This window comes from Moorena sp. SIO3I6, assembly GCF_010672095.1.
In genome coordinates, this window is sequence record NZ_JAAHHU010000045.1 from 1 (window position 1) to 45169 (window position 45169).

Annotated in this window: 40 protein-coding genes, 2 tRNA genes and 3 pseudogenes; 15 read left to right on the forward strand and 30 right to left on the reverse strand. The window is 44.2% G+C overall.

The genetic code is table 11. The annotated features are described in order from the left end of the window. The 3 genes and pseudogenes from F6K49_RS15220 to trmL form a co-directional block, all read left to right on the forward strand. Positions 1–201: pseudogene (locus tag F6K49_RS15220) on the forward strand (histone deacetylase); the annotation flags it as partial. Between the two features lie 136 nt (positions 202–337). Next, a complete protein-coding gene (gene gshA / locus F6K49_RS15225) occupies positions 338–1489 on the forward strand; it encodes a glutamate--cysteine ligase (RefSeq protein WP_293097978.1) in 1152 nt (383 codons plus the stop codon). 981 nt (positions 1490–2470) lie between these two features. Beyond that, entirely contained in the window at positions 2471–2932 is a 462-nt protein-coding gene (trmL, locus tag F6K49_RS15230; RefSeq protein ID WP_070392084.1) for a tRNA (uridine(34)/cytosine(34)/5-carboxymethylaminomethyluridine(34)-2'-O)-methyltransferase TrmL, read from the forward strand. Between the two features lie 685 nt (positions 2933–3617). On the opposite strand, the gene F6K49_RS15235 is transcribed toward trmL, so the two are convergent. Then, the gene (locus tag F6K49_RS15235; protein WP_293097981.1) at positions 3618–3941 is read right to left on the reverse strand and encodes a hypothetical protein; all 324 of its coding nucleotides are present in this window, start codon (positions 3939–3941) and stop codon (positions 3618–3620) included. 395 nt (positions 3942–4336) lie between these two features. On the opposite strand from F6K49_RS15235, the gene F6K49_RS15240 reads away from it, so the two are divergent. Together F6K49_RS15240 and F6K49_RS15245 are read left to right on the forward strand one after the other, a co-directional pair. After that, complete coding sequence (locus F6K49_RS15240; protein ID WP_293097986.1) at positions 4337–6712, forward strand: peptidoglycan DD-metalloendopeptidase family protein; 2376 nt, start codon at positions 4337–4339, stop codon at positions 6710–6712. A 339-nt stretch (positions 6713–7051) separates the two neighbouring features. Further along, a tRNA-Met gene (locus F6K49_RS15245) sits at positions 7052–7124 on the forward strand. Between the two features lie 40 nt (positions 7125–7164). Here the strand turns inward: F6K49_RS15245 and pyrE are convergent. Beyond that, positions 7165–7776, reverse strand: a complete 612-nt coding sequence (gene pyrE / locus F6K49_RS15250) for an orotate phosphoribosyltransferase (protein ID WP_293018270.1) — start codon at positions 7774–7776, stop codon at positions 7165–7167. A gap of 156 nt (positions 7777–7932) precedes the next feature. Between pyrE and F6K49_RS15255 the strand changes: the two genes are divergently transcribed. After that, entirely contained in the window at positions 7933–8385 is a 453-nt protein-coding gene (locus F6K49_RS15255; protein ID WP_293097990.1) for a hypothetical protein, read from the forward strand. Between the two features lie 56 nt (positions 8386–8441). On the opposite strand, the gene F6K49_RS15260 is transcribed toward F6K49_RS15255, so the two are convergent. Further along, positions 8442–8514 (reverse strand) — tRNA-Ile (locus tag F6K49_RS15260). Between the two features lie 169 nt (positions 8515–8683). Between F6K49_RS15260 and F6K49_RS15265 the strand changes: the two genes are divergently transcribed. From F6K49_RS15265 to F6K49_RS15280, 4 genes are all read left to right on the forward strand, one after another. After that, positions 8684–9406, forward strand: coding sequence for a hypothetical protein (locus F6K49_RS15265; protein ID WP_293035676.1), 723 nt, complete (start codon positions 8684–8686; stop codon positions 9404–9406). Positions 9407–9760: 354 nt separating this feature from the next. Beyond that, a complete protein-coding gene (locus tag F6K49_RS15270; protein WP_293097993.1) occupies positions 9761–11212 on the forward strand; it encodes a hemolysin family protein in 1452 nt (483 codons plus the stop codon). Positions 11213–11261: 49 nt separating this feature from the next. After that, positions 11262–11948 carry a lecithin retinol acyltransferase family protein gene (locus F6K49_RS15275; RefSeq protein WP_293046715.1) on the forward strand — a complete coding sequence of 229 codons (687 nt, stop codon included), beginning with the start codon at positions 11262–11264 and terminating at the stop codon, positions 11946–11948. Between the two features lie 200 nt (positions 11949–12148). After that, complete coding sequence (locus tag F6K49_RS15280; RefSeq protein ID WP_293097996.1) at positions 12149–12583, forward strand: hypothetical protein; 435 nt, start codon at positions 12149–12151, stop codon at positions 12581–12583. An 87-nt stretch (positions 12584–12670) separates the two neighbouring features. Here the strand turns inward: F6K49_RS15280 and trpD are convergent, their stop codons facing one another. Continuing rightward, positions 12671–13711, reverse strand: a complete 1041-nt coding sequence (trpD, locus tag F6K49_RS15285; RefSeq protein WP_293097999.1) for an anthranilate phosphoribosyltransferase — start codon at positions 13709–13711, stop codon at positions 12671–12673. Positions 13712–13778: 67 nt separating this feature from the next. After that, positions 13779–14258: a 2-C-methyl-D-erythritol 2,4-cyclodiphosphate synthase gene (gene ispF, locus F6K49_RS15290; RefSeq protein ID WP_293065141.1), complete on the reverse strand. Its 480-nt coding sequence runs from the start codon at positions 14256–14258 to the stop codon at positions 13779–13781. A 302-nt stretch (positions 14259–14560) separates the two neighbouring features. Here ispF and F6K49_RS15295 point away from each other — a divergent pair, with 302 nt between their 5' ends. Beyond that, positions 14561–16393 carry a CapA family protein gene (locus F6K49_RS15295; protein ID WP_293065139.1) on the forward strand — a complete coding sequence of 611 codons (1833 nt, stop codon included), beginning with the start codon at positions 14561–14563 and terminating at the stop codon, positions 16391–16393. A 67-nt stretch (positions 16394–16460) separates the two neighbouring features. Here F6K49_RS15295 and pgsW read toward each other — a convergent pair whose 3' ends face one another. From pgsW to F6K49_RS15315, 4 genes and pseudogenes are all read right to left on the reverse strand, one after another. Further along, complete coding sequence (pgsW, locus tag F6K49_RS15300; protein WP_293065136.1) at positions 16461–17606, reverse strand: poly-gamma-glutamate system protein; 1146 nt, start codon at positions 17604–17606, stop codon at positions 16461–16463. Positions 17607–17628: 22 nt separating this feature from the next. Next, positions 17629–18084 (reverse strand): poly-gamma-glutamate biosynthesis protein PgsC, encoded by a 456-nt coding sequence (gene pgsC / locus F6K49_RS15305; protein ID WP_293065133.1) that lies wholly within the window; start codon positions 18082–18084, stop codon positions 17629–17631. Then, positions 18071–19267, reverse strand: coding sequence for a poly-gamma-glutamate synthase PgsB (gene pgsB, locus F6K49_RS15310; protein ID WP_293098005.1), 1197 nt, complete (start codon positions 19265–19267; stop codon positions 18071–18073). Before pgsB ends, pgsC begins: the two co-directional genes overlap by 14 nt. A gap of 336 nt (positions 19268–19603) precedes the next feature. Then, positions 19604–20507, reverse strand: a pseudogene (locus F6K49_RS15315) (IS982 family transposase). Positions 20508–21216: 709 nt separating this feature from the next. Between F6K49_RS15315 and F6K49_RS15320 the strand changes: the two are divergent. Then, positions 21217–21726, forward strand: coding sequence for a hypothetical protein (locus F6K49_RS15320; RefSeq protein ID WP_293018285.1), 510 nt, complete (start codon positions 21217–21219; stop codon positions 21724–21726). 237 nt (positions 21727–21963) lie between these two features. Here the strand turns inward: F6K49_RS15320 and F6K49_RS15325 are convergent, their stop codons facing one another. The 20 genes from F6K49_RS15325 to F6K49_RS15420 all read right to left on the reverse strand — a co-directional run bounded on the left by F6K49_RS15325 (position 21964) and on the right by F6K49_RS15420 (position 43784). Further along, positions 21964–23478, reverse strand: a complete 1515-nt coding sequence (locus F6K49_RS15325; RefSeq protein ID WP_293018287.1) for a glycosyltransferase family 39 protein — start codon at positions 23476–23478, stop codon at positions 21964–21966. 12 nt (positions 23479–23490) lie between these two features. Continuing rightward, positions 23491–25077: a glycosyltransferase family 39 protein gene (locus F6K49_RS15330; RefSeq protein WP_293018289.1), complete on the reverse strand. Its 1587-nt coding sequence runs from the start codon at positions 25075–25077 to the stop codon at positions 23491–23493. 235 nt (positions 25078–25312) lie between these two features. Then, positions 25313–25882, reverse strand: coding sequence for a metal-dependent hydrolase (locus F6K49_RS15335; RefSeq protein ID WP_293018291.1), 570 nt, complete (start codon positions 25880–25882; stop codon positions 25313–25315). 278 nt (positions 25883–26160) lie between these two features. Then, positions 26161–27126, reverse strand: a complete 966-nt coding sequence (locus tag F6K49_RS15340; protein ID WP_293079870.1) for a lysylphosphatidylglycerol synthase transmembrane domain-containing protein — start codon at positions 27124–27126, stop codon at positions 26161–26163. An 11-nt stretch (positions 27127–27137) separates the two neighbouring features. Next, on the reverse strand, positions 27138–28604 hold the full coding sequence (locus F6K49_RS15345; protein WP_293098009.1) for a hypothetical protein: 1467 nt from the start codon (positions 28602–28604) through the stop codon (positions 27138–27140). Next, entirely contained in the window at positions 28576–29370 is a 795-nt protein-coding gene (locus F6K49_RS15350; protein ID WP_293065120.1) for an acyltransferase, read from the reverse strand. Before F6K49_RS15350 ends, F6K49_RS15345 begins: the two co-directional genes overlap by 29 nt. Beyond that, positions 29363–30391, reverse strand: coding sequence for a lysylphosphatidylglycerol synthase transmembrane domain-containing protein (locus F6K49_RS15355; protein ID WP_293098012.1), 1029 nt, complete (start codon positions 30389–30391; stop codon positions 29363–29365). Before F6K49_RS15355 ends, F6K49_RS15350 begins: the two co-directional genes overlap by 8 nt. Before the next feature lie 177 nt (positions 30392–30568). Further along, positions 30569–31999 (reverse strand): Coenzyme F420 hydrogenase/dehydrogenase, beta subunit C-terminal domain, encoded by a 1431-nt coding sequence (locus tag F6K49_RS15360; RefSeq protein WP_293018303.1) that lies wholly within the window; start codon positions 31997–31999, stop codon positions 30569–30571. 43 nt (positions 32000–32042) lie between these two features. Continuing rightward, the gene (locus F6K49_RS15365; RefSeq protein WP_293018305.1) at positions 32043–33248 is read right to left on the reverse strand and encodes a polysaccharide pyruvyl transferase family protein; all 1206 of its coding nucleotides are present in this window, start codon (positions 33246–33248) and stop codon (positions 32043–32045) included. Positions 33249–33413: 165 nt separating this feature from the next. Next, complete coding sequence (locus tag F6K49_RS15370; RefSeq protein ID WP_293098015.1) at positions 33414–34436, reverse strand: NAD(P)-dependent oxidoreductase; 1023 nt, start codon at positions 34434–34436, stop codon at positions 33414–33416. 81 nt (positions 34437–34517) lie between these two features. Beyond that, positions 34518–35246: a class I SAM-dependent methyltransferase gene (locus tag F6K49_RS15375; RefSeq protein ID WP_293098018.1), complete on the reverse strand. Its 729-nt coding sequence runs from the start codon at positions 35244–35246 to the stop codon at positions 34518–34520. Between the two features lie 30 nt (positions 35247–35276). Then, positions 35277–36122: a hypothetical protein gene (locus F6K49_RS15380; protein ID WP_293098023.1), complete on the reverse strand. Its 846-nt coding sequence runs from the start codon at positions 36120–36122 to the stop codon at positions 35277–35279. Between the two features lie 80 nt (positions 36123–36202). Further along, a complete protein-coding gene (locus F6K49_RS15385) occupies positions 36203–37960 on the reverse strand; it encodes a glycerol-3-phosphate dehydrogenase/oxidase (protein ID WP_293098029.1) in 1758 nt (585 codons plus the stop codon). A gap of 21 nt (positions 37961–37981) precedes the next feature. Next, positions 37982–38593 (reverse strand): glycosyltransferase family 4 protein, encoded by a 612-nt coding sequence (locus F6K49_RS15390; RefSeq protein WP_293018314.1) that lies wholly within the window; start codon positions 38591–38593, stop codon positions 37982–37984. Between the two features lie 265 nt (positions 38594–38858). Then, positions 38859–39428: a glycosyltransferase family 4 protein gene (locus F6K49_RS15395; RefSeq protein WP_293018316.1), complete on the reverse strand. Its 570-nt coding sequence runs from the start codon at positions 39426–39428 to the stop codon at positions 38859–38861. A 769-nt stretch (positions 39429–40197) separates the two neighbouring features. Continuing rightward, entirely contained in the window at positions 40198–40350 is a 153-nt protein-coding gene (locus F6K49_RS15400; RefSeq protein WP_293098036.1) for a hypothetical protein, read from the reverse strand. Between the two features lie 103 nt (positions 40351–40453). Further along, a complete protein-coding gene (locus F6K49_RS15405; protein WP_293018320.1) occupies positions 40454–41476 on the reverse strand; it encodes a glycosyltransferase family 2 protein in 1023 nt (340 codons plus the stop codon). 267 nt (positions 41477–41743) lie between these two features. Continuing rightward, positions 41744–41956 (reverse strand): hypothetical protein, encoded by a 213-nt coding sequence (locus tag F6K49_RS15410; protein WP_293079888.1) that lies wholly within the window; start codon positions 41954–41956, stop codon positions 41744–41746. 24 nt (positions 41957–41980) lie between these two features. Continuing rightward, positions 41981–43066: a hypothetical protein gene (locus F6K49_RS15415; RefSeq protein ID WP_293098046.1), complete on the reverse strand. Its 1086-nt coding sequence runs from the start codon at positions 43064–43066 to the stop codon at positions 41981–41983. 475 nt (positions 43067–43541) lie between these two features. After that, positions 43542–43784, reverse strand: a complete 243-nt coding sequence (locus F6K49_RS15420; protein WP_075898082.1) for a hypothetical protein — start codon at positions 43782–43784, stop codon at positions 43542–43544. Here F6K49_RS15420 and F6K49_RS15425 point away from each other — a divergent pair. The 3 genes and pseudogenes from F6K49_RS15425 to F6K49_RS15435 form a co-directional block, all read left to right on the forward strand. Then, positions 43784–43972: a hypothetical protein gene (locus F6K49_RS15425; protein WP_293098053.1), complete on the forward strand. Its 189-nt coding sequence runs from the start codon at positions 43784–43786 to the stop codon at positions 43970–43972. The genes F6K49_RS15420 and F6K49_RS15425 overlap by 1 nt on opposite strands. A 63-nt stretch (positions 43973–44035) precedes the next feature. After that, positions 44036–44707 carry a Uma2 family endonuclease gene (locus tag F6K49_RS15430; protein ID WP_293098059.1) on the forward strand — a complete coding sequence of 224 codons (672 nt, stop codon included), beginning with the start codon at positions 44036–44038 and terminating at the stop codon, positions 44705–44707. Then, positions 44653–44838 (forward strand): annotated as a pseudogene (locus tag F6K49_RS15435) (Uma2 family endonuclease); the annotation flags it as partial. The gene F6K49_RS15430 and the pseudogene F6K49_RS15435, both read left to right, overlap by 55 nt. Positions 44839–44844: 6 nt before the next feature. Here F6K49_RS15435 and F6K49_RS15440 read toward each other — a convergent pair. Then, a partial coding sequence (locus F6K49_RS15440) for a hypothetical protein (RefSeq protein ID WP_293098065.1) occupies positions 44845–45169 on the reverse strand: 325 nt, incomplete at its 5' end.

Consider the following 45169-nt stretch of genomic DNA (forward strand, 5'->3'; position numbering starts at 1 on the left):
TACCACTTGGGCAAATTAGCCTTGACCGACACAGGAATCTACCGTCGGGATATGCAAGTGTTGAGTACCTGTGTAGCAGCGGGCATCCCAGTCGCTAGTGTTATTGGTGGTGGCTACGGAAATGATTTCGATGCCCTGATCTATCGCCACTCTTTACTATACCGTGCTGCTCTTGAGGTCTATCGCCAATTTAAGCTTTAATGGCAAACTAAAGAAGGAGGAATTCTTTGGTCGTAATTTATAAGATTGATAGCTAGGTATAAGTAGATAAACTCCCTAGAGCTACGGCCAACGCTACTCCCCACTCCCAATTTACCATTCCCCATTAGAAAAAACTGTGCTGCTATCCAAAGGCTTTGAAGTAGAAATGTATACCGGCACTCCCGAAGGGGATATTGTCGGTTTTTCCGATCAGATTGTGGCATCCCTCGACGGATTTGTCCGAGAGCCAGATCAGCGCCATGTCGAATATACCACTGCTCCTTTATGTTGCTATGACCGTCTCTTATGTGCCTTAGTGCGTCCTCGACAACAGCTGCGACAGTATTTAAAAAGCTTGGGTAACTATACACTAATTCCCGGCAGTACCCTGTCCTTAGGTGGAAGCGGACGCTTTTACATTTCTGACCCCAATAATCCTTACTATTCCTACATTGAGACCACCTACGGCACTAAAGTTGTCACTGCCAGCATCCATATCAATGTGGGCATCTCTGACCCAGAAATCCTGATGAGAGCTTGTCGTCTAGTGCGAATGGAAGCTCCACTGTATCTAGCCCTGAGTGCATCTTCCCCCTTTCTGGACGGTAAAACCACTGGCTATCACTCCACCCGTTGGGGAATGTTTCCCAAAACTCCCTGTGATGTTCCTTTATTTGAAAGCCATCGTCACTTTATCCAGTGGACTGAACAGCAACTCGCTGCTGGTACCATGTTTAATGTCCGTCATCTGTGGACCTCTGTGCGCCCCAATGGCAACCGACGCCCCTATGATCTCAACCGCCTAGAGCTGAGAATCTGTGATTTAATGGTCGATCCCATTGCCCTGTTATCGGTTATGGCACTATTGGAAGCACGCCTGATCCAACTGATTGATGATCCCAGCCTTGACCCCCTGGAGATAAGTACAATACCTGCCAACAACCGTTCCGCTGACTTGATTGCCCTCACAGATGCCAATGAAGTGGCTGCGGCTAAATCCAGTTTGGATGCCCAACTGAGGCATTGGCAGGATGGCAGACTAATTCTGGCAAGAGATTGGATTGAGGAACTTTATCAAGAGGTTTGGCCGGTAGCCAAAAAACAGGGTTTTAGTTGCTTCCTCTCACCGGTTCAGAAAATTCTACGGGAAGGAAACACCGCTTCGCAATGGTTACAACTTCATGGAGTGGGTTTTAATCCTCGCCAAGTGATGATTCAAGCCATTCAATCCATGGCTGAGCAAGAATCGCTACTAGAAGATCAATTGTGCCAGTCCCTGATAGCCTAACTTCCTGGCGTTGCGTCAGTCTTCGAATGAATAGGAGTAGAGTGGGCATCCTGCCCGCACCTAAAAACTCTTAAAATCATTCCATTATTAAGCAACGCCTTTGTTATTAAATTCAACTTAAACAATTAAACTTGTAACTACGAGGGTAGGGCAAATCCTCATTCGCCCTACCCTCTGATTACGAGGCCATTTTTTATGAATTTTTATAAAGTTTTTATAGTTTTTGTAAAGAAAACCGCCTTAATTGAATAATTTTTTTGCCAGGTGAAATGGTTTGAAATATAAGAATATTTAATATATGGTTCAACAAAAACTAATATAAGAAAAACATATGTGATCTATATCACTAGGTAGAGGTAATCTGAAATACATACAAAACTAGAGACCTTAGCTATGCCTATAGTACTATGACCTAAGATCTATATCGAATGCTCCTCGAACCTCAATCCCTTGAACTCATTCAAATAAATCTTTCCTGACACCCCTTCGCCCACACCCCACACCCCACACCCCACACTCAGTCAAGCGTTCAAGCTACTTGTGACCACTTAAAAAACCAATAGGCGATCGCCTATTGGTTTTCTAATCAGGGGTTTTAGACCCAGATTTGGTATGAATATAGATCACGGTCAAACGTGTTAAGGGTTTCTTGACACTCCCATCGCTAAATCAATATTATAGCCAGGGATTCGCAAGAGTACAAAACTCTTACTGGCTGAGCCAAACAGCCTCTAAACCCTCCGTTCGCCTAGCGGCGACCTAGGAGCATCAAACATCGGGCTTACTTGTTAGTTTTTGGTTCATGTCTTTAGCAGAGGCTTTTCAGCTTGCACATAAACCGCTGCTCTTTTGAGCGCATTAATCGGTGTTCCGATTTATCCATTCTAGCGGATATCATCGGAAAGAACAACAAATCTGGTCTCCAATTCCCCTCCCGTTATAGTCTTTGACTATAACGGGAGGGGAATTGGAGTTGAAATGATGGTAAAAGTTGTCTTAATCAACCCGCAAATTCCACCGAATACCGGCAATATTGCCCGAACTTGCGCCGCCACCACTACTCAATTGCACTTAGTGGGTCCGTTGGGTTTTGAAATTAGCGATCGCTACTTGAAACGAGCAGGACTAGATTATTGGCCCTATGTAGATTTTAAATATCATGATTCCCTTGATGCATTTATCAGCTATCACCAGAAGCAAGAGGGGCGATGGATTGGCTTTACCAAGAGAGGAACATACAACTATATTAAGTTTCAGTTTCAGCCCAAGGACTGGTTATTGTTTGGCTGCGAAACTCAAGGTTTGCCTCCCCATGTCTTAGATGCTTGTCAGGCTAAGGTCTTTATCCCCATGGCCCAGCCGGGAGTTCGCAGCTTAAATCTCTCCGTCAGTGCTGCCCTTGGCTTATTTGAGGCCAGGCGTCAGTTGGGTTACTTGGAATAGGTTTTTTGTGTGTTAATAATTAGGACTTACGAACTCTAGTTGGTTTCCCCAGTCCAATTTGTATATTTTGTAGAAATTTTATATATAGATTTCTTTTGTATAGATTTACTTGTATAGATTTTTCTTATAGATTTACTTGTATTGATTTAGTTGTATCGATTTACGTTTAAGCTTTAACCGTTTAATCTTTAATTAGACCTTAACATTTAAATATATCACTTCTTAAATCGGGTGTCAATAGAAATATCGACGGCGACTTTAGTCGCTGTTTCCCTAGTCCTAATCTTGCCGGACTAATATAGAAAAATTAAATGGAGAGCAACAGTCCGCCCCACTCAAAACATACTTATCCCCCTTCAGGGGTTTAAACACCATCAGTAGAGTTCAAATGCGTAATTTCACCTCTACTGATGGTGTCAATAGGAAATGTCTGTAGAAATGTGTAATTTTCGTGAAAAACCATCCTTCTCAGTGAATTCCCTAGCTGATCAATCCATTACTATATCTTTATATTGGGTTAAACTCTGTGAAAACGTTTTGTCGGACAAGTCTGTTTTAATCAGGGAAAGACCTCAAAAGCAGGTATCTTTGGGTAAAATCAAGGACTTTCAGCCTACAGCTGACCGGACGCACCTTGGTTTAATGAGTTAGTGTGTGTAAAATTACTCACCAAAAATTAAGCTATCTAGAATACTGAAATTACCAAACACATATAAGAAATTTCTATCATAAAGAGTAGGATTACCGAGAAATTACCGATAGATTTTGCTGATATCAAATGGCGAGTGCTCAATATACGCGCGCCAGCTATCAATAGAGAAAAGGAGGATTTGAAAGATTTTGTGAGCGCACCATCAACTAGCAACCCACCAGGATTAATCTGCCGGTTGATACAGGATTCTACGGTTGTTGTCTTACCCAAAATTCGCGTAGAGTTCATCTGTAACCAGTTAGTTACTTCGAGATTCCCATCGCTGTTTTTATGGCGCTCAAAGAGAATAATCAGCAAATATGCTGGATTTTCTTGGGTTACTGAGGGTGGTTTCCCGGAGAAAGCTTGATTAGCCAGTTACTTTATATGCATATATTATGCAGCATATGCAGCCATCCTGAACCGCAGCCGTGGTAAATCCCGACAATATCTCTGCTATGGGATGTTGTCCACCTAGTGGTCTAAGGATAAGTACCTATCAATGGCTTCAAGGTGTATCTAGCTATTGCCATGAAAGAACAAATTTTTTAGTAGTCATGTGAGCTTGTCTAAATCAAAGAAGCACGGTAATCTTGGCTAAGTCTCCCAAATAGATGTGATTTGGATCACACTTTAGCAGTGAGTCACATCATTGACTGGTAAAAAATCAATCAGGAACTGTTAAGCGCTCGTCAAACACCAGGAGGACTTTTTTGAAAGGAACACTTACTGATAAGGTCAATCATGTTCCGACCTGTGCAGCAGAGTCATCGGATTCGGCATCGAAACTACCTGCAAGTAATCATCCGGTCGGTGCAGCAATTCCCCTTGAGGTGAACCGTAAGGCTCGTACCTCAGCAGCCATGATTGGATTGGCGATTTCCATGGGGGCATCTGGCTTACTATTACCTCAACAGGGTGATGAAGCAATGGCATTCGAGCCAGTTGCTCCTGAGCCAAGTGGGACGAATCTACCAGCAGCCGAATTTAAAGTTACCGCTGTTTCAAGCCCCTCATTGCCAAACGCGGCTAAGCAGGGACAAGGGAGTGTGGAATCAAAGCCAGCCTCACCCCCAGAATTTGCGATTCGGCAAAGCCGACCCTACGCGAACGCGAATTTTAACAAGCTCAAAACCGATGACACTCTCCCAGTAGCGAGGAAGTCTACCATTGGTGAAGTTAAGGGTACTGATGCCAAAGCCTCATCTAACTCTGAGGGTGTACAGCCAAAACAGTTGCTAGCATCTGCACCAGTCTCAAAATTGGGTAACCTGTCAACGGATGCATCCCACGCTGTTTCCAACAAGACCAATAATCTTTTAAAAGCTAGACAAGACCTAGCCCTCAAGCGCCTCCAAAAACATCGAAACCGTCTGAGCAAAAGTCTGGTTCAGTTGAGGTCCGAGGAGTTTAACAAGTCTTATGAACTGGCATCAGGGACCCTTGGTTCTAGCCCACACACTTTACCCCCTGCAGTGCTAAAACCTGAGGGTTCAGTAACACAAACATCGCAGCCCATTGTTACGGTACCTACAGCTCCGGCGCTGCTCCCACAGCCAAGGCCGAAAGTTGCTGTATCACCAGCCTTAACCCAATCAACTAGATCTGAGCCACTACCAGTGGTCATTCCAGTACCGACTCCAGAAACAACTGTCATATCGGCAGTCAAACCATCAGTTTTCAAGGTCAGTACTCCAAGAATTGCATCGGCTACAACCAAGGTAACTACAGAGCAACTAAATGTACCACAGCCAGTGGTGGTGGGAACTAGGCTGTCATCTACTGGCAACTCTTTTCACCAGGTCAAAGGTGGTGAAACCCTCGATTCTATTGCCCGTAGTTATGGTTTATCCCGCTCAGAGCTAGTCTTAGCCAATCAGCTAGATAATCCTCACCTAATTGAAATTAATCAACAGCTGAAAATTCCTCAATTTAGGAGATTCGATCACCAAAAGTCCTCTTTTACCTTGCTATCTAGCAATAGCCGGAAATCTAAATCTTGGAAGCCAGGAATAGCGCGACCATTGGATTTAGGAACTATCTCTGTTAAGACTTCTACTAGTAGAGATCAAATCACACCCGTATCTATACAGGAAAAACCTAAGGTAAAACCGTTAACTGAGACGATTCTGACTCAATCGACTTCAGACAGTGGTCTGTTAGCTCAGGCTAATTCCTCTATTGAAAATCAGCCCTTAGAGTCTATTAACTCTCAGCGCAACTCCTATGTTGAAAAATTAAGGGCTGATATTCTCAAGATGCGAGAAGAAATCCGGGAGAATAAAACCAGCCCAGAGGAAAACAAACCAATCAACCTAGGAGTTCCTACTAACGAGCCAGTTAACGAGCCAGTTGCTGAACCCTCAGATAAGGAGTCTAAATCTGTTGAGATCACTCCCCAGTTCAATCCTGAGAATAATCAAGCAAGCGGTACAAAAGAGTGGCAATTATTACCGCAGCCACCGACAGCTCCACAGGCTCCTATTGCTATTCCAAGACCTCAGCCACCCCGGAAAACTCGACGCAGTTCTATTGCCATTCCTGTACCTCCACCTGAGGTATCACAACCCCGAAGGATAGCTGTAGCTCCTGCCCCACCGGAACGATTTAACCCAATAATCCGTATACCGGTAGGAAAACCTGTTTCACCAGGAGTGCCACCTCTGTCTCAACCAGATATGTACTTGCCAGATAGCCCTAACCGCTTTAACGGATATATCTGGCCAAGTAATGGTGTGCTTACCTCAGGTTATGGTCGGCGTTGGGGACGGATGCACAAGGGCATTGATATTGCAGCTCCCATTGGGACACCGATTATGGCAGCAGCCCCTGGTGTTGTGGTCAGTGCTGGTTGGAATTCAGGTGGTTACGGTAAATTGGTGGAAATCAAGCATCCTGATGGAAGTCTGACCCTTTATGCCCACAACAGCAGAATTTTTGTGCGTCGTGGACAACAGGTTGGCCAAGGTCAACGAATTGCCGCTATGGGTAGCACAGGTTATAGCACTGGTCCTCACTTACACTTTGAGCTTCATCCCAGAGGTCGGGGAGCTGCCAATCCAATGGCCTATTTGCCTAGAAGACGGTAATAAAGTGATTTCAAGGGAAGTATCCCCATCAGGCCAAATTACCAGGTCGAAGGAGGAGACAGAGGTGAAGGGTAAGGTGAGTAAACGGAACTTTCCTACTCTTCCTCACCTTCTGGTGACAATATTTAGTATGACCCTTAGCAGCTTGAGCTAAAGGCAAAGTCTAAGCCTGAAGCCGAAATTACCTTTCCTATTTTTCTTCTACCTTTTCCCTATACCCTTTTACCTGTGCCGTTCCATGGGTGCCCATGCAGTATGCCAACTAAACTTCTGTTCAAGAAAATTATTTAGATAAATTATTGGCATTGATATGTTATAGTACATAAGGGTTGAAAAAAAGGCTCAGTAGCTCAGTGGTTAGAGCAAGGGACTCATAAGCCCGAGGTCGCAGGTTCAAATCCCGCCTGAGCCATATAAATTAGCTAGTTAACTGGGCTAGCCAACTGGGCTAGTCAACTGGATTGATCAAGAGAACCCTGGTAGTGTTCTCGGATTTCGTTAATCGAAAACAGAGCTTGAAACATTAGCCCAGCCGACTGATAAAGCTCGGCTCCACCTTGCAGCCGGTCAACCAGGGCTATTACCAGCTCTACCTGGTAACCGGCTTCCTTAAGGCGGTCCACGGCTTTCATGGCTGATTGCCCAGTAGTCACAACATCTTCCAATACCACTACTTTGGCTCCTGTGGGCAAAGTAGGACCTTCAATGTATGCCTTGGTTCCATGACCTTTTGGCTGTTTGCGGATAATTAGACCTGGGATAGGGCAGTTTTCTAAGGCAGAAACAATGCTAACCGCACTCACGATCGGATCTGCACCTAGAGTTAAGCCAGCAACTGCTTGAGTATCAGCAGGTAGCATTGAGAATAGCAAACGTCCTATTGCCAATGCTCCTTGAGGATGAAGGGTGACCTGTTTACCATTGATGTAATAAGAGCTACGCTGCCCTGACGAAAGCACAAAATCACCCTCTTGGTAAGCGAGTTGGCAAAACAAATCCAGCAGAAAAGGTCGCAGGGTAGGTAAATCCTTTGGCATGGACAGGGCTTGAGATTGGATGTTCATGAAACTTACTGAAAAAAACCTAGAGTCAAGGGAAAATGGGAGCCTACAAGCTACCATCAAACCGGTTGATTTGGATTTGGTGGGTATTCTTTCACCCGCTGGGGTAGTTTCCCCCTAATATCGGATACTATTGAGGAAAACTACGGGTGATTGCAAATGCGTTGGGAAAAGCTGTTTAGCGTTGTAGTTATAGCAGCCACTGCTAGTCTAGGAGCAGGTGGTGCCATAGCAGAAACTAATTCAGAGGACTTGGAGCCAATTCCTCTAATAACCTTACCTGAGGCTTTTGAAAACGCTTTTTTTGATAACTCTGGGGACTTTTTCGAAAACAGGAGCATCAAGAGTCAAATCGATACAATTTTCGGTTCCGGATGGCCACCTGCGTTTCCAGAACTAGCACTTGAGCGGGATGCTGAGCGTGTCAGTAATCTTTATCGGGATCTACTAGAGCAGCAGGTTTCGAGCGGTCCTGTCATTCGTACTCTGGATTTACCAAACCCCTACAATACTTCCCTACGGTTGCTAGAGCAATCGAGTGATATACCAATCCAAGTGGAAAACCAAGAATTTTTCTTGGCACCGCAGCCCATACCACAGCTGCGTAGATGATGAGTATGGGCGAGATCAGTATGGGGTGATAGTAGTAGCTGACCGCAAGTGTCCAATCCAGGGTGCAGGAGTTGAACCTGCCTAGGGCAAATTATGAGTTTGCTGCCTCAACCGCTCGGCCAACCCTGGGTGATTCCTTTATATTATTATGGTAGCCTGAATCAAGTTATTGCAACACCACTAACTATAAATTCCCGATTTATCCAATAATTCTGAGAACATAAGATAATCTAGCTGTATAGCAGCACTATAATACAGCACGGAACCAGCGGTAATTCGGAATAACGTTAATCACCCTATGAAATTCAACACAACTGTAGCGCTAACCATAGTTCTACTGACAATGATGTTAGGTGCAGGTGTCGTGAGTGCCTTTTGGGGATTCTCTCTCGGTCACGAAGCCCTCAAAGGAGTTACTCAACCGGATACTAACCCTAAGAAAAAGTTGACAGGAAAGAAGGGGTCTTCTTCTGGGAAAGAAGGGGTCTTGATTGTGAGCGAGAAGGATATCCTGGTTAACGTTCACGCCCACATACACAATAAGGGTAAAAATCCTTCGGCTAAGAAAAACAGCCAGAAAACTAAGCAAATTAGTTGGTCTAAGCCCGCTCAGAAGGAGTCGTCGTCTGGTGTATTGACTCAAGAGGCATCCTTCACTCGGAAAAACCCTAAGCTAAATTTACCGGTTAAAAGTCAGGATAAGGGAGTCACCCTAGCGGTAAATTCTGCCAGTGTCCAGGAGGGTTCTTTAATGTTGGATGTCAGCTTGAAGAATCAGAGTTCTAATCCAGTCAGGTTTCTGTACAGCTTTTTGAATGTTACCGATGATCGCGGTCGTGCCCTAAGTGCAATTACGGAAGGCTTACCAGGAGAATTACCGGCTAATGGCAAGGAATTTTCTGGAACAGTGAGCATACCGACAGCTTTACTAGAGAACTCCGAGAAGCTTTCCCTGACACTGACCGATTATCCGGATCAAAAACTACAGTTGAAAATGTCTCAGATTCCTGTAGTTAGATAAGGAAGCAAGTCGAGGGAATGGTTGTTAAGGAGAAAACGTTGAAGCTATGCTAAAAGCCTATGTTGATAGCAAGCAACTAAGGCAGTTTCAGAGTCAGTCTCACGGCCAGTCTCACAGCCAGTTTCACAGCCAGTTTCAGAAATTTCCTTGACTGGCATTCGTGAACTAGCTCAAGCAAATGCTAGTAATACAACTGAAAACCCCATAATACAACTGATAAGTTTTTGATGGTAACCGATAACTCCATACCAAGCTGCCCTAGCTCTAAGAAGATACATCAGAAGGCAACCGTAACCAGCAAAAAATGAAAATTATTTGCTTTTACCTTTCACCTTTTCTATGGTTGCCAACCTGATGGTTCTTCTAACAGTGGATGCTTCTATTAGCCTCTCTGAGGGAGAGGTTTTTCTGGGATTGTTATCAGTGCTACTACTGATAGCCATCAATGCTTTTTTTGTCACGGCTGAGTTTTCGATGGTGGCGGTGCGGCGATCGCGGATTAGCCAATTAGTAGATGCGGGTGACGTGCAAGCAAAGACGGTTCAGGCTTTGCAACAGAGCATTGACCGATTACTATCTACAACTCAGTTAGGGATTACCCTCTCGAGCCTTGCTCTGGGATGGATTGGGGAGACTACCATGGCAACTTTGGTAGCAGCTGGGATAGCAAAGCTACCACTACCGCCAGCTCTAACTCCAGTTATTACCCATTCCCTAGCAATCCTGGTGGCATTTTTCATGATTGCTTATCTACAAATTGTTTTGGGGGAACTTTGCCCCAAATCCCTGGCTTTACTTTACTCAGAACAACTAGCACGGTTTCTGGGGCCACCCAGTCTGGTAATTGCCAGGTTTTTCAATCCTTTTATCCAGATTTTGAATCAATCTACCCGCTGGCTCCTGAGGTTGGTGGGTGTTCAATATTCTGGTCAAGGTTGGTATAGCCGTGTAACGCCGGAAGAGTTGCAACTCATAATTACCACTGAACGGGAGTCTATTGGACTGGAAGCAGAAGAGAGAAAACTACTGAAAAATGTGTTTGAGTTTGGGGAGGTAACAGCCGCAGAGGTAATGGTTCCCCGCACCAGTCTTATTGCTATTTCCCATGCAGCAACCTTCGAAATCTTGTTAGAGGAAGTTGCCAAGACTAGTCACTCTCGCTATCCTGTGATTGGGGCATCCCTAGATGATATTCGTGGCATTATCGACTTCAAAAAATTGGCTAAACCTTTATCTAAAGGGAAGCTAGGACTTCAGACACCGATTAAATTGTTGGTTTGCCCAGCTAAGTTTGTCCCAGAAACTACCCCATTGAGTGAATTACTGCCGATGATGCAGCGATCGCATTTGGCAATGGTGATGGTGGTGGATGAGTTTGGAGGTACAGCTGGATTAGTCACCCTCAAGGATTTAATTGCTGAAATTATTGGTGATGGACCTGAATCTGACATAACCCAGGACTTGACGGTACAAATTCTGGACGAGTATACCTTCCTGGTGCAAGCTCAGATGAATATCGAAGAAGTCAACGAACTTTTGGATTTAAACCTACCTGTAATTGATGACTATCACACTTTGGGCGGTTTTCTGCTCGACAAGTTTCAGAAAATTCCTGTACCCGGTGAAACCTTAAATTATGAAAATCTAGAATTGACCGTTGTGTCTGCTTCTGGAGCGCGCCTAAACCAAATTCGGATACGCCGCCAGCAGCCACAAGGTAATAATTCAGTAGATGTTTCTGATTCTGATCAAATGCCGATAATTCCCAGTAAGGAGGATGTCTCCTTTGATAATGGAGGGCTATAGTTTTGATCAACTTGAGTTGATTAGTGCCGGATAAAACCAAGATAAAATAATGGCGCGAGGAGATCAAATTTACGTATTCCAAAAGTTTCTTAACTTTGAAGGGGTTTACCAACATCATGGTATTGACTGTGGAGACGGTAGTGTGATCCACTACCGCAAAAAAACTGAGACAATTGAACGTAATTCTATGGCTACCTTTGCTCTAGGTGAAACAAAAATTTATGTCAAACAGTACTCAGTTTGTTTAATTCCAGATGTTGTGATTCGTCGGGCAGAAAGTCGATTAGGGGAAAGGCAATATAACCTAATTTTTAATAACTGTGAACACTTTGCTAATTGGTGCAAGACTGGGAAAAATGAAAGCCAGCAAGTCAAGGATTTTATCCCGGTAATTAGTAATACGAATATCGAGGGTTTGTACGAAGCTATAAAACAAGCACTTCAGGGAGCAAAGCAAGACGATACAACTCAGTTACTTAATCAAGCATTATCTGATCTCAGGGTGGTTTGGGATGAGATTCAACCTAAGTATAAACAGGAACTTAAAGAAATCAATGCCTGGCAGCAAGTGGCAATTCAAGCTATTAAAAACAATAGAGAAGACTTAGCCCGTGCGGCTTTGATGCGGAAGCGCAACTATGAGAAAAGTGCGACGGAAAAGAAAGCTAAACTAGACCAGTTAGCGAAGATGACAGAAACCTTGATTCGCAACCGTATGAACTGGCAACAAACCTAGCGGGTTGGTTAAGTAATCAGAAAGCTACTTTGAGCGGTCAGCTATCAGCAATCATAACTTATGGGGTCGATTTAATTTTATGACCCCTACTCCCTACTCCCTACTCCCTACTCCCTAAAATCTAGGACGAGGTACTTCAAGCAATTCAGAACTGCTATATATTCTTACTATAGTTTAGTTGTAAAGATCCAAAAAACTGAATGGAACGTGGTTTACTATGGTTACCTCTGCTAGCAGCATTTTGCTGGCTGGCCTGGTCAGGTTGGAACGAATACCAAAAGATTGAAGCTTATCGCCGCTGGGCTGAACAGTTTGAACGGGCAAAGTATGATATCTATGCGGTGCTTGGTCAGAACGGCAGTGACCTGACTTGGGGCAAACCCACTAGAAATGAACCAGTAAATCTAGAAACCTTTTCCCTCAAAGAGGTTAAATCAATCAACTTGCTAGTTGATAATCAAGTGGTTGACTTAGAGCAACCACCGGATAAAGGTCGTGCGATCGCATTAGAATTTCAGTTCCTCAAACCCATAGATCCAGTCAAAATTCCCTTTACAGAAATTCCTTTGGCAGTGGAGTGGGGAAAATATCTCCAGTCATTAACTATAGCGCTGGGTGAAGGCAATAGAGAATAGGCAACTTCGGCTGCTCGACATTGGGTAGCAACCTCCGCCATTGATCCCAGGTTACCCTTACAGGTCAGACCTGGGGCTGCTGGTGAGTTAAGCTAAAAACTGCACCAATTGCTCTAACTTCAACCAAGGGGCACCGCTCGCCATAACATCCTTTGCCATAGCAATCCCTGCTGTATGGTCTTCGAGAGGTATAACACCGGCGACTTGAAGGGCTAATGAAGCATTTAATGCCACCACATCCTGCTGGGCTGGTGTTCCTTTACCTTGCAAAACATTCCGTAAAATTGCTCCATTTTCCGCTACATCACCCCCTCGTAGGGACTCAGTAGGAGCAGGAGTTAGACCGAGATGTTCCGGATTCAGACTCAAAAGTCGCACCTCACCCCCCGATAGCAGTGCCAAGTCAGTTTCATCTGCCAATCCCGCCTCATCTAATTTTTCCCTGCCATGGAGAACTATTGCGTTGGGAGTACCCATTAAACACAACGATTGCGCTACAGTTTCTACAAAGTTGGGAGCATAGACACCAATTACCTGACCGGTGGGACGCAAGGGATTTACCAATGGTCCTAACAAGTTAAACACTGTCCGTACTTTGAGGGTTTGCCGTAATGGTGCCACTGCTTTCATGGCTGGATGCCAACCCCGAGCAAACAGAAAGGTTACCCCTACCTCATCCAGGGCTGCCTGAATCTTGTCCGGTGCTGCTGATAAATTTACTCCTAGGGCTTCGAGCACATCAGCGGAACCGACCTTACTAGAGGCAGAACGATTACCATGCTTAGCCACCAGCACTCCAGCCGCCGCCACTACGAAGGCTACTGCGGTAGAGATATTAAACGTAGACGCGCCATCCCCACCGGTACCACAAGTATCAATAACGGGTTGGTTGTGTTCAATGGTTGTCTTTTGCAAAGACTGGGATTGTAGCACCTGAGCCATCCCTGCCAATTCGGTAGCGGATACTCCTTTAGCCTGGATAGCTGCCAAAAGTGCGCCAGATAAGACGGTGGGAATTTCTTCATTCAACCATCCCTGCATCAGTTGTGATGCCTGGTCACTGGATAACGATTGCCCATCCAACAACTGTTGCAACAAACTGGGCCAGTTAGAAGAGGTTTGAACCATTATTTATAGAAGCTGAGTATTTGATCTAGAAATGCGATCGCATTAACTATTCAATCACTATTTCCGATCAATCTCCCACTAACAACGCTACAGCATAAGCGGCAATTCCCTCTTCACGTCCCACCGGGCCCAACTTTTCATTAGTGGTTGCCTTAATGCCAATTTGGTCAGGCTTCAGGTCTAGGACTACACTTAAGCGATCGCGCATCGTCTTAATATGAGGCTTAAGCTTAGGACGCTCCGCCACCACCACGGAATCAATATTGCCAATCTGCCAGCCATGGGATTGGATCAACTGATTCACCTGACTCAACAATACCAAACTATCCGCACCCGCCCATTTTTCGTCAGTTGGGGGGAAATAATGACCAATATCGCCCAAACTCAAGGCTCCCAGCATGGCGTCCATTATGGCGTGAGTCAGGACATCGGCATCACTGTGACCGACTAATCCCAATTCATGAGGAATTTCCACACCTCCGATAATCAGACGGCGACCTTTGCCCAATTTATGGATATCGTAACCGTTGCCAATCCGAATAGTCATTTTTCCCACTAAATCCCCCGTTAACAGAGCAAGCGATCGAATTTTACCTGTTTTTTAAAGTCTAACAATCAGGCTTTTTACTTATTATTTAAAGTATCAAAAAAATTACCTTTCTGGTTAACCCTTCCACTATTCAGCAACAGCATTTTATGAGTAGTTGTGCTCATTGCCAAACTGGGATGCACCATGATTTATTTTTTTTTAAACGCAATTCGTTGAAAAATTATCAAACAACGGCGCAAGAGGATATGGATAATAGCAAGAGGATATGGATAATAGCTAGGGCTATATTCATGCTCTTTATGGTCTTATTTTATTCGGGTCAAGCACTTTCTCTTAGCCAAGTAGAGGAAAAAAACTATATCATTGCTAACTTTGTTGGGGATGTGATGATGACAAGGCGATGGGAAAACACCCCTGATAGTTTTATCCCTAAGTACGGGGTCAATGCAATTTTTGAGCCGACTCGGGAGATTTTTGCCCAGGGAGATATTAATTTCGCCAATCTGGAAACTCCGTTGAGCGATCGCGGTACTCCTCACCCCAGCAAATTTGTAAAATTCCACACCAAGCCCGAATATGTATCGGGACTAACCTACGCAGGTATTAACGTAGTTTCCCTTGCCAACAATCACACTTTAGATTTCTCAGAGGAAGGGTTACAACAGACCATTGATGTGCTAAATGCCAACAATATCAAGCACTTCGGTTCAGGGATGAACCTTGAAGCCGCAGCTAAACCACTGTTAATGGAAATACACGGAATTAAAATTGCCTTTCTTGGTTTCTCTGGAATTACCGGCAAGCAACCTCCCTGGCTGTATGCTGATGTGGATCGCGCTGGTTCGATGCGACTAACCAGCCATTATTTAGAAGAGGGAATCAAGACTGTTCGTGACCAAGCTGATGTGGTGATTGTGTCGATTCACGGTGGGAAAGAATACAGCAGCGAACCCGGAAGCTGGCGAGAATTAGAGCATTTGGCCATTGACTTGGGCGCAGATTTGATTGTTTCTCATCATCCCCACGTCTTACAAGGGGTGGAAATGTACAAAGGAAAACTGATTGCCCATAGTTTGGCTAACTTTGTCTTTGACCAACCTTGGTTTGAAACCTTACCGAGTATGATTCTTACCTGCAAGATCGATAAGGATGGTGTCTTTGAAGCGTTTTTCCATCCTATTTATCGCGCTGATTATGTGCCGAAGTCCGTTAGGGGTAATCTGGCTAACTCGATTATTAAAGAAATTGCCGATTACTCGTCTAAATTTTCGACATTGGTTTTACCTGAAGAGAATATCGGACGGATCATTTTGGATCGAGATAGCATATCCCAGGATAACAAGGTTATTCAAACAACAATTCCCCTTCAGCCAACCCAGGACAAGTACAGTCTCTCCACTCCCATTGTTCTGGACGAGTCTTGGTTGCTTTCTTCGGTTTCCGCAGATGCCAAAGCAGAAGCAAGATTTGGTCGGGATCTTCTCTGGTTGAGTGGATTTGAAGAATCTGAAATCAATTTATGGGATTTGAACGGATCGGGTGAATTGTACGATGATTCTGTGGCTAAATTTGGCCAACGTTCTTTGCAAATTACTGGGATGTCTAGCAACAGTTCCGACGGGCAAGCAAATCTGACATCGAAAATTCCCGTTGAGTCTGGCAAAAACTACACCCTTTTAGGTTACGTGCAAACTGAGCAAAATGCCAAAGCTAAGGTTGAAATCCAGTATTATACTCACCAAGGACGCAGATCCAAATATTACAGCGATTATAGCGATCGCCCTTTGCCACCCATTTCCAGTGAAACTGCGATGGCCTTATCTGAGTCTGTTCCTTGGCAATTGTTCAGTTTCGATTTTCAGCCTCCCGAAAACACGGAGGCTGTTGACATTGTTTGCCAAAATGCTTCGACTGAGGGAGCAAATAACCGGGCTTGGTTTGATGGCTTAATGCTGATTGAATGGCAAGAAGATTTTGCCCCGCTGCCTCAAGAATTACCGACACCCAATAATCTCAAAGTATTGCAAGTTCGCAGCCACAATCAAGAGAGTCTGAATATCTGGCTGGGGAAAACTACCTATTCCCAAAGGTTAAATATCAATTATACTGAGAATACTGGCTCGATGTCCTAGGATATTTTCTAGGATATTTTTATATTTCACGATATTTTATCCTCCTAACGACATTTTTATGGAGGTTTTATGCAACTGGCAAGTCTTTTTCTGCCAAGTTTGTCTCTGCCGAATTCAAGATAATAGTTCCTTGCCTTTCTTTGACCAATAGCAACAATAAAGCAGTAATCACCGTGAAAACCGCAATTACCAAAAACTTATTATAGTGGCTAAATATTTTTACTTCACTGACAAGAGGTATTTCTTCAATATCGCAAGGCATATTAAGTCTTTTGCAAAGTTCTGTCATATGTCTCATCTGAATTACAGGCATACCACTTTCCGCAAATCTTTTCATCAGACTGTCAGAAGTACCTGGTTTTATCCGCATATTTTTATTGAGTCCAGCCTGGAAAATTCTTTCTTTGGTATCGTCACCTACAGATATCTTGCCACCTCCTACATTTACATAAAGTTTGATTGTATCACTATCACTATATTGACTGTAAATACTCATTCTATGGTCGATATTTTGTCTTCGATCTATTTCGTAAATATAGTACATCTTATTGCGCTTGATAATTTCTTCCATCATTTGTACTGCTTGTGCTTCCAGTCCTAATCCTAAATCTTCCAATCCACCCCGAGAAGCAGCTACAGACCGATTGGAAATAATTTGTTTTTCGTTGAGAATTCTTTCCATATCAAGCCATGCTAGATTGGGAAGATTAGATCCCCATGAGGAACTGCCAACACTGGAGATCGCAATAACTTTTATATCCATTGCTTCTGCTGCCGCCATAACAGCAAGATTCAAAGCTGGATAGGAACCGCTGAAGCTTGCAGCTATAGTATCTCCATTTTTTACTCCCGCTTTTATGTATAAATCGACCATTAATGCCGCCCAATTTGGATTAATTGTTGCTACTTTAGCGGTAGGAGCAACTACCATTGTTGTTATCGGGGATGATAGCACTCCTATCATCCCCGACTCAATAAACTTATTAAGTTTGTCCGCATCATATTGATCGTAGTATTGTTCGCCAACTTCTTTCTGACGATACTCTTTTATAGTCTCCATACCAGCTTGCATTATTTGGGCAGCTTTTATCTCTGTCTCTCCAGCTTTCACCGAAATATTTTCCACAGCCATTAAACCTATCAACGCTACTATAGCGACGGTCAGGATAATTTTCCAAGTCTGTTTTTCCGATTGCCAGTACAGTCTTTTCATGTTCAAAAACCTCCTAGTGCTATTAGCTCACCAAAATTAGGATTAACTTAACCAGTACGCTGCCTATTATCACACTTGATAAAGCTTCAACCCAACCATAAGATTCCATATTGTTCGCAATCAATCCTGGAATAACATAACCAATAACATTAAGTGAGTCTTGTCCCATCTCCATACCACCTCCTAAATTTCCTGGCGATAATATATCCCAGATTAATTTGAATCCAAATCCTAAAAGTATGGCGATCGCTGTTTTTCGTCTACCGTATATAATCAGCTTATAACTGAGAACACGAACAATTAAATATACCAGGAAACTCACAGCAAAAGTTACTACCATACTCAATGGTCTATCCAGGTAAAGAGCAATATATCCCGGAACAATTATTCCCCCCGGATAAAATCCTGTAATGTTGGCAAACAAGACGCTGATTACTATCCCGATCGCGATCGCTTCGGTCAAACTATTTTCCCACATTTACTTCTCCTGTTAATTTCGCTTTCTTCTCCACCAGTTCGATTAGATTTACTCCCCCATCCTTGATATTTCCAACACCCATCACCATTGAGGAAGCTTCAGAAATCTCTACTATTCTTTCCCAGATATCTTCCGTTATCAATCCTTCAGCGTTAATTATTTCTGAATCAGCTATTCCCTGCCCGATCGCTATTTTAATTAGGACATCACATTTTTCTCCTATTACTATATACTTATCAGCTGGCTTCCATTGAATTATATATTGACCAATTTCCTGGGAACGGCTAATTCTATCTTTTCTCGTATTTATTACCATTATTTTTGTTGGTTTTTCGCTATGGCGCAAAACAGCATTATTCCAATTTTTTTCTGTCGATTCTATATCATTAGCTGCAAAACCATTAATGAAAACTATTTTTTCACCGCCTTTGTCAATAGTATACTCCTTCATTGATCCGATATCTGGAGTAGCTTTATACATGCCTTTTAATGCAATGTCTTTGGAAACATTTAAAGCACTGCATACTGTTAGCGCTAAAGCTACGTTTTCTTTATGTTCTATATAAGCAAATTTACTCATGTCTTCATCTGATATCCTCTCTAATTCTGCTGGTGATACAACCAATAGTTCGCTATTACGATCTTGGCAAGCCATCTGAAAATCTTCTCGATAATCTTGTGCTGCTGTGAACAGCTTCCCATTTTTGGGAATCGTTCCCAAAAGTGCTAGAGTCACATCCCGCTTTCTCGGGCCCATAACATCAAGATGATCTGCACGTACATTGGTGATTACTCCATGAGTTGATTTAATCATATTTAACTCTGTTACCGCCTGCAAACGAGGATTAAGTGCCATACATTCTATTACCAACACTTCCGCCTGGTTTTTCGCAGCAAATGCCACTATTTTTAACTGCTCGATTATGTTAGCTTTCGACTTTATTCTGTAAACTGGCAATTCTCGCCCTTTATCTGTAATTAATCTTGGCTGAGTTCCGGTGGTTTTGGCAAATACCTTGAAACCCCCTTCCCTAAGACCACCAGCAATTAATCTGGTGACCGATGATTTTCCCCGGCTACCATTTACATGGATTCTGACCGGTATAGACATTAGGTTTTTGATATGAATTACATATTCTAAACCCAGAACTATCAACATGATTATTGTCGCCACTGTGATCACGAGCCAAGTATTCAATCTACTTTCCTTCCTTCAGTTATTTTTTATGTTACAGACAATACCATATTTTTTGCAGTTCTTTGGGATAGAGCTCACTTGACAAAAGAGACTTTTGTGCCTGGGGGGCGACATGCAAAAGGATTTGAGCTTGCATGTCGCCCCCCCAGTTCATAACTGAAGTTCCCCTGTACAAATGTACTATCTATGCCCAAAAGTTATGCCAATCCTAGCTTTGAGTGCTGTAGAACAATAGTACTACTGGGTACAACCAGTTTGAGAAAATGCTTGTACCTATTGCTATGATTAGATTACAGCGTACTAGACTAACGTCAGTTTTGGTTAAGCGGAAGCAGGTAATAACTGTTCTAGGCGGAGGGAAGGCTTTTTGGGCTGGTGGCAATAGGCAATCAGCCCACCCAACAGATTAATCAGAAAATTGACGGGACTGCGATGGCGGGTGTGTTCAATCTGAGAAATGTTCTTCAACTGGTCGAGGATGGTCTCAATAATGCTTCGCTTGCGGAGCAATAGCTTGTCCCACAACGGCAAGAGTCGGTTCTTCATGTTTTTTTTCAACGGGGTAATCAGTTGTAAACCTGTAGTTTGCCAAAGTTGCTCACTGAGTTTTTTGGAGATGTAGCCTTTGTCTCCAAACAGCTTACCCGTCAAGCTTTTAACCAGCGCGGGAACGGGTTTGCGGTCATCGACATTCCCCGGTGTCAGGGTGATATTGAGTAGTTCTCCGCAATCATTGACTACCAAATGAAGCTTAAAGCCAAAGAACCAATCTACAGAAGTGCGTCCACGCGCTGCCTGTCCAGAAAAGGTACGATGTTGAGAAATCCGTCGATTATGACAAACTTTCAGCTTCGTGGAATCGATAAAACTCACCCCAGTATTTTAACCAAAGCAGTATCGCAGGTAAGCACACAGGGGTAACAAGGTTGAAGGGAGTAACTGTACGAAACGTGAGTAGCTGACCAGACCAGGAAAAGCCTCGTGCCAGTAAGGTTGAACCAGTTTTTGATAAAAGTCCTTAAAAGTGCGGTAGCCCATTTGATGGAAGGCAATCACAATCGTCATCCGTTCACTCAAACATAGACCCGATGACCGATTGCGATATTCTGCGCCCGCTTCTAGTAGTTGTCTGTTCCATAAGGGTTCAAATGTTTGACAGAAGTCATTGCCCTATCGGGCACGCTACGCGAACGACATGGCAAAACAGGTTTTCTATACTAAGCATGGGGCAAGCTAGGGGTTGACGGTTGGCACTTTCAGCCTACCTGCTTCGCTCCTCCTTATCCAAAACTGACGTTAGACTAGTGTGGCGCGTACGCATTGGCTATTCATTATAGCACAACTTAGTATCCCATGGCCAGAAAACCCCTACGCCATGTGAAGGTTTGTTTTTGATAAGTGTACGCTCTATAATAAAAAATTAATAGATGAGCGCCTTGCATCAGCACTACATAAGGCGATGAATCGATTTGTACCCAGTAGTACATTAGTCCTACCTGTCAAAATGTAGGCACCGTAAGAGTTCAGGGATTCATAGTACACGTGTATGGGGGAACTTCAGTCATAAACGAAAGTATTATCAACGAGGTCTAAGGGCTAAGTCGCTTATACAGCGGTTTGCAATTCAGTTAGGTACAAAGTTCTGGGTTTTTAGGGACTGAGGCCGTGGGCCACGCGGGGCGCGTTCGGAGCAGGGAAGAGGGAAGTCGGAAGTCGGAAGTCGGAAGTCGGAAAACAATCCTGTGTACCTGATAGTTATGCAAACCGCCGTAGAGTCTGCGTTTTAGCTTATTTCGTCGCCCCCTCAGGAGAATTGCTGTATTTCCTTACTCTTAATATTAAGTTTTATTTCGAGATTGGAAATTTATGGAACCTACAGTGTATTTACGGATATCTAGAGAACAAATATCCCAAATATATGACGAGGTTCAACAATGAAAAAAATCGGTTCTACTACTCTACTCATGTTCGCTACACTCTCGGGACTTCTGTTGTTTGCTCCCCCAGTAAAAGCGGATCAAATCAGATACTGTTACAGTGTCCCTCGTTACTACGTTGAGAAGGATGCAGCTAACCATCGTGAAGCTTACGATGATGGTTATCAGGAGGGGCGACGTGATGCCAGGAGGGGTATAGCTTATGAAGAGCGCACCGCAGGGGGCGAGTTTAGCCGTGGCTATCGTCATGGATATTACGGTCGCCGCTACAGAGGTCAGCGGCGTCAGGTTGCAGACCGCCGTAACTACTACAACACCAGGGAGTGTCGTACCTACAACTATGACGATAATGAGAATATGAAAGATGTTTTGGGCAGGATTTTGCACCAATTTGAAAGGGATCTGCGTTGGGATATGAACTGGAACAATAATCCTCAACGATACGAGGAAAGGTACGAAGATAGAAGCCAGGACAGAAACTCTCAATTATATCGATATCCAAGATAGTTGTTCATTCAAGTATTTCCATAACCGAGTCACTATGGTGCTGCTACTACCTTATGAAAGCTTTGGGGAGTTGGTAGTGGTACACAATTGGTGATTTTAGCTCCTGTTACCTTTACCAGACCGTAGCCAAACCACTACATGTTTACCATTACCGATTCTAATTTGATGAAATTGCGATCGCTACAAACCGGCAATAACTACTTCTAGGCTTACTTCAATAGACAACTGCGGCGAAGTCTACTCGTCAGAGGTTTGATCTGCAGAACGTGGTTTAAGCAGAAAGATTTCTATCCCATCAATGGGTTTCTCTCGGGTTTCAATCTGAAATTGCTCTTTAACAACAGACCGAAATAGTTTCGACGACTTGACATAAACTAGCCATAAACGAGATTGGGTTGGGGGCAAACTGCTAACCCAACCTTCTATCGCTTGCTGATCGTTTTTTCTAACCGATCGCGGGAGTACATCCTTAATCTCAATACTCCCAGAGCCATGATAGTAATGATTTAATGCTACAGGTATTCTCTGACCAATGGACCAAACAATCACATCACCCGGTTGTTCTTTGGTGGCAATGGTTTCCACTAAACCACGCCAATTTTCTCGATCCAGCACGGTATAGTAACGCTTTAGCCCACCACCAACAGCAATGGCATAGATCAGGGCTATCACCAACGCACCAATACGCCATCGACGCCAAATGCCGAGCCCAGCGGCTGCTAAAAGAATAAATAGGTATGGAGCTGCTAACAGTAGGTAACGATTAACCCAAAGAGAGCGAGAGACTTGGGACACTGAAAAGAACAGAACTAAGGGTAAAAACGCCCAAGCCGCAATCCAAGCCAGCTTACCTGAGCGTGGTTTGTTGAATAGGACAACACCTAGCAAACAGGTCAACATGACAGAGTAGGCATTGTAAAACCAGTAGATGGCATTGGAATTGGCTCGACCAAAGGGCCAAGCGGTAAAGCGACCTGGCTGCATGATCACATGCAGTAAACCAGGACTAGTGCGTCCACCGAGATCACGAACTGATGTACCAGGTACTTTTACACCTCCCATAAATTTGGCGCTTTTAGTTACTAGGGGAAACACCCATGGCAACCATAAAATACCAATCAGTAACAGTCCGACCCCGAAACGGAACAAAACACGAGGTTGATTCCGATACTTCCAGCCAAACACAACTATGTCTGGGAGCAGCAGCGCTACGTTAATGGGTGTGGTGATAATTGCCAAGAATCGCAGACCAGCCCATCCTAATAGTAAAGGAGTCGTTGGACGTTCTAGGGCGTGGGTTAAGATCAGTGTGCCAGCAACACCAAAGAATGTACTCGGTGCGTACATCCGGACTTCTTGGGCATGATGGATAAACAGGGGTGAGAGGGCAACGATGAGGGCAGCAATTAAGCCAGTGGACTCTCCCATTAAGCGCCGACCAAGCCGATAGGTAACAAAAACAGTACCAATACTAAACACAACGCACAATCCCCGCAGCCAAGCATCACTACTGCTAACTATCATCCAGATCCGTAAAAGGATCTGATATAGGGGGCGTGTACTATTAAAGACTTGCTCTAGGTGCTTGGCACGATGAATACTAATGAGTTCATCAACCCATAGGCTTTCTGTACCAAGTTGATAGAGGTACAATCCAGTGGCTAATAGTAAGATTAAGGTAATGGGCATCCATGGTCGGAACCAATTTCCTCGCTCTAGGAGCGCTGCTGTTTTGTAGTTGTTGGCTTTCATGCTCTCTAATAATCAAAGCCCTAGAGCTGAGACCGATGTTGATTTGTTTTTGATATCAGTAGGATTTGGAGTATCAGTAGAATTGAGAGAATTGGGTATGACCAGAAATAGATGCATTAAATCATTTTGTCTATAAAAGTTCTCGTTAGTGAATTCTGCGTGTCTTTCCAGGTCAAAATGTTCTTTGAAAACAGTGCGAAACTTTTTTTGGTCAAAACCTGTGCCGCAAACTAGCCAGAGCCGCGAGGAAATAGGTGGCAAGTTATTTAGTGCTTCCTCTACGTCAGGCTTTTTGACTTGAGCAGAAGGACAAAGTTTCTTCAGAGAATAGATCGGGGCATCTCCATTATAGTAATGACCCAGCGCTGAGGTCATTTTTGGCGAACCTATGGATAACACGATGGTATCACCAGGTTTTTCATTCATGCTAATTGTTTGCGCTACATTTCGCCAATCTTGGCGATCCTGCACGGTGTAATAGCGTATTAGCCCACTGCTAACGGTAATGGTATAGATAATTGCTACTGCGATCGCTAAACTCCGTTTCCAACGCCACAATCCCATCAAGCCAGCGGCCAGAATAATCAAAATGTATGGGGATAAAAACAGTATGTAACGGTCTATCCATAATCGTTTAGACACTAAAAAAATCATGACTGACGGTATAAACGCCCAAGCAGCAATCCAACACAGGCGTGGTTTGTGGTTTTTGTGGATGATGGCAATACCGACCAAGGCAGCTAATAGTAGACTGTAGGCTTGATAAAACAAGCTGCTGACCTTCGATGTGGAAGGAAATGGAAAGGCAGTAAAATTCTTTAACTTACGTAAAACATCCACAAAACTCGGAAATGAGTGTCGAGTAGCCGATGCATCAATTTTGGCGATGGGATTAAGGGCCTTGCTTAGGAAGGGCAGGCTTCCAGACACTAGAGATAACAAAGATGGTAACCACAACAGGATCACCAGCAACAGCCATTTGCCGAAAGCTAATAATGTAGCCCGTTGCTTGCGAAACCGAAACCATACCAACCAGATGTCCGCGAAGAGCAGGGTGGCATTGAGTGGGGCAGTTAGGTTTACCAACAGTCGTAGGCTAGCCCACCAAGCCATTGAGGTGGTAGTAGGATTCTCAAGAGCATGCACTAGCGCTAGGGTACCACCTAGACCGAGACAAGTGCCTAGGGTGTACATACGAACCATTTGGGCAAAATTGATGAACAGCGGCGATAGAGCTAAGAGGAGGGCAGCAATCAAGCCTGTTGGCTTTCCCGCTACACGACGACCAAGCTGGTAAGTTAGAAATACACTGCCCAATCCAAACAAGACAGACAACCCCCGCAACCAAGCATCGCTGGTGCCAAACTGCATCCAGAGCCACAGGAGGATGAAATACACTGGGCGGATTAGACCCAGATGGCCTGGTAAGCCTTTGGCATCATTAACACTGTAGAGTTCATCCACCCACAGGCTCTCTGTGCCGAGTTGATAGAGGTCAAACCCAGCCGCCAATAGCAAAATTAAGGCGATGGGAATCGATTCCCAAAGCCAATCGGCTTGGATTGAGGTTTCTGTTGAATTAAGTTTTTCTGCTTTCATGGATCTGACCAACCTTATCTACAATCAGTATTAAGAACCACCGTGATCAGACGAGGGTTCATCATGGCTCAGGAAAGATGGTTGATCGCCATCAACAAAGAACGATTAACCTCTTACCAAAGTAAATTGGGACACACGGCCATATTACTTATCAGCCTTGTTTTAGTCATTTATGCAAAAGATCTATTATTGTCTCGATAACCTGATCACCTGATCAGCCCATCACCCTTGGCCTCTATCTTGCCAATGGTTTTCTGCCGTCAGTTTTCCCAAACCCATACCATGCCAGTCCTACCAATGGTGTAAGTACTACGATTTCCCACAGTATTCCCAAGAAATTAGGAATACTCAATATGGTGCGCACCATACCCAATTCTGGATTAAAATAATCAAATCGGGCAAAGATGGTAATAGGTGAAATAAAATACTCTAGGGAAAAAGGCCAGAGTGCCTGGACTCCGAAAGGTGCTGTTGGGTCAGCTACTAGCATATCCAAGAGAATGTGGCTGCCATAAACTAGAGCTGCCCAAATTCCCCACCGGAGCCGATTTAACCTCCAACGTCCCACTAGCCAAGCAACGAAGATGCCAATTACGGCGGCTACTATCAAGCTGTGGGTGGCCTGACGGTGAAAAGCTCCTGGATTTCCAACCAGCAGCAATCCAGGCAGAATGTCTATGTCTGGCAAATTCGTGAGCAATACTGAACCATACAACAGCCGAGTTTGCTGATGCCAAGCTACATAAGGGCGTGCCAGAACAAATCCACAAATACCGGCTAATGTGTGTCCTACTGGTGATGGCATTTTATTAATTTTAATTGGTAATTGGTAATTTTAATTGGTAATTGGTAATTTATATTTGGTAATTGGTAATTTATATTTGGTAATTGGTAATTTATATTTGGTAATTGGTAATTTATATTTGGTAATTGGTAATTTATATTTGGTAATTTATATTTGGTAATTTATATTTGCTCTGACTATTGTTTATTGATCACCATTACACCTGATTACCTGATCATCCGATTACCCGATCACGACCTTACCTGATCACGACCTTACCTGATCTGAGTTAATCACCTTTACTTGCGCAAAGCGTATACAATTCCCCCCAGCAGCCCCTGAATTACCACGATTCCGTAAGCCAGCCAAGCAAAGGCAATGGCTTCGGATCTGGCAAAATTGTAGCCGTAAGCCGCAAAAAAGAATACAAATGCATTCTCACGGAGACCAATCGCGTTGATCGATACAGGCAACACCATGATCAAGGAGACTAGGGGAATGATCACAAAGAAACTAAGAAGGGGAACCGGTAAATCCAGTGCCTTGGAAATTAGGTAATAATGAGCGATGACACTGATTTGCACCATCAGTGACAACCCCATCGATATAGCCAAGGCATGTTTGCGGTTCCCAAAGGCTAGGAAAGCTTTAATAATATTCAATACCTTGTTTTTTATGGGGTGCCAAAAGGGTAGTTTTATCTTGCTAATAACCCTTGAAATCTTCTGAGAGGGTATGAAAATCATCGAGACTACAAGCATAATTGCTGCTGTACCTAGCATTACCCACAGGTGAAGTAATGGTAACTGGGCGATCAATGTCTGAGAAAAAAACAGCGCCCCGAGGCCAAACAGCATCAAACCCAGTAAACCGAGGAAACGATCCAAAAACACAGTGGCTAGTGCGACTGACTTGCTGGTTCCCAAGCGCCAGGCATCATAAGCCCTAATAGCATCCCCACCAATAGTGGAGGGCAAAAAATTACTGAAGAATATGCTGACCATGTAGGACTTATACAAATAAGGGATCCTAGCTTTCACATTCTGAGCCAAAAGCAGTACCCGCCACCGATGAGCTCTGATGTAGTAACTGGCTAAGTAGACCACAAACGCTGCTATTAAAAGAGGAATGTTGGCAGAACTCACAGCTAGGAAAATTTCGGGCAGATTTGTCTTGCGCAACGCCCAAGACAGTAGCACTATGGAAACGCCGCATTTAATTATCGTAAGAATCAATTTTTTCCTAGCAGCTAACCTTTTTTCCATTGTTTTTTAGTTTATGGACTGTAGTAATTCCAAGTCATCTTACTGCGGCGGTACTGGTTTTGAGTCCATAGCCGTGGGCGATCAAGATTGGGATTAGCTTCGGGGTTGCTGTAAATGTGCAGCTGATTCCCATTGAGAACCATCACCTCTTCCCGCCAATCCCCAGACACATCAGCAACGTAAAGTCTCGCCGCCTGTTCTTTGAACCGATGGAGAAATTCTCCACTCAGGGCATCGAAAATGCCTACGTCTCCTGGTTTATGGCGCTCTTTGACAGCCACTAATTGCCTCGACTCTCCTGTCCAATCAATCGGGAAGATCACCTCTACACCTTTTTCTGTCCATCCCTTGGGAGCAACATCATCCATTTGATAGTCAGCAATCAGTTGACCTTGGGCATCAAATACAAAGGGTTTCTGGTGCTTGTTGTAACGGCTGCGGCACCACACTTCTAATCCCGGTCGTTGGGGGTCAAAATCACCAATGGCAGCATTTTGTGGTTCTTGATGCTTGTAGTGGGTTTTCCAAATTACGCGATCGCGGTTATAAAGGAAAACCCGATTGCCACCCCCCTCTTCCAGAGCTACCACCTCTAATCCTGGGATGTCTGGACGCACATCAGCCACAAACAGGGAGTCAATATGACCTTTTATGGGAATTCGCACCAGTAGCTCTCCTAATGGTGATATAATCGTCCCGCCCAAAACCTCATCTTTGCCATCTCCGTCGAGATCTGCCACCCGTGCCCCATTGTGGGCATTGGCAAGGAAATCATCTCGGGTCCACAAAGGTTTAAGGTTTTCACCTTTGAGTAGGTTGTCTAGGGAATAGGCTGCTAGATAACGACCCATACGGTATCCTTCAGCATTAGTGGTCTGAAGTAGTAAATCGCGATCGCCTTTGCCCCGGAAATTGGCTACTACTAGGTGCTCCCAACCCTCTGTACCTTCTAGAGATGGGAGTTTTATAGTTTTCTGAGTCTCTCCATTAACCCCCTCAACAATATGAAGGGTATTGTCCTTGGTTAAAAACAGAACTTCTGTCTTTTGATCTCCATCTACATCAGCTGCTTGGACACCTGGTCCATGAGTTCCAGGTAGTCCGTTTTGCTCCGACTTCCCTACCACTTGAATGTTGATCTGCTTTGCCCAGAGCTTTTTTCCAGAATGATCGTGAACTGCAATATAATCTGACTTAGTGATGATAAAATCTTGTTGGCCGTCATCGTTAATATCTGTTGTAATCAGCCCACCAATACGCCTGTCTGGAGCTGGTCCACCTACAGGAATGACTAGGGGTTCAATTTGAGAATAAGCTAAACTATTAGCCTGAGTCCTTGATTTTTCCGTGCTGGACTGACTCACACATCCCAAGTTGATAAAACTGAACAATAAAAATGCTGAAAATAGACCAAAATCCCATCTGTTTTTGCGGGATTGGTATCCTAAACTAGGGTTTTTTATATTCTGTTGATCCATTTTGATAACTCTCCGCAAGCTCTACCTTGCGCCAGCTTCGTACCTGTGCTGGCACACCCATCGCGATCGCGTATGCTGGAATGTCTTTGGTTACTACTGCACCCGCACCGACTATTGCACCTGTACCAATAGTTACCCCATCCAAAACAATCACATGTGCTCCTAGCCAGACATCATCACCGATGTGTACACCACCCTTAGTTGCTAGTGGTTGTTGGACAATTGGGATGTCAGTACGATCAAATTGGTGACTAACACCACCTAAATAGCAACGACCAGCGAAAATGCAGTGCTGACCAATATGGACTTCGGTAGTCGAGTCAATGCGGCACTCTGCACCAATATTGGCATGGGCACTGATAAAAATAGAGCCAGCACGGGTCTTGAGTTGAGCCGAGCGACCAATTTGCACCCCATCACTAATCTCAATCCGCTCATCTTCAAAACCCCTTACGGACAGTACTGCATAGTCATCGAGTACCACATTGCTACCCAGGTGAATACGACCCGGTGCACGCAAGGTGAGGTGATGACCGAAGAGTGCATTCTTCCCCACACTACCGAATAACTGCGGGTATAAGATGCGCCGCAGCCCTAGCCCAAGAGCACCAGGGAGTTGACCTACCAGCAGCGTCAGCAGTTCATATTGTAGAAGTCGCCTCCAACTACGATCACCTAAGACTAAATCCTGATACTTTTTTATAAACGAGCTTTTACTATCAGCTGATACAGCGCTGAAGCGAAACTGTTCATGTTTACTAGTCATCACCATTTTCTCCGTATTTGTTCGTCACTTCCATCGGTACTCCCTCACGGATGGGGTGACCGTCACTGACGAACGGATAAAGTAGACTACCAATTCCAGCATGGAACAGGGTCTTTGCTCTCAACAGCAATGCCGTTGAAAATGCTAGTGCAGGGGTAGCACCTACCAACCCAAGAGTGAAGCTGTAGGCAAACTCCATCAGACCAATACCTCCAATCGAGATTGGTAAGTTCATGATAAAGAGGATAACTGGCACTGCTACGAGCATGCTGACAAAATCGATCTTGGAGCCGAAGGCAAGTGCACTAACCCAGACATTCATGACCGCTAAGAAGTAGAAGATTAGAGAATTAATTAGAGCCCCCCAGATTGCCCCTGGGTCACTCTGATAGGCCAGCACTGCTTGCCGAAATTTCTCAATCTTGACGAAGAGTTTCTGCAGCAAGGGTACACGCCTTGCCAATAGCTTCTGGGTCAACCGGAATGGTCGTTGGTCAATAATCAACCAGCAGATCAATGCAATGCCTATTGACCCCATGGCAAGGCCAATAGTCAACCAGGGCAGGTTGAACAGATGCAGGTTGACCACTACTGCCACCATTGCTAACAAGACCAGGGTGGCCAAACCAGTGAAACGTTCCACAAAGACTGAGGCTACAGCATCGGCGTAGCGTCCAGTGTAGCGCCCTAGTTGATGCATCCGGACCACATCGCCCCCAATGCTGCTTGGCAGCACCAGATTGAAGAATTGACCAACCATATAGTAAGCAAACAGCCGCCAAAGATTAACTGGCAAGCCACGAGAGCGCGAAAGCATGTACCACTTGAAGGCGCTAGATAGATTAAGCAACAGCCCAAACCCAATCGATGCCAACAAAAATGGTGGTTTGACGTGAACGAAGGTGTCTAACAAATCCCGCCGTCCGTCAGCGCTGAACAACCCTGCCTTGTGAACAACATATACTAATAGTGCAGTTGTGCCAGCAATGCGGACAAAACGTAGTGTCGAGTTTTTCGGCATTCCAAGAGCTTGTTAAAGATTTTTCATTGGTAATTTGTCATTTGTAATTAGTAATTAATAATTGGTAATTAGTAATTGGTAATTGGTTTACTATCTACTATTACCAGATTGAGGTTTTGGAGTTTTGCTCATCTATACTGATCATTAGATTTACCTTACTTACTTGATGTCAATTATTTATTGGGTATCCAAGGCAGGGTCTTGTTTTTGCCTTTTTTTTGCTTGTTTGCGTAAGCGCCGTGCAGCCTTGAAGGCTTTGTAGCGCATTTTCACTGCTGTAAACACTTCCCCAAACCGTGAGAAAAAGATGGCCAGCATCAACTGGCGCATCCATTTGCGCTTAGAGAAAATAAAGGTAGCCTGACGCAAACCCTCGTGACGGTGGTCTTCTTTAGTTGGTGGGGAAATCGGTAAATGGTACTGGGGTGCAGATATTCCCTGGGCTTCACGCCACTGGATACGCACGAAGGGAGAGACACGTTTGTCACGGTAGAGGTGATCAAAACTGGCTTCCACTTCCTGCTTACCTAAAGGCATAGCGGTAATATAGCCCGATTCACGCATCTGTTGTAAAATCTTTTGACCACGTTCCGTGCGGCACATGACCATGCTTGTACCTTCCGGGTGTAGGTACTCGCCATCCTCACCGCGCACCCAGAAGTCGGAAACTGAAATATCCGCAAACTCAGCACTATAGTCAGGACACATCAGGCAACGCTGGGGTGTATAGAGATGGTAGAGGTAATTATAGGCACCATCCTTGTAATCAAACCTGTGCAGGTCGAGGCGCTGACCGTCGAGGGTTTCGATCTGAAACTTGCCAGGGAAGTTACCACCACGATAGAAGAAGCGCTTGATCTTCTCTTGGGGAAGACGACGGTGGGATAGCAACTCAGTAGTACCTTCTTTTTCTAGGGTGCCGTGGCAAGCTAAGCCAATGGTGAAGATTTCCCGACGTACCAAAGGCTTATAGACCTTCTCCAATTTCCGTAAACCCTCAATCTGACAGCCTACACCGACAAAGGCAAACTTGCCTTCCAGTTTTTTGACGTCACGTATGACTTTGGCATGGGGTACAACACAATACTTGGAGCCAGCCGTGGCGCGAATTTCTGCCTCGGTGCGGCAAATCACAGGTGTGGGTGTGATGGGATCATCGGGCTCATAACCCACAGTCAGGGCAGCATCAATTATCCCTTCTTTGACCATACCAATCAGCAGTTGGGAAACGAGTCCACCACCACTACCTTCTGCCTGCACCTGGGGATTGTTAGCAAAAGTCAAAAAGGCGCTCTCGTAAATGCCACCAAGCCCCTCTGGTGCCTGCTCAACGCCGAACATTTTCTTATACTGAGCAGTGTAGTCAAAGTCTATACCGGGACAAACTTTTACACAGAGTCCACAGTCAACACAGGTTTTAGTATCAATAACTGGGTATCGGTGTTCGTCAAAGGAAATGCAGTCTACAGGGCAGATGGGATCGCAAGCACCGCAACGGGTACACAGATCCTTGGGAACCACATACAATGGCTCAGTCTGCTGCTGTTTGTGAAGTGGCAAATAGCCATCTTCAGACATGCTTAATTCTGTTGCCTTCGATTTTTTCAAATAATTTTACCTCTCTGTACTCAAAGGATGAGTAGACAATGGCTCAAGCGGTAACTTGCACCTCAGATTGCTGCCTCTGGGCCAACAATTGGCTCACCAGTTCAACGCTACTGCGGGCTTTAGCTTGCTCCCGCTGCACCAGTGGTGTCATGGCCGCTCGCGTTTCATGGCGCTGTTCCCAAGCAGACTTAATTAAATTTGTCAAGGTGTTGGTGGTTAGTTCATCAAAGTTGATCAACCAGTTGTCCTGACCAATGGTTTTCATGAAGCCTGCTGTTTTAGGGTAGGAGTTAATGGCCACTACAGGGGTGAGAACTCCTGAAGCCAAAATTACGGAATGAGTCCGCATCCCCACATGGACTTCTACCCGCTGTAGCAAGCCAGCAATTTCCTGGTAGGTATAAGTAGCATTACTGATTACCCGGATGCGATCGCGCCGCTTGACATACTTCAAACTCTCGTTGGTAATCTTGGTATCCATGACTTGGGTGATGGTATACATAATCTCAATGTCTAATTCCTCAATCAGTCGGTCGAGAGTAGACCCGATTGCCTGCAAAAAGCGTTCGCGCCCAAAAGTCTTGTTATCCTTGCGCCAGTTATCGATGTAGGCATTGATATTGAAACCAATAGTGCCTTTCGGATTTTTGAAAAGCCCCTCTTTGCCTATGATCTCCTCCATGCGTTCTGTTGGTGGCGGGGTAGTGTTGATGGCGCAATCCGCATTGATGTAAACGTCCTGGTAATTCAGTTTCTGTTGGTCAAGCAGTTGCTTTGATTGCTCATCTCGCAGGATCAGCATTGGGCTAGCATCAAGAACTCTTTGCAAAGCATACTTGCCCAGTGATGTAGTAATTGGTCCTAGACTGGCGTTGTAAAGTGCGATCGCAATACCGCGTGCCTTACAAGCTGGGGCGATTAAGGAAATTGTGGAGAGATAGTTAAACAGTGGGTTGAGTAACTTGCGATCAAACAGAATGTTATCGGTTACTAGCACCAGATCAGCTTGCAACATTGCTCGGAAAGTTGGCAAACCAAAAATCTTAATAGCACCATTCCAAGGCATTAATCCAAGTGCCTTGAGATTGTGGTGGCCAAAATGGCGTTTGACGAAGCGTGGGTTGAGAGTTGGTACTATAAACAACGCATCGGGATGTGCTGCGGCAATATCATCGAGCAGATTGCCTAAAATAGCAGCATCTCCTGCATTGCGACCTGAAAAGTTACCGAGAACTGTAATTTTTTTCATTTTTTCCTCAATCACTACCAAATTATTACGTTTTCACGGGATGAACGATACAAATAGTTGTGCCAAGAAGTTAGGAATCAGAATACTAATCAGGATTTACTCATTCAACTTACTCATTCAGTATAACCAGCCAGTTTTCACTGATTGAATACCCATTAACCCAAATCAAAGAGATATCCATCCTTGGTCAAGATACCATTGGGCTAATTCCTTTAACCCTTCTTCATCGGAATGGACAGGCACAAACCCCAGTAAATTTATCATTTTGGCTGTGTTAAAGGAGCGGTCTTTCGTATAAAATGCTAGCCGTCTTCTATAAATAGGTGGTTCTATACCCAGGGGACGACAGATGAATTCCAAAAAATCCCCTAAGGCAAACAGTGGCGCAGCTGGCAAGCTAATGAATTTAAAGGAACTTCCATAGTATTCACTAATAATAGAGACCATTTCTTTAAAGGTTATCGCCTCCTTACTTCCACAAATAAAAACTTCTCCCACTGCTTTAGGATGGGTGGCTGATAGTATAAAAAAATTGGTCAAATCATCAACATGAATTAAGTGCAGTAAGTTACTGCCATTGCCAATTATTGGTATCCACTTACGGCAAACCATTTTGAAAATTTTTAAAAACCGTTTCTCCCCAGGACCGTAGATTCCTGACGGTCGTACCACAGTGACTGGTAAGCCTTCCTTTTTAGCAAAATCTCTGATCCACAGTTCTCCTTCTAGTTTGGTTTCCTGATATATATCTCCAGGATTCATTGGACAATTTTCATCACCAGGAGGATTTTCGACATGACCATGAACACCAATTGTTGAAACGTGAACAAAACGCTTAAACTCTGGTTCTTCTAAAGCGTATTTTGCTAGCAATTGTGTGCTTAAAACGTGGACATTATAGTAGACATTGTCAGCAGATTTAGCTTCTCGAAAAGGAGTTACAATATGAAATATATAGTTTACTCCTTTTATGGCTTTTTTGATTAACTCTTCATCAAAAACATCCCCTCTAATCCATTCAACTTTAAGGTCATTGAAAGGCTCAAGTTTAGAACTAGGACGTGCAATAGCGACGATATCTAAACCTTGTGCCACTAATTTACGTACAAGAACTGAACCTGTAAACCCTGTAGCTCCAGTCACTAAGACGCGACTGCCAGTTGGGAGTTTGAATTGAGGATCTTCCATATTCTACTTTCTGAGCTAACCTAAAAAATATTGGAATTTCACCAAGCAAGTTTATACAATTAATTTTAATCGGCATCTGGCTTAAGTCTTGGTAAGCTTTAAAATTACTGGTGAACCAAACAAATTAGTCAAGCCTGATAGTCGAGCTAACTTCTCCATAAATGAAGAGAAGCTAGGATATTTTAAAGCACGATGCAGTACCATAGGCACAAAGAATTGAGGATAGCGCTCAGCTTTGCTCAGACCAATAGATTTAAAAAATTCTAGAAGCTCATGTTCCTGATAACAGATAAACTCTCGTGTATTTCCTTCCAACCCTTTCTTGAACTTAAATAGATAGGGGGCAATAGCATTTACGCTCCTCACTGTAGGATAGTCTAGGATGACAGCTTGCTTTGCTACTCGATTTAGTTCTGTTAAAAAAGACTGCCATTGAGTGACATGAGCGAGGAATCGATAGCTGATCACAACATCAAAAGCTCCATCTGGGTAAGGTAGATCCAAAACATTGCCCACCTTGAAGGAACAAAGATTAGCATCAATAAAATTCTGAATCCTCCCCTTACAGACATCCGCACTACCAAGCACAGTTAGTTGATAACCATTTTGAATCAGAGCCCCTGTGAGTTGACCATGTCCTCCTCCCACATCAAGGATGGTGGCTTTAGGATAAGGAGTCAGCATTTTCAACGTAGCGTCTTCCTGGACTTTCAGTAGCCAAGCCCCAATTTCCCCGGCAAAACGGGAGGCATAATCCTCAGAAGATGTTTCGATATCGGCTGTTTCGGGAAAATCACCTGTAGAAACCACTGTTAAATTCCTTTAGTCATTTGTTTATTTTTAATTGCTATTTTTTTTAGACCGAATTGCTAATTGGTTACGAATAAATCGCCAGGGGTTTTCTAGAGAACCATACCCCTGAATAGGTGTCAGGGGATTCAGTAGCATTTCCTTGATATCTTTTCCTGGTTCTTGATTACTCAAGGAACCCTGGATAGTAAATCCAAAACTTCCAGGACGACAATATTCAGAAGCCAAAGGAAGTGGATCGCTTCCTGGTAATATCCGCCATCCTTTTTTCTCTGCTTGTTTGAACAAAACTGGTCGTGACCAGAATACAGGACGTCCACCATTGTCTCCTAGAAAAAGCTTGGGAAAATTATTGTCTTCCAAGAGCTTATTTAATAGTTTTCCCCGATTTCCGATCCATTTACCAACTCCCCAGGGTAGTATAGGGATTCCCCCAGCGGACAGAATTGCTTTAATGGTTACGTCTAAGGGTAAACCATCTTCAAGGTTTTGGTCAGTGATCAAGGCTAATACTTCCAGGTTTTCCGCTGTCACAATTTGGCGACCAGCAATTAAGAACATTCCTTGCCCTAAGGCGTTACAGGTATATAAGGATAAATCTTCCTGGGTACGGTGGAACATCCAAGTTTTTCCCTGGCTTACCCTAGACTGATTATTGTTTTGAGCTAAATCAGCTAACTTCTTATACCATTTTTGATGCTCTATTTCTGTCAATAACAATACAGCCTGAAAATTTTCTCCATCACCTGCTTGACCAGAAAATTGCTGGAAATTTTCCCAAGCTGAGGTCAGCAGTTGATCGATATCAAAACAGTCATGAAGGTGAACGTGACCATCAATTAGGATTAATTGATGGTTTTGAGCGGTAGCTACCATGGATTTCTGTTATAATTTCCCTGATTTCCATAAACTGGTGCTGCTTCCAGCAGATTCAGCTAAAATCTTGGACCAAAACCTCAACGGATCTTCTGGGCTAAACTTACCGGACCGTTAAGGGTTTCAATTCCAATACTTTTCTCCTGACTTAATACACCTCCAACATTAAAAATGTGATTAACCTTGTCTAACTCTAGCTCTATTTGTGACCGACTCCATCCTAATTCCGCCCCCATCACCTCAGCACAGATTCTGAGGGCCTCGTTTCCGGGATGACCAGCACTACCCAGTTCCGTTCGCCGGAACACCACATCACCTAATGTTTGAGCCATTTCCTCAACAACCCCATACAAGACTTCAGCTTTGAGTACAGCTAAATCATCAGTAGGTGTACAGGAGTGATCTGATCCTCGCTCCAAATATAGCAGTACATCTTGATAGGCACTACCGTAGTTATACACGAGGCGGCCCATTACCTCCTGCCCCAGTCCATAGGGTTGCTTAAAGATTGCTGTCTGCAAAAACACTTCAAATTGTTCGATGTGCCCACCGTAAATTGGCGTAACTGATGACAGGGACTTGGGAGGCTTTTGCCCCCATGACCGAAATACCTGGTTAACGACTTTCTCAGCCACATCTCTGGCAGTGGTATATTTCACCCCAACCACCGAGATCAATCCTGGCAATTCTTCTTTGGCATGATCGAAGATTTGATAGTTTTTAGCCAGTTGTGGCTCTCCGGTCTCAGTAATGCCAGTTCTAGGAAGCAAGCCACCATGGACGAAGGCGACATCAGCTTGGTTGAGTTTAACCGATGGCCATGCTTGGTTTATGTCATCGAGTAGGTTTTGAATATCCTGTTCAGTAATGTTGAAGTTATCCGGGTCTTGATCCCAAACAGCATAGGATGTACCGACCAGGGATTTACCACGCCAGGGCGCAATAAATAGTAAGCGAGACCCCTTGTTAACTATGGCATCGGAGTCACGATAGGAGTATGGCGTGGAAATACCCACAGCATAGCTTTGGCAGAGGGGACGGCGAATCACCAGGTTCATGGCTTTGGCAAGGGGAACTCTGGGTTGCTGCTGGGGTTGCTGCTGGGGTTGGTTTAGTAAACTTAACACCCGATTTGTCCATGGTCCGCTGGTGTTGACCACAGTCTTGGCGCGGATGTCGAATTGATTCCCAGTTAACACATCTTGCCCCTGAATACCCGTAACCCGATTTCCAGCTTGGAGAAATCCAGTCACTTCTACGTAGTTAGCCACCACTGTCCCAGCTTGCTCAGCTGAGCGTAGAAAAGAGAGGGTCAACCGTTCAGAGTTGTAGACCTGAGCATCATAAAAGACTGCTGCTCCAGTTAGCCCTTCCTGGGGAATTCCTGGAAGCAGCTGCTGACACTCTTGCTTAGAGATTACCCGACCATTGGATATGTGTTTTTGGGGATCGAGTTGGCGATTGCGATCGCAACTGATCAGGTCATTGATAGCAAGTGCCACAGATAGCACTTCTTTTCCCTTCATGCCATGGCCGTAGGTGGGAATCAATACTGGTAATGGATGAACTAAGTGAGGCGCAATCCGCATTAAACTGGTGCGTTCATGAATGGATTCACGCATCCTTTTAAGGTCAGCATGCTGGAGATACCGTAATCCTCCGTGGATAGTCTTCAAACTATTAGCAGAGGTAGCGCCACCGAAATCAGCTTTTTCTACCAAGGCTACTGACAATCCCCTGAGGGTTGCTTCCCAAGCTACGCAAGCTCCATAGATGCCACCACCGATCACTAATAGGTCGTAAGAGTTTCTGGCTAACTCTACTAGGTTCCTTTTCATTACTTGTCTTACACTAGGTGCTTACGCTATATGCTCTACTAACTCGTGATGTAGCCAATCATAAAGACTGTTTAATTTTTGCCGAAAAGCCGCATAAGTATGCCTTTTTTCAATCAATTTCTTGCCAGCACTGCCCAGCCTCAGTCGTAGCTTTTCATCAGCGATCAGAGCCACCATTCCCTCCGCGAAAGCTTTGGCCTCTGGGCTCCTCAGCAGAGCAACGTGATTGTCTAGCAACTGGGTATGGGTTGGCAAATCTGTGGCTAACAAGACTTTACCACTATCGAGATAGGAGTAGAGTTTCATCGGGGTATTTTTACCCTTAGTTCTCGGAGAGACTAAAATATCAGCTTGCTCCAGATAGATAGCCAGATCATCAACTGGTTTCGGTCCTAAAAAATGGACATGTTGTTGCATGCCAAGACAGTGAGACTTATTCGTGTATTTCCGAATGTCGTCCGCTTCTCCACCGATAATGACTAACTCAGCCTGATCAGTCTGCTCAAGGGTCAACGCAAAGCTGTCTAGAAGTAGGTCAATCCCCTGATAAGTCTCCAGATTGCCTACATACATCAGGAGTAGATTATCGATTGCTAGCTCACGTCTCAAATTACTATACATAGTACTATACATAGTTACACCAATGTTGAATCTTGAATTTGAATCTTGAATTTGAATCTTGAACTTGAAACTGTTGAATTTGTCAGCAACAATTTACAATAACCTGCACATTTTTACGATAATTATCTTTCTTTACAAAATAAAACTTAGTCTTAGGGCATCCTAACAATAGGTTTTGTTGATCATTAACAATTATTAGTTAATTTATTATCCTCCAATTCTAAAGTCTAGAGGGTTTCAATATTTAGTCTAACTTTAACTACTTTTTAGGAATTTGTTAAAAATTAGAGTTAAGCAAGGATATATCTGGAATAACTACAGTTTTTCTGGGCTTGTACTTTTGAATATCTGCTGCCAAAGCATCGCAAACTGAAACCACGACTTTGGCATTCTTCACAGCCAGTCCTTCAAAAAAGTTGAATACTGACGAAAAAATATGTAGCAAAGGATACTTTTCAATCATTTGTTGGGCTATAGATGAATCCATGTCATAGATATAGGGAATCTTACACAGGATTTTGAGCCCTAAACCAATAAAGACGGATTCTTCTCCAGCATGAACCAAATCGTAGCGTTTCTTAGTCACTAGGCGAATTACAGCAAGCAACATGAAAACATCACAGACGATTTTCTTCCAGGAGAAGCCTGGTCGTATATTCCGAACCCAAGGAAGCTTAGGGGTTCGGTATATCTTGATATTTTCATAATTGATGTCACGCCCTTCAGGATAAGTCACGACATCAACTTTGTCTCCCCGTTCAGAAAGCACTTTCAAGACCAGGTTGACTGCGATGGGTGTGCCACGATTCTGATAAAACGGATGAGGAGCGAGCAATAGAATGTTCATCCTACTGACATTTCGTTGATCATAGGAGACTGGTTTATTATCCCAGACAGTCCATTTATCCCTGCTGCTTTTGACCTCAAGCCGATCTCTAAGCCGATTAGTTTTGCTCTTTAAATACACGTTGATCTCCCCCTATGTTATTCAAAGCACCCTGAGCAAGAGCGCCCGCTTTCCAAGCCAGCTTGATTAAAGCTTCACTATTGCTCAGTAATTTTACGGTAGAGCTTAAAATAATTTAACAATAACCAGTGGTTAATTTCAGCTATGACTAACAGCCTTCACTGAGCAAGAATGTATGACTCAATGGTAAACACCGATATAAATGGATTAAATAATTGTTTAACTAGAAACTCAAACTGCTCCTAATTTATTCCCTGAGGATGAACCTTACTGCACAACTAAGTGTTATGCAGAACTGGTTTTAAGGGATTTTTTATCCAAAAAAATTCTCTTTTAATTAAACCCTAAACAAATTATACAAATCAACGAGTAATCTGGAGCTTAATGAAATCTTGATGAGAAACTTCATATAATCTTTAAAAATTGCCAATCTTCAAGAAATCCCTTTGGTTGGTGGCTAAGCTAATATGCATTTAAATTTGAGTACGAGCCACTTGTGCAAAAGCTGGTCTAGCATCTGAGCATCTCCCGATCTCCCCATCCTCATAAGGGTAGGTTTTTTACAAAGACCTTAGGTGTGGGGTGACCGGGTGTGGGGTGACCGGGTGTGGGGGATAAGAAAATATACCTAATTTGTTGTTAAAAATCATCATTGTCTTGATGGAACTGCCGTGGTTTCCCCCACTCGCGCTCTGGTACTTGACAATATTTCCCCCACTCGTGCTCTGGATAAAGACAATAAAAGTACGTACTCGCCCCTTTGTAAAAAACCTACCCCTGTGAGATCTCCCCATCTCCCCATCTCCCTATCTCCCCAAAGCACCCCCATTCACAATTTAAATTGTGAATGGGGGCTGATGATACTTTGGTTAGCCACTAACCAACTGGATTTCTAAGTGATATCACTAAGGTTGCTCAACATTAGAGGACACCACTTCTCTGACCCGATAAATCGGTCTTCCCTGAGATTCGTGGTAAGTACGCATCAGTAGTTCCCCCAGTAGACCAAGACTAAACAGTTGTACACCAGTCGAGATCAAAAGTACTGCCAAGATCAGTAAAGGCCGATCCCCGATTTCTTGATTCAGTCCTAGCTTGAGAATGGTCAGATAAGCCCCAATGATTATGCCCGTGCCTAGGGAACTCAGACCTAGTAATCCAAATACATGCATGGGTCGGGTGAGGAATTTCTTCATGAAGAAGATGGTCAACAAATCCATTAGCACCCGGAACGTTCGCCCCAGACCATACTTGCTACTACCATAGCGACGAGCATGGTGACGCACGGGTAACTCGGTAATTCTTGCCCCTTCAATAAATGCTAAGGCTGGTAAAAACCGATGTAACTCACCGTAGAGGTTCATGTCCGCTACCAATTCCGAGCGATAAGCTTTCAGAGAACAGCCATAGTCATGGAGTTTAACCCCAGTGGTGCGTGCAATCAGCCAGTTGGCAATTTTGGATGGCAGTAAGCGAGTTACAGCCGCATCCTGCCGATGTTTGCGCCAGCCACTAACCAAGTCATAGCCTTCCTCAAGTTTGACAAGCAGCATGGGAATGTCAGCTGGATCATTTTGTAGGTCACCATCTAAGGTAACAATGGCACGACCCCGAGCATAATTAAACCCAGCTGCCATGGCAGCTGTTTGACCATAGTTACGACGCAAAATTACCCCTCGCACATTAGGGCGGGAGAGGACTTGCTCCTTGAGCAGTTGGGTGGAACCATCTGTAGAGCCATCATCGACACAAATCAGCTCATAGCTGAGCTGAGTATCGGTTAAGCTGGATGCGATCGCATCAATCAGGTGGGGCAAACTCTCCACCTCATTGTAGATTGGTACCACCACTGATAGGTCTGGTGTGATGTTATTGCCAGACCAGTTCTGGGCATTTAATTGCCCTTGTTTAATTAAGGAAATTTCCATAGGATGCCCCAGGTTGAGTAATATCCAATCCGGTTTAAACTGTAAGCATATATTATTGATGGTCTACTCTAACTTTTGGGGATATGTCAAGGGATTAGGCACATTTATAGACCAAATTCATCAATCTTTTAAAGTTGAAGGTTTGTTGAAGGTTTGTTGTTCGCGTAGCGTGGCCTATTGGCCAAGGTGGCTGGTTTAAGGGTCAAGGGTAAGCTATCAGCTATAGCAGAAGTCAGAAGTCAGAAGTCAGAAGTCAGAAGTCAGAAGTCAGAAGTCAGAAGTCAAACTCTTGCGCTTACTTAGGTTTGAGACTTTTGTCATGTCCGCGCCTGCCCTGGCGACTGCTATATCAGCTAATGGGCTACCTCCCAGCGTCGTTCGCACAGCGTGGCCATTCGCGTAGCGTGGCCTAAAGGCCAAGGCCAAAGCCTGAGCCACGCACGCTACTTGAGGTGCTTTTGTATAAAATAAGCTGACCACTGACCGCTGACTGCTTTCAGCTTACTAAGTTGTAGATTCAACTGACTGTAAAATCCCATCTTCTAACTGATAAATTGCTGTCATAATCCCAGTTTCTGGATTGTTCAACAGAGATTTTTTGACCTGTTGTAAGTATCCTAATATATTGCTGCGTAAAATAGGTTTCTCTACTTTCAGGGTGTGACGGTAATCCCAAACATCCCAAATCAATAAACCGATACCAGCCAGGGGATCAATGATACTTGCTCCTAATTCAGTTGCCACTAAACCACCAGTTTTTGCGGCCATTTTGCTAGCGGCTTTCCCAGCTAGTTTGCTGCTAACTTTACTGGCTACTTTTCCTCCCATGGAAACCAGGATAGGTTTAGCTACCAAGTAACCACTACCGCCAATTAACAATTTCAGGGAAATATTGGATAGGTTTCCTTCCGTATCATTAATTGTGGTCGAAATTTCGTTAATATATCTATCCCACTGACCTTGAGGAATTTGATATTGGCTTTGGATGTCACTAAGATTGTTGCCCAACTCAGCCATATATAATTCAATCGTATCATTCGTGATTAGTTCCATCCTCATTTGAGCATTCTGAGGAACCAGTACTCGTTTAGAAAATTCTTTTTGGAATGTCTCGGTAAGTTTGGCGTCAATGGCTTGCTTGCCAGAGGGAAGGTTGGGATTGATTTGATGCATGATAGCCGACGCTCCCCACATAAACGGAACTGAAAGCTCCATCTTTTTTTGATTGAAATAATCAAAATACCAATCCAAAAAACTATCTACACGGGGGATTAACTCTGCTTCCCAAACATCTAACTCCTGGGCGGCAAAGGCTTCAGCACTGGCGTGAGATTGTTTGACGGCATCAGCAACTGCTTGATTAACTTTACTAAAGTCGGGATGAGGTTCAATAACAACTGTTGATTCAGCAGAGGGGGTAATTTGAGCCGGATTGCTCGAATGGGGGATGATAAGTTTGGTGACTAAGGGAATGAATACAATAATAATTACTACAGTCCAAATCAGTGGAGCCACTGACTTAATCAGTTGGGTAAAGGCTTGGATGCGCTCTGTCTTTTGGGTATAAGTTACTTCCTCTTCCTGACTCATAGTGATTTCTCCACTGATTTAGGACTAGTATATTTTATACTATTGTAATCAATTTTTTGGTAAGCATTCAGCTATCAGCTATCAGCTATCAGCTATCAGCTATAGCCAAGGGAACAGGGAACAGGGAACAGGGAACAGGGAGCAGGGAGTAGGGAGTAGGGAGTAGGGAACAGGGAACAAAAATTCGCACAATTCCTACACGGATTGCTATATCAGCTATCAGCTAATGCCCATGCTACTTGAGGTGCTATCAGCTATCAGCTAATGCGCTACTTGAGGTGCTACTTGAGGTGCTATCAGCTTGTGAATAAAAGAGGTAAGCTTTGGCCTTTGGCCACGCTACGTTAGGTCCGATGCGTCGAAGCCTGTGCCACAAACTAGAAGCCTGTGCCACAAACTAGAAGCCTGTGCCACAAACTAGAAGCCTGTGCCACAAAGCTGACGGCTGAATGCTGACGGCTGAATGCTGACAAGCTCACTGGCGATCGCTTAGATAATAGCGATTACCCAGGTACAAAGCTGCTGCTATAGCTAATCCTGGCAAGGTAATAACCGCTGCCCAAGGAGAGCGTAACCAATTCACTTGCTCAGCTCTTATGTAGTTAATGGACTTCTTGTACATACAAGATTCAGCTGGACTAACTGAACCCAACAAAACAGCACTGGCAATTCCAGTGGTTGATAGGAAAGCAATCAAGGTTAATTTGGGTTTGAGCATTGTTGAGATTCCCCGCTAGTGTTACTTGGGTAATTGTCCTTAGTCTAGCTTTGTTTATGCGATCGCAGGTTGTTCGCCCTTGGCGTTCGGTGTCGGGTAGGTTAGCTGGTTGTTCGCGTAGCGTGGCCTATTGGCCAAGGTTGCAGGTGGTGTTTTCTATTCCCTGCTGCCTGCTCCCTGTTCCCTAAAAACCTCACCTAATTGAAAACCGCTATATTAAAAACCAAAGAGATATATCACGATCGATAATCATGGATACCATTACCCTAGACTTAAAGGGAATCGTTGAACTAACTGATGAGCAATTTTGGCAATTTTGTCAAGATAACCGTGACTATCGCTTTGAACGTACTGTATTGGGAGAAATTGTGATCATGTCTCCAACTGGTGGAGAAACCAGCAATCGCAATGCTGATCTGATTTATCAATTACAAGCATGGAATAGAAATCATAATTTAGGGGTTGTTTTTGACTCTTCTGGTGGATTTAAACTACCTAATAATGCCGACCGCTCTCCTGATGCGTCATGGATAACTAAAGAAAGATGGGACACTTTGACTCTACAGCAAAAACAAAAGTTTGTGCCTTTGTGTCCTGATTTTGTGGTTGAGTTGCGCTCTCCTACTGATTCTCTCAAGAGATGTCTTGATGCAGTCGCTCATGGGGGAAACCACGGCAGTCGCTCATGGGGGAAACCACGGCAGTCGCTCATGGGGGAAACCACGGCAGTCGCTCATGGGGGAAACCACGGCAGTCGCTCATGGGGGAAACCCCCAAGACCGCGCTGCCTCCCCAAGACCGCGCTGCCTCCCCAAGACCGCGCTGCCTCCCCAAGACCGCGCTGCCTCCCCAAGACCGCGCTGCATCGCTACAAGCAAAAATGCAGGAGTATCAGGAAAATGGAGCGCGTTTGGGTTGGTTAATCGATCGGGAAAATAGGCGAATTGAGATTTATCGTCAGGGGAAACCAGTAGAAATTTTAGAATTTCCGACAAGTCTATCTGGAGAAGAGGTTCTCCCTGGTTTTGTTTTGGATTTAAGCAGTATTTGGTAAGTGGATCTAGGAAAGGGAATAGGGAGTAGGGAGTAGGGAGTCGGGAGTCGGGAGTTGGGAGTCGGGAATTGCGTAGGGTGGCTTAGAGACCGGCTCGCCAAAGATTGATAACGGGCAAGATGCCCATGCCACCAACATGCCCATGCCACCAACATGCCCATGCCACCAACATGCCCATGCCACCAACATGCCCATTCCACCAACATGCCCATGCCACCAACATGCCCATGCCACCAACATGCCCATGCCAGCAACATGCCCATGCCACCAACATGCCCATGCCACCAACATGCCCGTTCCACCCACCAGGTCAACACTACTAAAACACGAA

Coding starts and splice junctions, on each gene's coding strand:
- trmL (WP_070392084.1), top strand. CDS start 2,471: ATGGTAAAAGTTGTCTTAATCAACCCGCAAATTCCACCGAATACCGGC.
- pyrE (WP_293018270.1), bottom strand. CDS start 7,776: ATGAACATCCAATCTCAAGCCCTGTCCATGCCAAAGGATTTACCTACC.
- F6K49_RS15255 (WP_293097990.1), top strand. CDS start 7,933: ATGCGTTGGGAAAAGCTGTTTAGCGTTGTAGTTATAGCAGCCACTGCT.
- F6K49_RS15265 (WP_293035676.1), top strand. CDS start 8,684: ATGAAATTCAACACAACTGTAGCGCTAACCATAGTTCTACTGACAATG.
- F6K49_RS15270 (WP_293097993.1), top strand. CDS start 9,761: ATGGTTCTTCTAACAGTGGATGCTTCTATTAGCCTCTCTGAGGGAGAG.
- F6K49_RS15275 (WP_293046715.1), top strand. CDS start 11,262: ATGGCGCGAGGAGATCAAATTTACGTATTCCAAAAGTTTCTTAACTTT.
- F6K49_RS15280 (WP_293097996.1), top strand. CDS start 12,149: ATGGAACGTGGTTTACTATGGTTACCTCTGCTAGCAGCATTTTGCTGG.
- trpD (WP_293097999.1), bottom strand. CDS start 13,711: ATGGTTCAAACCTCTTCTAACTGGCCCAGTTTGTTGCAACAGTTGTTG.
- ispF (WP_293065141.1), bottom strand. CDS start 14,258: ATGACTATTCGGATTGGCAACGGTTACGATATCCATAAATTGGGCAAA.
- F6K49_RS15295 (WP_293065139.1), top strand. CDS start 14,561: ATGGTCTTATTTTATTCGGGTCAAGCACTTTCTCTTAGCCAAGTAGAG.
- pgsW (WP_293065136.1), bottom strand. CDS start 17,606: ATGAAAAGACTGTACTGGCAATCGGAAAAACAGACTTGGAAAATTATC.
- pgsC (WP_293065133.1), bottom strand. CDS start 18,084: ATGTGGGAAAATAGTTTGACCGAAGCGATCGCGATCGGGATAGTAATC.
- F6K49_RS15320 (WP_293018285.1), top strand. CDS start 21,217: ATGAAAAAAATCGGTTCTACTACTCTACTCATGTTCGCTACACTCTCG.
- F6K49_RS15325 (WP_293018287.1), bottom strand. CDS start 23,478: ATGAAAGCCAACAACTACAAAACAGCAGCGCTCCTAGAGCGAGGAAAT.
- F6K49_RS15330 (WP_293018289.1), bottom strand. CDS start 25,077: ATGAAAGCAGAAAAACTTAATTCAACAGAAACCTCAATCCAAGCCGAT.
- F6K49_RS15335 (WP_293018291.1), bottom strand. CDS start 25,882: ATGCCATCACCAGTAGGACACACATTAGCCGGTATTTGTGGATTTGTT.
- F6K49_RS15340 (WP_293079870.1), bottom strand. CDS start 27,126: ATGGAAAAAAGGTTAGCTGCTAGGAAAAAATTGATTCTTACGATAATT.
- F6K49_RS15345 (WP_293098009.1), bottom strand. CDS start 28,604: ATGGATCAACAGAATATAAAAAACCCTAGTTTAGGATACCAATCCCGC.
- F6K49_RS15350 (WP_293065120.1), bottom strand. CDS start 29,370: ATGACTAGTAAACATGAACAGTTTCGCTTCAGCGCTGTATCAGCTGAT.
- F6K49_RS15355 (WP_293098012.1), bottom strand. CDS start 30,391: ATGCCGAAAAACTCGACACTACGTTTTGTCCGCATTGCTGGCACAACT.
- F6K49_RS15365 (WP_293018305.1), bottom strand. CDS start 33,248: ATGAAAAAAATTACAGTTCTCGGTAACTTTTCAGGTCGCAATGCAGGA.
- F6K49_RS15370 (WP_293098015.1), bottom strand. CDS start 34,436: ATGGAAGATCCTCAATTCAAACTCCCAACTGGCAGTCGCGTCTTAGTG.
- F6K49_RS15380 (WP_293098023.1), bottom strand. CDS start 36,122: ATGGTAGCTACCGCTCAAAACCATCAATTAATCCTAATTGATGGTCAC.
- F6K49_RS15385 (WP_293098029.1), bottom strand. CDS start 37,960: ATGAAAAGGAACCTAGTAGAGTTAGCCAGAAACTCTTACGACCTATTA.
- F6K49_RS15390 (WP_293018314.1), bottom strand. CDS start 38,593: ATGTATAGTACTATGTATAGTAATTTGAGACGTGAGCTAGCAATCGAT.
- F6K49_RS15395 (WP_293018316.1), bottom strand. CDS start 39,428: ATGAACATTCTATTGCTCGCTCCTCATCCGTTTTATCAGAATCGTGGC.
- F6K49_RS15400 (WP_293098036.1), bottom strand. CDS start 40,350: ATGGGGAGATGGGGAGATCTCACAGGGGTAGGTTTTTTACAAAGGGGC.
- F6K49_RS15405 (WP_293018320.1), bottom strand. CDS start 41,476: ATGGAAATTTCCTTAATTAAACAAGGGCAATTAAATGCCCAGAACTGG.
- F6K49_RS15415 (WP_293098046.1), bottom strand. CDS start 43,066: ATGAGTCAGGAAGAGGAAGTAACTTATACCCAAAAGACAGAGCGCATC.
- F6K49_RS15420 (WP_075898082.1), bottom strand. CDS start 43,784: ATGCTCAAACCCAAATTAACCTTGATTGCTTTCCTATCAACCACTGGA.
- F6K49_RS15430 (WP_293098059.1), top strand. CDS start 44,036: ATGGATACCATTACCCTAGACTTAAAGGGAATCGTTGAACTAACTGAT.